This is a genomic window from Paraburkholderia sp. J69-1, from assembly GCF_905220255.1.
GTDB lineage: Bacteria > Pseudomonadota > Gammaproteobacteria > Burkholderiales > Burkholderiaceae > Paraburkholderia.
In genome coordinates this window covers 112,915-167,125 of the sequence record NZ_CAJMZG010000022.1, presented here as the reverse complement: position 1 = coordinate 167,125, position 54,211 = coordinate 112,915, and the positions used below count along the sequence as shown (strand labels likewise).

Sequence of the window (54,211 nt, the reverse complement as noted above, 5' to 3'; positions counted from 1 at the left end):
AAACTCGAACGGCGAGCGCTTCATGGAGCGCTACGCACCGACGCTGAAGGATCTGGCGCCGCGTGACTTTGTTTCGCGTTCGATGGGGCAAGAGATTATCGAAGGCCGTGGCGAAGGGCCAAAGCAAGATCACATTCTGCTCGATCTTTCGCACATCGGCGCGGAAACGATCATGAAGCGTCTGCCGTCGATTCGCGAAATCGCGCTGAAGTTCGCGAACGTGGACTGCATCAAGGAACCGATCCCGGTCGTTCCGACGATTCACTACCAGATGGGCGGGATTCCCACGAATGTTCACGGCCAGGTGGTCGGCACCTCAAAGGGCTTTAAAGACCCTCTCAACGGCTTCTATGCCGTGGGCGAATGCTCGTGTGTGTCTGTGCATGGCGCAAACCGTCTGGGCACCAACTCGCTGCTCGACCTCGTGGTGTTCGGCCGCGCTGCGGCCAATCACATCATCGAGCATGTGAAGGAAGTCCGGCATCACAAGCCGCTGCCGGCCGATGCCGCCGATTTCGCGCTTTCACGTCTGAACCGGCTGGAAAAATCGTCGTCGGGAGAACCTACGCCGGCAGTGGCACGCGATATCCGTTCGACGATGCAGCAGCACGCAGGCGTGTTCCGCACCGAACAGCTCATGGCCGAAGGTGTCGAGAATATCGCCGAAGTCGCGAAACGTGTCGACAGCATCCACCTCAAGGACAAATCAAAAGTGTTCAATACCGCGCGCGTCGAAGCGCTCGAAGTAGCGAACATGATTGAAGTTGCGCGCGCAACCATTGTGTCGGCGGAAGCCCGCAAGGAAAGCCGTGGCGCACACGCACCTGCCGAACACAAGGAACGCGACGACGAGAACTGGTTGCGTCATACGCTCTGGTATAGCGAAGGCGACCGGCTCGACTACAAGCCCGTGCAGATGCAGCCGATGAGCGTCGCGTCCGTGCCGCCCAAGCCGCGTACGTTCTAAGGCAAGCGCCAGTCAGAAAGGAATTGGAAAATGGCTAAACGCATTTTTGAAGTCTATCGCTACGACCCGGATAAAGACGCAGCGCCACGTATGCAAACCTATGAGCTGGAACTCACGCACGAGCGCATGCTGCTCGACGCGCTGGTCAAGCTCAAGGAAGTCGATGAAACCTTGTCGTTCCGTCGCTCGTGCCGCGAAGGCGTGTGCGGTTCGGACGCGATGAACATCAACGGCAAGAACAGTCTGGCGTGCCTCACGAACCTCAACGATCTGCCGCACAAGATCGTGCTGCGCCCGCTGCCGGGTTTGCCGGTTGTGCGCGACATGATTGTCGACATGACGCACTTCTTTAACCAGTATCACTCGATCAAACCGTATCTGATCAACGATACGCCGCCGCCCGAGAAAGAGCGTCTGCAGTCGCCCGATCAACGCGATGAACTCGACGGCGTGTACGAATGTATTCTGTGCGCAAGTTGTTCGACGTCGTGTCCGAGCTTCTGGTGGAACCCGGACAAGTTCGTCGGCCCGGCAGGTCTGTTGCAGGCTTACCGCTTTATCGCCGATAGCCGCGACGAAGCCACAGGCGAACGTCTCGACAACCTCGAAGATCCGTATCGCCTGTTCCGTTGCCATACGATCATGAATTGCGTCGACGTTTGCCCAAAGGGATTGAACCCGACCAAAGCAATCGGCAAGATCAAGGAATTGATGGTACGCCGCGCGGTGTGATCAGCGCCCAACAGAAACGCCCCGCCAGGATTGCTCTGGCGGGGCGTTTCTGTTGCGGCGATTCAATTCACTCATTCCGCTTACTGGACGCACTCATCGCCTGCTGCTGCCCGAATGACAGGTTCCCCGCCATTCACCACATAATTCAGAAGCTGCTCGCACGCCGCCTCATAAAGGTGTGCTGGAACCGATTGAAGCTGCTTGTCGTGCAAGGTCAGCACGCAATGGAATACGTCGATATCGCTTTCCGGCAATTGCCAGGAACCGCCCGCTTGCGCGCGGTGACTACATCGGCCAAGTGCGGCTTCGGCTTCCTGAAAAGTGTCCGTCTTTTTATGCTGATCGTTCGCATCGCAAAGCAGATATGTCAGATAGACCGCACGAAAGAGAAAGGTTGCGTGAAGACTGGCGCCGTGGCGGCTGCGCAGCGCCTCAAGAGCAAGATGGTTTTGTAGCGAAGTCGCGCGAACAATGGGCGCGGGAAGCGGTAGAAACTTGCCGCGAGTGATTTTTTTAGAACGGGAGCGGTTCATAAAATTGCTCCAGGTTTTGAACTGATCGACAAAATTATAGATGATCAAATGAGTACTGATTTTGTGCAGCAAATGGAATCAGAATTCCGAAACGCTCAACGATCCATAAAATCGAATCGCCTCTTTGCAGACGAAAAAAAAGCCGCAGCATGGCTGCGGCCGAATGCAAGTAGCACATCAGTGCATCTTACCTGGGAGGGTTTTGATTCTAGCGAAAATACCGGGCAGCATTGACATCGACTCTGGAAGACTGCCTTCCAGAACCGGTAGTCAATTTTGTCGACAGCATCACATTGCGGCTTTCACCACACGCGGCTGAAACCCCGTATCGCGCGGCATATCTCCGGCGGCGTCTTGCTCCGCACAGGTCGAGAGATAGCGCAAGCAGCACACGCGCAGAAACGACGCGAAATTCAGCGCTTCTTCGCCACGTGCGGCAAGCAGTTCGTCGTAAAGCTGCACGACGAACTGTGTCGTCGTTTTATTCTCGCGATTGGCGATTTCCTGCAGCACGTCCCAGAAAAGATTTTCGAGCCGCACGGTTGTGACTACGCCATGAATGCGCAGCGCACGCGTGCGAGATTCATAAAGGATTGGATCGGCGTTGATGTAGATCTCGCACATAAATCAGGCTCCCAGGCACGTCATCATTGATGATACGTCACTGCATTCGATCAGTGCTCGATACGCGTACCGAGCAGCGCGAGGAATTGCGCCAGCCAGTTGGCGTGCGACGTCCATGCGGGCGCGGTGACGAAGTTCTCGTCGGTGATGGCATCGGGCCAGTCGAGCGGCACATATTGCGCGCCCGCCAGCTTGACTTCGGGCGCGCAGGCCGGATAGGCCGAAATGCGCCGTCCTTCGATCACGCCAGCGGCCGCCAGCAGTTGCGCGCCGTGGCACACCGCAGCGATGGGCTTTTTCGCTTCCGCGAAATGGCGCAGCCACGCGATGATCGTTTCGTTCAGGCGCAGATACTCGGGCGCGCGTCCGCCGGGAATGAGCAGCGCGTCATAGTTGGCGGGATTCGTTGCGGCGAAGTCCGCGTTGAGCGTGAAATTGTGGCCGCGCTTTTCCGTGTAAGTCTGATCGCCTTCGAAGTCGTGAATCGACGTGCGAATGAGGTCGCCCACGCGCTTGTCCGGCGCAACCACGTGCACCGTATGGCCAACGGCCGCTAGCGCCTGAAACGGCACCATCAGTTCGTAGTCTTCGACAAAGTCGCCCGCAATGATAAGAATGCGCTTGCTCATCTTTCGTTTCCTCTCGGCAGTGGGAATAGTGGCGAAAGAACGGGCGCGTAGTGCTGCGACAACCATGGGCACGCCCGCCGCCGTCGAAAGGCAATATAGCGAGCGACGCGTGCCAGCAGGTAATAGATATCTAAAACCTGAGTGAAGGAAACGGGGAAAACGGAATGCCGATGAATCAGTTAAACGCCCAGGCGCCCTTGCTGGCCCGCGCGGCGTCGCGCAAGCGTTTGACGCGGCACACTTCCTGGTCCGCCTGATCGAGCGCCTGCGCAACCGTGAGGAAGCGCACCGCCACGCAACCGGCCGCCGCGCCCTGATAATGCAAACGAACGTTCGATAAGGCGTATTCGCCCGCCGTCACCGTCGCGAGGCTGCTAGCGACTTCCTCGGCCATCAGGGTGGCCTGTGCGAAATCGTCCGGTCCAGGCGCGATAAAAGCGAAACGCCCGCCACCGATATAGGCAAGCAGACCGTTATCCGCAGTCGCTGCCGCCAGCCGTTGCGCACAGGCCTGCAGAAACTGGTCGCCGGTGCCGTAGCTGCGTTGATCGTTAAGTTCCCGAAGACCGTTCAGATCAATCACGCACACCGCCACATACGAACCTGCCGCGGCAGCATTTGAAAGCAACCGGCCGAGCTCTTCGTGCAAGGCACGCCGGTTCGGCAGTTCCGTTAAATCGTCGATGAGTGCGCGGCGCGCGAGATGGTCGTTAGCGAGCTTCAGTTGTTCGATTAATTGCTCGCGCTCGAGATGTTCGGAAATCAGTTTGGCAAATACATTCATTGCCCCACGCGCTCTTGAACTGATTTCCAGACTTTCGCGGCTGATACCGCAAAGCGTGCCGATCACCGCGCCGTTTTCCGCGCACACCGGCGCACTCGCATAAGTGCCGATTTCGAGGTCGGCCGCTGCACGCGAATCGCCCCAGATTTCGCGCACATTGCTGACAACGCGCCGCCCGCTTTCCAGACTGCGTTTGCATAAGGTATCGAACCACTGAACCTGCAAACCTTCGAGAATCTGCGGTCGCCCTTCGTTGCGCGCGTAGAGGACGGTCTGCACTTCGCGACTGAAATCGACGGAAGTCAGGTAAGTCGATTCCAACCCGGTCAAGATCCCCAGCATTTCGAGCAGCGGCCGTACCAGCCCTTCCAGGCTCTGCGCCGCCCCAACCTTCTGGGAAAGGTTTTCAAGCAATTCGTCCATAACGCGTGCTCAGAAAATCGGGCAAATCTGCCACCGTGATTATGTGCGGCCCACGGTAACAGTTTTCTTTTGCCCGATCTACCGTGGTTTGCACGCGTTATCCGACGATCGGTAACTTCTTCACACCACGCGATATTCCATGCAACTCAACGTGCATCGCCCGATACCGGCACCTGGCGCAGCGAGGTTTCGCTGGACTCGGTCGCAGACGACGATTCGCTTTCGCCGTCGACCTGCGTGAGATCGCGGCCGCGCGTTTCGGGCAGCATGAAGGCCGCGGTGACCACCAGCAGATACGACACGCACGCGCACAGTCCCATCGCCGCGCCCAGTTCGACCCGTGCGCCCAGCACGCCCACCATCGTCGGCATGATGGCGCCGATCGCACGGCCCGCGTTGCCGCACAACCCTTGCGCCGAAGCACGAATGCGCGTGGGAAACAACTCGGCGAGATAAGCGCCCGTCCCCGCCGCCGTACCCGATTGCAGCGTGCCGAGCACGAAGCCGAGCACGAGCGTCACGGGCAGCGTAATCGGCGTGAGCGTATAGATGGCGACGGCCACCGCCTGCAGGCAGGCAATCACGATAAAGGTGCGGCGGCGGCCGAAGCGGTCCGCCATCCAGCCATTGAGAAACGCGCCCGCAAACGAGCCCAGAATATTGATCGCCAGATAACCGCCGACATTCGCGATCGACAGGTTCAGCACCAGTTTCAGGTACGCGGGCAGCCACGTAATCATCACGTAGTTGCCGCCGTAAATGCCGAACGTGAGCAGAATCGCCTTGAGCGTGGTGGCGCGCATCGGACGCGCGAACACGGCCCAGATGCCCGGACGGTCGGCGGCCGATTCGGCGCGCGTTTGCGCGAACACCGGCGCTTCCTTGATATGGCGGCGAATCCACAGAACCAGCAGCGTCGGCAACAGGCCGATGGCAAACAGCACGCGCCAGGCGAGGTCGGCTTCGAGCGTGCTGAAAATCAGCGTCGAAAGCAGGACGGCCACGCCATAACCCACCGCCCAGCCCGCCTGCAGCGATCCCACTGCACGGCCGCGCACCTGCGGGCGGATGGTCTCGCTGATCAGCACCGCGCCCACGGCCCATTCGCCGCCAAAGCCCAGCCCTTGCAGGCCGCGCGTGAACATCAATTGCCAGAACGAGTGCGTGAACGCCGACAGCAGCGTGAACGCCGAAAACCACAGAATCGTGATCTGCAGAACGCGCACACGCCCGTAACGGTCGGCCAGAATGCCGGCGATCCAGCCGCCCAGCGACGCCATGATCAGCACCGTCGTACCCAGCAGACCGGCTTCACCGCGCGTCATGCCCCACAAGGCGATCAGCGTGGGAATCGCGAGCGCGTACATCTGCGTGTCCATCGCGTCGAGTCCCCAGCCGCTGAAACACGCCCAGTACGTCTGCTTTTCCGGCTTTGTCAGCTCGGTGTACCACTTGAACATGCGCTTTCTCCGTGAACCATGCCGTCTGCATAGAGTTCGACGATACAAAAAGCGCGTGGCGAATCGATATCGAGGGTAAACCTTCACGCGGATGGTTTGGCCGCTTAGATGCGCCGCCGTTTGTGTGCAACGGAGGTCGATCGCATAGCGCAAAGGCACGTCAGACAAGGCTTGAGGTGCCGCGTTCGATCTGGCTCGATTAACTGCGCGCATCGCCGCGACAACGTCCATCGATAACTAAAACAGATGGTGAAAGAACAAACTCGCAAAACACTGAGTTAGCCAAACGGCCGACTTTTTGGGTGATGTGGCGTGTCGTATCATTCGCCATCGAACCGCTCGCTCACCTTTACTCGCTTGCACTCATGACGCACCTCACGCCCTATAGCGCCCTTGCCGGTGGCCTGCTGATCGGCCTATCGGCGTCATTACTGCTCTGGCTCAACGGCAGAATCGCCGGAATCAGCGGGATCGCGCGCCAGTTGATCTGGGGCGAGCGCCGCGAATCCGCGTGGCGTGCGGCCTTTCTGCTCGGTCTGATCGCGGGCGCCGCCGTCTGCTATGCCATTGCGCGCGCGCTGTTTCATGTCGATCTCGCTCCGCACGCGCGGCCAGGTTTCCCGCCTGTTCTGCTGATTCTCGCGGGACTGGCGACTGGCTACGGCACCGCGCTCGGACACGGCTGCACGAGCGGACACGGCGTCTGCGGACTCGCGCGTTTCTCGCGCCGCTCGGCGGTCGCGACGGGCGTGTTTCTGGCAACCGCCATCGTCACGACGTTCTTCGTGCGTCACATCCTGGGGCTGCAATGAGTAGCGCGCTGAGACTGCTGGCAAGCCTCGTATGCGGGTTTCTTTTCGGTGGTGGACTTGCGCTTTCGGGCATGACGCGTCCGCAGAAAGTGCTGGGCTTTCTCGACGTGAGCGGAGCGTGGGATGGCAGTCTGCTGTTCGTGCTGGGCGGCGCGGTGACGCTCGCCGTCATCGCGTTCCGCTTGATTCTTCGCCGCGCCAAACCCGTGCTGGACGACCGTTTTGCGTTGCCAACCGCGAAAGCCATCGACGCCCGGCTGATTGCAGGCGCGGCGCTATTCGGCATCGGTTGGGGTGCGGCGGGCTATTGCCCGGGCCCGGCCATCGCGCTGCTTGCGCATCCGAATATCGAAGCGCTCTACTTCCTGCCTTCGATGATCGCCGGGTGGTGGATTTATCGTTTGACGGCTGGGCGCGGGCAATAAGCCGCGCCGTGCTCAATCCCGCTTATTCCAGCGGGATTTCCGGCACAAAAGGAAACAGCAGCGGCGCGAAGCTCGAATTGAAATAGCCGTGACGCGCGTACAGTGCGGCGCGTTCGACCTGGGCGTGAGCATCGGGATGCTCGCCTTCGCTTTCCGGGTTTTGCGCGCTTTCCACCCGTTTGCGGCTGAACAGGCTCCACAGCCGTGCGGCGATGTGATTCGACATGACGCTTTCCTCGCGGAATGTATGCGTCAAATCTAGTCACCGTCCGTGCATCCGCCAAACAAGCATTTATTCGATGCTTAGCACAGGCGCAATATCGAGCGGCAATGCCGGGTCGGCGGCCCATTCCTGCAGCGAGCCGTCGTAGATCGACACGGCGTCGTGACCCGCCAGCGTGAGCGCCAGCGCGTCCACCGCGGCGGAAATTCCGCCGCCGCAATAGACGCAGACCGGTCCGTCCAATCGCAGCGCCTCACTGATCACGGATGCCGGCGCATAGCGCCCCGTTGCGTCGAGCAGGCTTCGTGCGGGCACGTTCAGGCTGCCCGGAATATGCCCGCGCCGCGCGTAGCGGCTGGCTGCGCGCCCAGTGAAAACATCGGCCGACAGCGCGCAAACCAGCGTCGCGCGCACCTGCCCGGCGAGGATCGCTTCGACATCGGCGCGATCGGCCCACATGCCGTTGCGCTCGCGCACTTGCAGACTTTCGCCCGCCCCGGACACTTCGCCCGCCGGTCCGCTCTCGACCGGCAAACCGGCCGCGCACCAGGCCCGCCAGCCGCCATCCAGCACCTGCGCGTCGATGCCGATCCAGCGCAGCATCCACCAGAGTCGCGCGGCCCAGAAGCCATCGCTGCGGTCGTAGATCACCACATTCGAGGCCGCGCCAACGCCCAGCACCGCCAGCTCACGCGCGAGCACTTCAGGCACGGGCCGCATGAACGAGAGCGTGGCGTGCGGTGCGCTCAGCTTCGCGCTGAGATCGGCATGACGTGCGCCCGGCACGCGCTGCGCGAGCCAGCCGTCGTAACCGCTCGCCACCCGATAATCGCCGTCGAAACGCGGCGACGGCAGTTCGACCTGGGCGTCCAGCACAACCAGACCCGGCTCGCCCAGCCGCGCAGCAAGCGCCGCCGGTTCGATCAGCATGCGGGCGCGCCGCGCGGCAGCGTCCTGGGATAAATCGCTCATGCGTTGCTCTCCTTGCGGCGGCGCGTGCGCAACCACGTTAGCAGCCGTTGTCCTTCGTCTTGCGCGAACCAACGCGTATGGCCGAGCAGATAGCCGTCGTACGCAGCCGCGACGCCCGTTTCGTCGCCGAGAATAGCGTCGAAATATTCCACTTCGAGCAGCGCGAATTCCGTATGCACGATCGGCAGCAGCGCGATCAGCGCTTCGTATTCGGCTTCGCTCAACGGCGCGAGCGACTCATAACCGTCGAGCAGCGCGCCGATATGGTCGTAGTGCACCGTGACGTTCGCCGGTGCGGCCAGCCAGTCGATCGTATTGCGCTCGATGGCGAGCGCAATGTCGTAAACCGCGCAGGTGCGATCCGAAAGGCCGAAGTCGAGCACCGTGCGCACCTGCGCGCCGGGCGTGGCGTCGGTCCACAACAGGTTCGATGCGTGCCAGTCGCCATGCGTCCAGAGCGGGCGCAACGCGGGCAGAAACGGCACCAGCCGCGCGTGCGCTGGCGCGATGGTCTCCTGGAGATCGGCGCGCCAGTTATGTTTATCGAGCGAACGCGCGAGCGCGGGCTGGGCCTGCACCCACTGCTCCAGTGCACCGCCAAAATCCGCCGAACCCAGCACACGAAAACTCGACAGCAGCGGCTGCAACGCCCGCGCGGGCGCATCGTAATCGGCGGATGCCTGATGCAGTCGCGCCAGCGTGCGCCCCGCCGACCACGCGTGGCTCGCATGAAAGAACGGCTTCCACGACATCACGCCGCGATACGCGTCCATGCCTGGCGCGCTGGCATGGACTTCCCAGGTCCAGTCGCCGTGCGTGATGGCCGTGCGGCCCGTGCCATCGGCCAGCACATCGGCGACCGGCAGGCCGCGGCTGCGCAGATGGGCGATGAAACCATGCTCTTCGGCCAGCCCGGCCGCGCTGCGCAGACGCGCGTGATGGCGCTTCACGAACCATGCGCGGCCGTCGAGCGTATGCGCAAGCACCGCCGCCGAAAACGGCCTCGGACTGTGCCAGGCGATCTTCGCGAGCGGCGCGAGATCGGCGTAACCGGCCAGCAGACGCTCGACTTCGTCGCGCGTGATGAGCGGCCAGTCGCGTTCGGCCTTTTCGCCATCGACGGTGAATTGCAGCGGCGCGTTCGACAAGGCGGCGTCAGGCGGCGCGGCGTGTTTCTCGTGCGTCATCAGACCAGGCTTCCCGATACGGCATACGACGCCTCGTGTTCGGCCCTGGCGCGCGACCAGTCGCGCCAGCCCAGCGCCGCCAGCACCAGAAACGCGGCGTAAAGGCCCGCAGTGAGATACAGCCCCTTGAACACGAACATGCCCACGTAGATCACATCGACCACGATCCACAGCGTCCACGAAGCGATGTAGCGCCGCCCGGTCCAGTATTGGGCCACGAGGCTGAACGCGGTGAGCGAGGCATCGACCCACGGCAGCGCGGCATCGGTGAAATGCGCCATGGCCGCGCCGAGCAACACGCTCAGACCAACCGCCGCGAGCAGGTCGGGCGCGAGGCGCGCGAAGCTCACACCGCCAACGGGCACGACCGGTACGACAGCCTGCGCCGCTTCGCTCTCCTGGCCGGCATCGCGCCGCTGCTGCGCGAACCAGCGCTGCCAGCCGTACACCTGAAGCACGCCGAACGCGCCTTGCAAGAGCGCATCCGAATAAAGCCTGGCGTCGAAGAAAATCCAGCCGTAGAGCGCAACCGAGGCGAGCCCGACCGGCCAGCACAGCATCTTGCGGCGCGCCGTGAGCCAGATCGCCAGCGCGCTGACAACGACGCCGATGATTTCGAGTGAAGACATAGTGGATAAATGGGTAAGGGAATCCGTGTCGGGAGAGCCGTGCGATTACGCGGCCAGGCGGCCTGTATCGTCGGGCAGAAACGCGTTGGTGAACGCCTGCGCGCTCTGTGACGCATCGCGCAGCACGCCATGTTTGCCGAGCCACTGCGCGTACGGGTGAATCAGCGCGTCGCGCTGCACGCCCCATTCGCCCTCGTGCGTCCACGTTCCGGCGATCAGCGGCAGCGAGCGCGCCAGCAGCGCACGCGGGAAATACGGAATCACGCGTTCGAGCGACGGCAAGGCCCGCGCGGGCTCCTGCGCCACCGCCAGATAACCGCGCCGCGCCGCCGCCAGAAAGCCGCGCACGATTTCGCCGCGCGTCTCCAGCGTGTCCTCGTGGGCGCCGAGCAGGTAGCTATGATAGGCGGGCGCGCCGATTTCATCGACGGGCCAGATACGGCGCTCGGCATCCGGCACGCGCGTGTGCAGCAGCGTATCCCATGCCCAGTAGCTGCCGAACGACGCATCGGCCACGCCATCCAGGAAGCTTTCGGGTTGCAGCTCGCGCACGCCGCTATCGACGATCTCGATGGCGTCCGGGTCGCCGCCGTCGTGGGCCACCAGATGGCGCACCATCGCGAGGCCGCGCGGCGTGGGGTTCAGCGCAAGACGCCGCCCGGCCAGATCGCGCGGACGCTCGATACCGGTCGACGTCACGGTCTGGATCGTCTCCAGCGCGCGATGGTTGATCGCCGCGATGCCCACCAGCGGGCGGCCCGCTTCGCGCTGCACGAACAGGCGGTTGCTCGGGAACACGCCAAAATCCACCTCGTGGCGGGCGAGATGCGCGAGCGCGTCGCCGCGCGCCGGATCGGGCACGACGATCTCCACATCCAGCCCGGCCTGGGCGAACCAGCCTTCGTCGCGCGCCACATAGAAGCCCGCCGCGTTGGTCCACGGGTGGAAGTATTCGAGCATCAGGGTGATTCGGGTCATACGGTTTCTCATCAGAAGTCGTAGGTCACGGACAGTCGCGCCGTGCGCGGAGCGCCGAGGAACAGATAGGCGTCGCCCTGCTGCTCGCCCGCATCGCGCCAGTAGTAGCGGTTAAAGAGGTTGTCGACCCACAGGCGCACGACCGCGCGATGGCCGGCGAGGCGCGTGGTATAGCGCGCGCCCGCGTTGACCACGATCCAGCCCGGCACGCGCGCCGTGCCTTCCTCGTTGGCATTGCGGCTCGAACTGTATTCGAGGCCGCCCAGCAGATCGAAGCCCGCGATGCCCGGCACCGACCAGTCCGCATTGAGCGCGGCATGCAGCGCCGGCACGTTGATGACCTGATGCCCTTCATAGGCGGAATTGCCCGAATCGTAAGCGCGCGCGCGAATCGCGGCGACGCTCGCCGTCACCGTCACGCGCTCGCTCACGCGTCCCGACGCGCCCAGCTCGATCCCGTCGTGGCGTTCGGTGCCGTGCTGCACGAAGGTGTAGCCCGCGTCGGACGAATCGGGCTGCGCATACTCGAACGGCTTGCTGATCGAGAACACGGCCGCCGTCAAACTGAGCCGGTTGCCCCAGTCGTATTTCGCGCCGATCTCGTACTGATGCGACTCGACCGGCGGCAAGAACGAATACGCATTGCTCGCGCGCACCGGCGCCTGATCGCCGAGCGAGAGGTCCTTGCTGTACGACGCATAGATCGACAGCGGCGCGACCGGCTTATAGACCAGCGCGATCTGCGGCAGCAGCGCCGATTTATCGGTGCCGCTTTCGGGGCCGTCCTGGCTCGTCCACGACTTCTGGCGCAGGAACACCGCGCGGCCGCCCGCGAGCACCTGCCAGTGTTCGCCCAGACTCACGCGATCGGTGGCGAACAGCGCGTATTGCCAGGCATCGAGTTGCGGATACGACACGCTCGGCGAGTTCGGTGACGGCGAAAAATCGACATCGGGGCCATAGATGTTTTCGCTGCCCACGTAGTCGTAGACGGCATCGGACAGATGCACCACGCGATGCAGCGCGCTCGTGCCGAACAGGACTTCGTGACGCAGCGGCCCGGTGCTGAACTTGCCGTCCACGGCGGCGCGCATTTCGTCGTTGCGCCGGTATTCGCCGGGGCTGCGATAGTCGTAGACGTCGTAATCGCCATTCGCGCCGAAGAAATACGGCGACGTGCTGCCCGAACTGCAACTGGCGGCGTAATAGCAGCCGTACACGAACGCCACGTTATCGTCGATCATCGTGCGGCTGCGCCCGGCCGATACATAGGCGCGCCAATTGTCGTTGAAGGCGTAGTCGAAGCGGCCGTTGATATTGAGCGCATCGGTGGTCACGGGCTTGGCCCAGGACTGCGCGCCCAGCAGTTTCGACGACGATACCGCCGACGGCACCACCGTGCCGCCCAGCAACTGATACCCCGAAGCGGAACGCTGAATCCATTGCTGGAATTCCGCGTTCAATTGCAGGCTGGCCTGCGGATTGATGTTCCAGTCCGCGGCGATCGAACCGAACGTGCGGCGGCCATTGGTGCCGTCGATATACGAATGCATGTTCTCTTTCGCGGCATTCACGCGCAGACCAAACTGATCGTCAGGACCGAAGCGGCGGCCGAGATCTACCGCCGCCGAAGTCGAACCGCGGCTATCGACGCCCGCCGTTACGCTCGCCACGTTCTCCGGCCGCTTGCTCACGTAGTTGACCACGCCGCCCGGCGCGATCACGCCGCTGTCGATACCGGCGAGCCCTTTGAGAATCTCCACGCGCTCCTTGTTTTCCAGCGCGACATTCTGTTCGCCCGAGAGCGTGAGGCCGTCGAGCCGGTAAGCACTGGCCGGATCGAGCGCGAAGCCGCGAATCGAAAAGCCCTCGTAATAGCCCACCGGCGCGTAATCGTTGTTCACCGAGGCGTCGTTGCGCACCACATCGCTCAGGCGTTTGGCCTGCTGGTCGTCGAGTTGCGCGCGCGTGACCACAGTGACGGATGCGGGCGTGTCGCGCAGCAAGGCGTTCTCGTAACCGGCCACCGAGGCCGTGCGGGCGCGCCAGGCGTTGCCGTTCGTGCCGTTGACGGTGACGGTTGGCAGCACCTGGCTGTTATCCGCCGATGTGGAAGATGAAGTCGACGATGCAGCATCGGCCGATGCCGCGCTGGAACCTTCTGCTGCCATGGCCAGCGCGTGCGCCGCCATCAAACTCACGCCCAGGCCAAAGCCCAAAGCGCGCGTCATGACGCGCGGCGTGAAGGCCGCGCGTGTTCCCCCCGATACCTGTTTCATGTATTTCCTGCAAGTTGATCCGCCTTTGAACGAACGACGGAACCGTTGCGTTGACACGCATTCACCGGCGTGCATATACGCGTTTTCCAATAAGCCAATCACTGGATTCCATATATGAATTGCATGGCACTCCGAGCTAAAAAGCGCCGCTATACTTCGCGAACCACAATTCGACCATAGCCGCACCGCGCGGTCCAATGACTTGTTTTCCTGGCGGTGATAACTCGCGGATATGAACTTCCATTTACTCAAGTCCTTCGTCACGCTGGCCGATTCGCTGCATTTCGGCTTTGCTTCGCAAACGCTCAATCTTTCGCAACCGGCGCTCACCAAACAGATCAAACGGCTCGAAGACGATCTCGGCGCCCCGCTATTCCGGCGCGACCGCCACGGCACCGAACTGACCGAACTGGGACGCTATTTTCTGGGCGAAGCCCGCCCGCTCGTCGATCACGCCGAGCGCGTGTTCTCGCAGGGCAAACGCGCGGCACGCGGCGAAGTCGGCCGGCTGGCGATCGGCTACAGCTTTTCGACGGTGGAAACCGTGTCGCGCGTGCTGCCGCGTTTTCGCGAGCGATTTCCCGAAGTCGAAGTCGCGCTGCACGATCTGTCCTCGGCGGAACAGATGGAGCGGCTGCTCGAAGGCAGTCTTCAGGCGGGGTTCGTGCGTCTGCCGGTGCAGGCCGGGCTGGCGCACCGCCGGTTGCTATCGGACCGGCTTGCGCTGGTGGTGCCGAGCACGCTGGCAGCGACGATCGAGGGCTTCAACACGCACGCGCTGCCCGTGCTGCAAACGCTCCCGTTCCTGATGCTGCAGCGCTCGCGCGCGCCGGGCCTGCACGATCATATCGTGCGATTTTGCGAATCGCGCCGTTTCGAGCCGCGTTTCGTGCAGCACGCGAACGAATCGCTCACGATACTTTCGCTGGTGGGCGCGGGTCTGGGCGTGTCGATCATGCACGAATCGGCCTTGCAATCGCCAGGCGACAAGGTCGTGTGCGTGCCGATCGAAGATGCCGATGCGCGCTGGGATGTGGGCCTGACCTGGCGCGAACGCAGCGCAGATTCAGGCGCGGATTCTATCGTAGAGAATTTCGTGGCCTTGCTAGCGCAGGCCGATGTGCAGTGAAATAGGCAGTGAAACAAGGTAGCGCCGCGACAAGCGGCGCTACCTTCTGCAAAATTAGCGTGCCGACGGGTGAATGGTGTCTTCGTCGTCGATATCGTGTTCTGTGGGCTCGTATTTCACCAGCGCGAGAAAGCCGATGGGAATGATCGCCGCCAGCGCCACGACCCAGAACATATCCGTGCCCAGGCGCGCGTTGAGGATCGGCAGCACGAACAGCGCGACCGCGCTGCCAATGCCCGAGAGCGCACGCCCAAAGCCGAGCCCCGTGCCGCGAATCGAGGTGGGATACGACAGCGCCGGATAGATCATCATCTGCGCGCCCGGGCCAAAACCTTCGGCAAATAGCCACGTGCCGAGCATGGCCAGCGCGATGCCGATACCCAGCGCCGTCTGCGGATGCCCCAGCAGCGCGAGTGCCACAAGCGCCTCGAATTGCAGCGCAAAACCCGCCAGCGCCACATGCCGCGAAGGCCGCGTGTGCGCGAGGCGCATGCCGAGCAGGCCGCCCGTGAGCGCAAACAGCACGTTGAGCGCGAGCGAGGCCGAAATCGTTTCGAACACACCTGCGCCGAGAAACTGCGAAAGGATCGAAGGCAGGAAGAATGCGATGGCCGTGTATTCGAACGGAATGCACAGATTCATCACGCTGGCGACGATCGTGCGCGCGAGATAAGGCTTGCGAAACAGCACGCGAAAGCTCACGGGCGGCTGGCTAACCACGCTGGCGGTGACGGGCGCGGCATCGTCCTTGTGCTCCTCCTTGTGCGCCCGAATCCCGTACGATTCGCGCAGGATACGCACGGCGTCGTCGAGTTTGCCTTGATTGGCGGCCCACAGCGGCGACTCGTTCATGAAGCGGCTGCGCACCGCGATAATGATGAGCGCGGGCACAGCGCCGAAGATCAGCGAGGCGCGCCACAACCAGCCCGCGTGTTCCTGCGGCAACAGAAAATACAGACCGAATACGATCAGAAAGCACACGGACGAAGCGGCGTACCACATCGGGCACCATGCAGCGAGGCGCGACGCCTTATTACCGCTGCCCTGAAATCGGGAGAATTCGGAGAGAAACGCCATCGCCACGGGTAGATCGATACCCACGCCCAGCCCCATCACGAAGCGCGCGGCAATCAATACCCAGACGTTGGGCGCGAGCCCGGCCGCGATGGCGGCCACCACGAAAAACAGCATGTCGGCCATAAAGACCTGATAGCGGCCGATACGATCGGTGAACCAGCCGCCCACCAGGCTGCCCAGAATCGTGCCGATCATGATCGACGACGTGACAAAGCCGGTTAGCGCAGGCGTGAGATTGAATTCGCGCACGACATCCTGAATGCCATAGGACAGCGTCGTGAGGTCATAAGCGTCGAGAAACACACCGCCCAGCGCGAGCAGCACGATCACGCGTGCGTGACTCGTGCGCGCGGTGCTGGCGTTGATCAGGCGTGAAACGTCGCTGGCGGAGCGGATGGGCGATGAAGCCACCGGCTCGATATCGAGTGTGCTCAATGGAATCCCCTGAATGACGGCAAGAACAGCCAGCAGTTATACGAGGGCGATCCATTGGGCACAACGAACGAGATATCGAATACTTATCCCGTGCGCGGGAAACGCAAAAACGATAGCTTGTTCCGGTTTCAGGCCGGCGTTATCACCAGCAAATCGACGCGGGGCGCCGGCAATGCCGCCGTGAAGGTAATCTGCGATCCTGTCATTTTCGACGTGCTGGCAAGCGTGAGATTGTTCGATGCGTCGATGCGGTACTGCTGCACCGTGCATGCCCCGCTACCCCACGGCAGATTCTCTACCGTCACCGCATAACCCGCGTTGCTCTGGTACGTAATGGATTGACGGTCGAGCAGCGTCAAGGTGCCGACATTGGGCACCACCTCGTCGTTTCCATTGGGCAGAGGACCGAGATCCGCGGCCGGAATTTCATAGTTCGAAATCAGCACGCGCACCGATTTATTGTCGCTTGCGCCGCCCGCCAGCACCGCGAAACCTTGCTGATCCTGCCCGCTCGTCGTCAGCTTGAGCAGGCTCTTGAGCGAGCCGACCGCCTGCATAGCGCTGCCGCCTTTTGTCAGCGCACCGGTATCGCTGATCAGCGGTTGCGTGCGCATGTAGCAGCAGGCGCGGTCAATCGGCGCTTCCTGCATATAGACCAGTGCAGTGGCGACAAAAGCCGCGTGCGCCTCTTCTGCAGGCGTAGCGAATAGCGAGTAATTCCATTCGTTCAGATGCAATTCCGTCGATGTCATTCCATACGAATTGAGCAGCGCGCGGTATTCGACACCGAGTTTGTAGAAGTCGAGCGGATCGACATATTGCGGATACCAATGGAACGAGAAGAAGTCCAGCGGCAGGCTGTTGGCCTGCACATCGTTCAGGAACGACTTCAGCATGCCGCGATAGTCGTTATGCGTGGCCGTAACCGGGCCGCCCACTTTCAAGGTGGAATCGACCGATTTGATGGCCGCCGATACCTTCTGGTACAGCGAATAATATTGCGCGGCGGTGCCGGTCCAGAATGGCGTGAAATCCGGTTCGTTCCAGATTTCCCAATAGCGGATGCCGTAGCTGAACCCATTCGCCCAGCCGTGGTTGTAGTGCATCACGATATGCTGGGCGATGGTGGCGAACTTATCGAAATCGGCGGGCGGCACATTCGAATTATTCACGCTGATCATCGAAAGATCGCTACGGCCGAGTCTGAAAAAGACCTCGGCGCCCGAAGCCACGATGCCCGCAATCATCGTGTCGAGCGCCGTGAAGTTATAGCTCGCCGGGAGTGTGGGATCGGCGGACCAGTCGGGGAAAAGACGATTGACGCCGCTGCCGTCGACATCGCCGGTGCCGAACGCGTCGAGATCGTGCGTGCGCACGAAATCCACGCCCATCTGCTTGAACTGCGCGGTTCGGTCCAGACCGTTCGGATTGTCGATCTTGCCGCTGACCGTGGCGCCCGTCGGCACGTTGCTCGCGCCCACTTTCGCAGGCACCGGCGGGCCGTCCAGGCCCTGCAGCGAGCGGATCGCCGCGCCGCGCTGGCTGGCGTCGACGGTCACGGCGCGATAGCCCGCGGGCATCGTCGTGCGGCTGCTGAGGCTTCCGCCACCACAGGCGCTGAGCAGCGCCGCCGGGCTCAGCGCCGCCAGCGCGGCTGCGCCGATGGCCTTGACGGCGCGCCGGCGCCCGACGAATACGCCGAAGTTGTCTCCAGGATTGTTTTTTGTCATTGTCCAGTCTCGTTCATGCTTTTTTGATGGGTCACGCTCGCCGGCGTGACGCCCGACGGGTGAGTGAGCCCGAGACTAGCCAGGCGAGCGACGGCGTGCTCGCCTGTTTTGCGATAGCTGGTATCTCGTTTCGTGAGGTGCGCGAACGTGGTTCGCAATGAGCGGGGCGCGAATGGTGGAATGGCGGCAGCGCTCGGAGCGAGATGAGAGCCTCTGGTGGCTCGCACGTTTGTTCGCCGGACTTGACCGCTCTGCACTGCAAAGCGGCCCGGAGCGTGGTTCAGATGTTGCTCTGGTTCACGCGCTTCATCAGTTCTTCGGCACTCTCCTTGCGCTCGCTGTAGCGATCGACCAGATACGGACCGATATCGCGCGTGAGCAAGGTGAACTTCACCAATTCTTCCATGACATCCACGACGCGATCGAAATAAGCCGATGGTTTCATGCGGCCGGCCTCATCGAACTCCATGAACGCCTTGGCCACCGACGACTGATTCGGGATGGTCAGCATGCGCATCCAGCGCCCGAGCACACGCATCTGATTGACGGCGTTGAACGACTGCGAGCCGCCGCTCACCTGCATCACCGCGAGCGTCTTGCCCTGCGTCGGCCGCACTGCGCCCACCGAAAGCGGAATCCAGTCGATCTGCGATTTCATGATGCCGGTCATCGCGCCATGGCGCTCAGGCGAGCACCAGACCATGCCTTCGCACCACAGCACCCGTTCGCGCAGTTCGGCCACCTTGGGATGCGTGTCGGGTGCGTCGTCGGGCAGCGGCAGGCCGCTCGGATTGAAGGTGCGGACTTCGGCGCCCATCGCCGTGAGCAAACGCGCCGCCTCTTCGCTCAGCAATCGGCTGAACGAGCGCTCGCGCAGCGAACCGTAAAGCAGAAGGATACGGGGCGCATGCGCGGAAGCTTTCGCTGCCTGAAGGCGCTGGATATCGGGTACGCGAAACAGCGCGGCATCGACTTGCGGAAGCTCAGTGGCGAGATCAGTTACCGGAGCGGACACGTTTGCCCTCCGCATCGATCACCACTTCGCCGTCCTCCTTCGCAAACGCGCCGCGTTGCGCGTCGGGCAGGATCTCGAGCACGACTTCGGACGGACGGCACAGACGCACGCCCATCGACGTCACCACGAAGGGACGGTTGATGAGTATCGGATGCGCCAGCATCGCGTCGAGCAACTGCTCGTCGGTCAATGCCGGGTTGTCCAGATGCAGTTCTGCGTACGGTGTGCCTTTCTCGCGCATCACCTCGCGCACGCTTAGCCCCGACTGGCTGATCAGTTCAACGAGTTTCTCGCGCGATGGCGGGTTCGTCAGATATTCGATGACGACCGGTTCAATGCCCGCATTGCGGATCATCGCGAGCGTATTGCGCGAGGTGCCGCAGTCCGGGTTGTGATAGAGGGTGACTTCGCTCATTGCATGTTTCCCAAACGTTCAGGCGCACTCGTACCAGTTCTTCGAACGGTTGACGATACGCACCACGAGCAGCATGACCGGCACTTCGATCAGCACGCCCACGACCGTCGCGAGCGCCGCGCCGGAGTTGAAACCGAACAGGCCGATTGCAGTGGCGACGGCCAGCTCGAAGAAGTTCGACGCGCCGATCAGCGCGGATGGACAGGCGATGCTGTGCTTCTCGCCGACCGCGCGATTGAGCCAATACGCTAGCGCCGAATTGAAGAGCACCTGAATCAGGATCGGCACGGCGAGCAGCACGATCACGAGCGGCTGCTTCAGAATGGCCTCGCCCTGGAAGGCAAACAGCAGCACCAGCGTGGCGAGCAACGCCGTGATCGACCACGGGCCGATCTTCGCCATTGCCGCTTCGAATGCCGCCGCGCCGCGCGCGAGCAGTATCTTTCGCAGGATCTGCGCAAAGATCACGGGGATGACGATGTACAGCGCGACGGAGGTGAGCAGCGTCGCCCACGGTACGGTGATCGCCGAGATGCCGAGCAGAAAGCCAACCAGCGGCGCAAAAGCGACCACCATGATGCTGTCGTTGAGCGCGACCTGCGAGAGCGTGAAGAGCGGATCGCCGCCGGTCAGGCGGCTCCAGACGAACACCATCGCCGTGCAGGGCGCAGCGGCCAACAGGATCAGCCCCGCCACATAGCTGTCGAGCTGCACGGCGGGCAGCATCGGCGTGAACAGGTGCTTGATGAAGAGCCACGCAAGAAACGCCATCGTGAACGGCTTGACGAGCCAGTTGACGACGAGCGTGACGCCAATGCCCTTGATGTGCTGACGCACTTCATGCAGCGCGCCGAAATCGACCTTCACCAGCATCGGCACGATCATCACCCAGATCAGCAGGCCGACCGGCAGATTGACCTGGGCGTATTGCATGCGCCCGATCGCCTGAAAGACGCCCGGTAGCGCCTGGCCGAGCAGGATGCCAGCGACGATGCACAGCGCGACCCAGACAGTCAGATATCGCTCGAAGAAGCCGATGACCGGTTTCGAGGCGCTTTTGCGCATGGCGGCGATGTGGGTGGCGTTCTCGTTCAGCATTGGCACGAACCTGCCTCTGGGCTCAGGCAGGGCTGACCCTGGCAGCAGTTCTCGGTCAGGAAACCGAGGACGGCATTCATATGCTCATAGGCGGCCCGATAGATCAAGGTGCGTCCGTCGCGCTCCTGCGTGACCAGCGCGGCGTTCATCAACTCCTTGAGGTGAAAGGAGAGCGTCGCATTGGGCACGTCGAGCTGTGTCGCGATGATGCCGGGTGTGAGCCCTTCAGGACCGGCGACAACCAGCATGCGAAAAACACGCAGGCGCAGATCATGAGCGAGCGCCGCGAGGGCGCGAACGATGTCTTTTTCTTCCATATTTCCAATATATTCGAAATATGGAGAAGAGGCAACACCGATCCAGATCGAAACGCAATGAGAACGCGTGCACCAGGTCGCACGAAGGATGGCGTGTCCGAAGCGATTTCGTCTATGACAATGGTATGCATACGCCTACCTTGCCGCTGCAATCCAGAAGCGTCACACACTCGCCTGAATAATGAATCGCACTCCATACTATTTTGAATCAGCACTCCCCGTAATCGACCGCTTCACATTTGACGTGCCCCCATGATGCCGGTACACTGCGCGCCGCGGGGTGGAGCAGTCTGGCAGCTCGTCGGGCTCATAACCCGAAGGTCGCAGGTTCAAATCCTGCCCCCGCAACCAGCGATACCCGAAGCGCAATCAGGGAGGCGGCTCCATGAAGAAACCACAATTCATCAAGTTTGCGTTTGCTGCAGTGGCCATCGGCCTGACAGGCGCAGCGCACGCGGGCGACGTCAACGTGGGCATCAACGTTGGTACACCCGTCGTCGTCGCTCCGCCGCCACCGGCTGTGGTCGTTACGCCAGGCTGGCACGGCGACCGCTATTGGGACGGCCATCGCTATTGGGAACGCGATGACTGGGAAAGACACCATCATCACGATAAGCACTGGCACTGCCCGCCTGGACATGCGAAGAAAGGCGAGTGCTGAGCTGGCGCCGATGATGAATGCAGCACGATAAAACCCGGCATCCCTGCCGGGTTTTGCGTTTGTGGCGACAAGGTGTACGGGGCACGCACACGAACACAACCCACAGCAACGCACGTTACGGCCCTCGCCTTCCCGAACCCGAGATTCGAAACAGATGTAATCATCTGTTAACGGCAGGCATGAACGCCTGTTTTGCGGCGAAAAGCGCGACTGCACTTTGGTACGATCCGCCCTTTCGTCGAATGCGCCGTAACCGTGAATCACCCGTATGTGTCTTTTTTTCGCGAGCGTTGCGCGCGCGGGCTGGCGCGTGGCCGTGCGCTTGCCGGCGCGGCCAGCGTCATGGCGCGCCGTCTCGTCCGTACGATGCTGCATGCGGTTCGGCATCCGACGCGCCGGGGCATCGCACTCGCTCTCGCTGCCCTGCCCGTGTTTTCGCTGGCCTACGTGCTGGCTCTCATCCCTTTCACGCCGCACCTCGGCGATATCCGCAAGGCCCGGATTGATCGTCCCGCACGCATTCTCTCCGCCGACGGCGCTGTGCTCACCGAGTTCAAGCCGGTCAACCGCGAGTGGGTCGGACTCGACCAGATTTCTCCCCATGTGGTGGACGCCCTGATTGCAACCGAGGATCACCGCTTCTATCAGCATCACGGCATCGATCTCCAGCGTCTTGGCGCCGCAGCGCTCCACAACGTCACCGGATCTCGCCAGGGCGGTTCGACGATCACCCAGCAGCTCGCGCGCAATCTCTATCCAGAAGAGGTCGGTCGAGCCCCGACGTTGACGCGAAAGCTAAAAGAAGCGATCACGGCGCTCAAGATCGAATCGGTCTATAGCAAGAACGAGATCCTCGAGACCTACCTGAATACAGTCCCATTTCTCTACAACGCATACGGCGTGGAAATGGCCGCGCGCACTTACTTCGGCAAAACCGCTGCCAGCCTCAATATCCTTGAAAGCGCAACGCTCGTGGGAATGCTGAAGGCGAACAGTGCCTATAACCCGGTAATCAATCCCGAACGCGCGCTCGAGCGCCGCAACACCGTACTCGCCCAGATGGTGAAGTTCGGCAAGCTTGAACCACGCGCTTACGCCTGGCTCTCCCGGCAACCGCTCAGTGTCAATTTCGAGCCGCAATCCGAACCGGTAGGCGCCGCGCCGCATTTCACCGCACAGTTGCGCCGATGGCTGGCCGCATGGGCCGATCGCAACGGCTACAACCTTTATGCCGACGGTCTCGTTGTGCATACAACCATCGATTCCAAGCTTCAGGCCATGGCGACGCAAGCGGTTGCGTGGCAGACCGGCCAGTTGCAGTGGATCGCCAACGACGCGTGGAACGTCCGTACAGGCTGCTGGCCAGGCAATGCGTTATTCCAGTCGTTCATCAGGCAGACGCCTGAGTATCGGATTGCCCGCGATTCCGGCCTTTCGGACGCCAATGCAGTGAGAAAACTTGCGCGTGACGCTTCGTTCGTGAATGGTTTGTGCCATAGCAAGACGCAGATCCAGGCAGGGTTCGTTGCCATCGATCCGCGCAACGGGGATATCAAAGCCTGGGTCGGCAGCCGCGACTTTCAGGGCGAGCCGTTCGACCACGTACAACAGGCGCGGCGTCAGCCCGGTTCGACGTTCAAGGCGTTTGTGTATGGCGCGGCGTTTGCCGACGGTGCCCAGCCGGGCGACACGATCGTGGATCGTAACGTCGCGATTGCATTGAAGGGCAATGCGGTATGGAAGCCGACTGATCCTGAACCCGCAACCGGACGCCCGATGTCGCTGCGTAACGCCCTGACGTTTTCGCGCAATCGCGTCACGGCCCAACTCATGCAGCGCGAGGGCCCGGAGAAAGTCGCCGCGCTGGCGCGTGCGATGGGCGTACGCGAAAGCCCCCTCGACCCGGTGCCCGCGCTCGCCCTCGGCACCAGCCCGGTCACGCTCAGGGAAATGGTTTCGGCGTATTGCACGATCGCGAACCGGGGTGCCTATATCGAACCGCGTATGGTCACGCGTATCGAGGATCGCAATGGCAAGGTGCTCGCTGACTTCCCCGTTTCCAGCCGGGATCAGGCACTGCCCGCGGCCGCCGCGAGCAAGCTGGTCGATGTTATGCGCGATGTCGTTGACCGGGGCACCGGCGAGGACATCCGCACGCGTTTTGGGATTCGCGCTGACGTGGCCGGCAAGACCGGCACGACGCAGGACAATGCGGATAGCTGGTTCATCCTGATGCATCCCGAACTGGTCGCAGGTGCATGGGTAGGATTCGACGACGCGCGCGTCACGTTACGCAACGACTATTGGGGCGAAGGCGCACACAGCGCCCTGCCCGTGGTGGGTGCGTTCTATGACATGGCGCTGCGTGCGCGGGTCATCGATCCACAAGCACGGCTAACGCCAGGCAGCAATGCGCGCCGCCCGGATCGCCCACGCAAACATCATCATTTTCTTTTCTGGACCTTCTAGCGCTCTGGCGCGCGCTCAGCGAGTTATATCCCGACATTCCCTGATACAGGCACCAATGTCTTTGGATCTGATCCGTAATTGCTCTATCTTCAGTTCATTGTGCCCCTGCCGATATCCTGATGAGGCAATGACACACCTCGCGACGGCGGTACAGGCTGGGGCCCATCAATACCTGCTGTATCAGGGCAGCACGTCGGACGCGAACAGCTGGTATCTGCGCTCGCGCCTCGCAGCGGCCCAGACGGCTTCCACCGGTTCCGTCAATTCGGCGGCCGCATCACCTGCCAGCGCATCGACATTGGGACCTGTTGCGTATCGGCCGGCCGTCATCGGCTATTCGGTCACGCCACTGCTGAATGCCGATTACGGTTTCAGGATCCTTGGGCGCCTGCACGAACGCGTCGGCGACGTCGCGAATCTCGATGCTTCGCAACCGGCGCACAGCAACGGTGTCTGAGGCCGGCTCGGCGGCCAGAATCTCGACGCCGATGCGGGCGATCGCTTCTCGGCCGATGAACATACGTTTTTCGCGGAGTTTGGCAAAGACTGGACGCTCTCGCGCACGACGAACGGCGGCAGCACGCACGCAGGCGCGACGGTCATGATCGGCTCCACATCCGCGAACTTCGCCGATAGCGCGCGAAGCATCGCGGCCATGTCGGTTGCAACCTGCGGCGTCGAAACACAGGCGCAGTCGATTGGCGGCTACTGGACAAAGTTTCTGCCTGACGGCACCTATTTTGACGGTGTGGGCCAGTTGACTCACTATCACAATCGTTTCGGCGATGAGTATGGCGGCAGCGCATGCCAGAACGGTTTCGGCGCGGGTACGTCGGGCGAAGTGGGCAAGCCGTTCGCGCTGGGTTCAACGGGCGTGGCGATCGAGCCGCAGGCGCAACTGCTCTACCAATACCTGCATCGGAACGGCTTCGACGACGGCATTGCGCCGGTTGGTTCGAACACGACGAATGCGCTGCGCGGCCGTCTTGGCGTGCGCTTGTTCAAGGCGAATCTGAGCAACGATTCGAAAACGTCAAGCGTGACGCCGTATTTCACGGCAGACGTGCTGCACGATTTCTTCTCGCCGGGACAAACAACGGTTGGCGGTACGCCATTTGACAACGCCATGCAGCAGTCCTGGTGCGACGTGGGCGTTGGCGTGAAGTACGAGCGCAGCATCGGCGGCGACTATCGACGCAATGTCTTTGGCCAGGCGGGTTACCGTTTTAGCTGGTAACGCGATTCTCCTTCTTCGCTTCGCGCGAGAATAAAGCCGTCTTTGCCTGCGCGACGACGGCAATCGCAAGTCCACAAGCGGCCAATTACACACTTCAATAGCAACACTAACTTCCCGACGCGAACCACTTCTTCTGGATCTGTTCGTAAGTCCCGTCTTCATACATGGCGAGCAAGGCTTCATTGATCGACTTACGTAAAGGACTGCCGGTGGGTAACGCGATGCCATACTTCTCGGGCCTGAACACCGGCCCCACCACGACGAGCGCGCCATGGCCCAACCGGGCGCCCCAGTATTGCAGCGTCGGCGCGTCATAGACGATGGCCAGCACATCGCCGTGCATCAGCAACTGGAATCCGTCGTTGGCATTGTTCACGCTGACGAACGGCAGCCCTCGCGCGGAAAGATATTCCGCCGCCACCGTACCGGGCACCGAACCAATCGATTTCCCCGGCAGATCTTCAGGACCCCGAATATTTGATTGAAGCCGCGCGACGGTTTGCGATGACGTCACCGTCGCCGTGAACTGGGCGACCAGCACCACGCCGATCAACCACATGGCCGGCACCAGCACACGCTTCCACACGCCCGGCGCGTCGCGTTCGCCGTGCTCGCCCGTTGCAATGATCAGCATGCTGATCCAGAGACTTTCCCCCAGCGCGCGCCAGTACGGTTTCTGGAAATTCGGGTCGTGCTTGCGCTCCGTTAGCCAGACCAGATTGGCGAGTACAAAGACAATGGCGATGGAAATGACGGCAAACTGACCGATCGCCAGCCATGGAATAGACCAGACCGACGCCAGAAATGAATTGTCGTTATGCGCCCGCACCATGATCTGCAAGCCGGAATCGAAATAGGGAATGGAAAAGTCGAGCACCCGTTCACGTTCGGGCGTCATGGTGATCGCCGATATCGCAACGTCCGCGTTGCCCTGCTCGACGGCGGGCAGTACATCGGCTTGCGTGGCGACGGGCGTCCACGTGAAGTCCCGGCGCATGCGCCGCGCAATTTCATTCCAGATATCGACGCTGAAGCCTTCGGGTGTCGCCGTTTGCGGCAGCACAAACGGCGCGACGGGCGCAATGGCGACGCGCAGGCTCGACGACGCCGGATTCGTGCTGCCGGATGCCTTCGCAGGAATGGCGGTCATTACGGCGGCCGTCATGATTGAATTAAAGAGTACGACTGCGTTCCACACCAGGCGCACGGCAGGTTTGCTCATCGCTTGACTCCCCAGACCGGTGTTGAGTGCGGATACGATGCACTTCAATCGTTGCGCCGCATCGCTTCGTCGACGGCTTTCAGCAGCGCAGCGCCCAGAAACGGCTTGGCGAGCAAAGCGTGATTCCCGGCCGATGCCACGGCATGTCGCGTGGCTGGCGCATCGAACGCCGTGATGAAGACGATTGGTGGACGCGGCGCACACAATGTCCCGTAGAACGCCGGACCCGATGCGCCAGGAAGCTGAATGTCGACCACCAGACAATGCGCACTCGCCACGTATTGCGACTTGCCCGCGTCTTCCGCGCTATGAAACGACCGCGTGACGAAACCAGAGAGCCTGAACAGACGGTCCATGGCGCGGCACAGACCCGCGTCGTCCTCGATAATCACGATCGAGATGAGTTCCCCATCCATGCGGCGTCCCGGTAGTCTTTGCCCGAGTCTCATACGATTGGGCGCGTGGCGCCATAGGGATTCAGGGCAACGCCTTTCCCTTTGGGGCAATCGCCGGCGTCACGACGATGTTCCCTGCGTCCGGGCCGCCGCGTGGTCGAATGTGGGCGGGGCGCAGCGCACCGGACTTCGCTGCGTCGACGGCGTCGCTCACCAGCGGTAGCCAGACCACAAAAGTCGTGCCGCCCCCATCGCGGGGAACGGCTTTGATATCGCCGTGGTGGGCGTCGACGATCGAGCGCACGATGGAAAGACCGAGCCCCATTCCATGAGGCTTGGTGCTATAGAAAGGCTCGAACACGCGCTGTGACGATGCGGCACCGAGACCGCAGCCACGATCGGTCACCGTGAACTCGACACCCTCTGCCATGCTCCGTGTAACGAGCGTCAGTACGCGGTTCGATTGCGCGGTTTCCTGCATGGCGTCCATCCCGTTGATCGTGAGATTGAGTACGATCTGCTGGATCTGGACAGCGTCACCCATGATCGACGCATCGCCTGCGCCAAAGCTTGTTTCAAGGCCGATATTGCGGCGCTTCGCTTCCGGGGCGATCAAGGTCAGAGCGCATTGCAGCGTGCTATCGAACACAATAGGACTGAAAACGACGCCCTGCTTCTGCAGCAAACTGCGCAAACGCTGCACGACATCGTTAGCGCGCAAGGCGTCGCGCTTCACATCCGAAAGAATGTCGCCGAGTTCCCCAGAATCGAGTTGCGAAACCTTTACCAGCAATTCTGCGGCGTCCGCGTTGCTCAGAATCGCGCCCAAGGGTTGCCCCACTTCATGCGCAATGGAGGCGCTCAATTCGCCCACGGTCGCGAAGCGCGCAGCGCGCGCCAGTTCGCCGCGCCGCGCGATGGCTTCGGCTTGCGCCGCACGACAGTTGCGACGCTGCACGAGCAATGCCACGATCGTTAGCGTCTGGGCCAATAACACCACCAGAATAATCAGCACGACACTGCGATATTCGCGGAAAATCGATTTCGGATACTCGATCTGATGGACGGCGTGATTGGCGTACTTCGTCATCGATATGCGGAACGCCGGCGTGAGAGCGTCCGCGCCGAAGCGAAAGCCGTCGAGCGAGTCGAGCAAGACTTCGACGCCTTGCGCAAAGGATGTTTCGCGTTGGTTGCTAATCCCCTTGATCTGTACAAATGCAGCCGGCCGGCTGGCGGCGGCGTGCGTGAGCATCACCGCGCGCGCCGGAGCAGGCGTATGCGCCGCCGTCGCGCAAGTCGCTGCAATGAGCAGTAGCGACACCATCGCCTTGCGAAATGCGCGAGTTGCACGTTGTCCGAAGCCACCCATCAAATCGATTCCACGCAGGGCGCGTCGCAAGGCATTTATCTCCTGTCTGTTCATGCCACGACAAAGGGATATTCACGGCTTTTCTGTGCGCGGGAAAAATGACTACGCCGCGAGCGACAGGCTATCTGCGCGACGCAACAGATCCGCGAACGAAGCCGCGCCAAGCTTGCGCATCAGGTCCGCGCGACAGCTCTTGATCGTGCGCTCGGACAGCCCCAGATCCGCGGCGATCTGCTTGTTGCGTCGCCCCGCCACTATGCCCGTCAGTACCGTTCGCTCCCGGTCTCCCAGATTCACATCGGGGGCCGAGGCAACTGGTGTGGGCAACTCGTGCGCCTGCGCGTCGAATGCCGCGTCGAGTGCATCCAGCAAGGTCTCGCGCTCGAACGGCTTGACGAGGAAATCGACGGCGCCCGCCTTCATCGCCTGCACGGTTCGCGGCACATCGCTGTATGCGCTCATGAACACGACCGGCAGCGCGCGGGGCTGACGGCGCAGCGCCTGCTGCAGATCCAGGCCGCTCGGGCCGCCCAGTTCCAGATCGACGAGCAAACAACCGCTCCAACCTTCGGGTTCGCTCACCAGAAATTCGCCGGCCGAGGCGTAAGTCCTGACGGGATAACCTGCCGTACTCAGGAGTCTTTTTAATGCCGACCGCATGGATGCATCGTCTTCGACAACGTGAATCGTCCTGTTGGAGTCACTATTCACGACATCACTCCGTCTTTGCCATCTGGATCCGTATTCGATTTCGGATTTAGTAGCTCCCTGGTGATTCACCTCTACCGGCTTATTGCAACTTTCATGCATGTAATGCGTTATAGCAATTTATCGTAAGACTTGCTTTAAAGCTGTACACACGGGGCGTTTAAGGACCCAAAACCGGATGATTTCCCACTTATTGCACTCATAAGCCGAAGCAGATGGAACGATGGTTTCCAATCATTTTTTGAACACTTTTAGATTCCATTCAGCAAATAGAAATAATTAGCACACGACGCGATTGCAAACATTTTTTTCAGACGAGAGAATGTGTCCGGCTTATATCGCTTAGGGTTTTGGGCAACGCGCACATACGCGGCTTCACGATAAGATTCATTTGAACACGGTCTATGGCGCACTTTCCCGTTCCGCCCCACCCGGAGCCTCAATGACGCAGCTCGTTCACCATCCCGCGTATCTGTTTATCGTGCTGATCGTTCTGCTTTCCGTCGGGGCGATACTGGGCGCGATCGTCATGCAACGTGTCGTGCCGTTTTCAGACGATGCGCGCGACAACTACAACGTAGTCCAGGGCGCCACGCTCACGCTGCTCGCGCTGCTGATCGGCTTTACGCTTTCCATGGCAGTGAGCCGTTACGACCAGCGGAAAAACTACGAGGAAGAAGAAGCCAATGCAATCGGCACCGAATATGTTCGCGCCGACCTGCTGGGCTCGCCCGGCGCAGAAAAGACCAAAGCGCTACTTGTGCACTATCTCGACTTGCGCATCGTGTATTACCGCACGCGCAATGCGCACGAACTCGAGGCGCTCGGCACCCAAACCACGGCCGTTCAGACGCAGCTATGGGCTGCCGTGCGAGAAGCGGCCGAGGCGCGGCCCACGCCCATCACGGCACTCGCCGTGGCCGGCATGAACGATGTGCTCAATACCCAGGGCTATACGCAGGCGGCGTGGCTCAACCGAATACCCGTTTCGGCATGGGCTCTGATGATGTCGATTGCCTTCTTCAGCAACCTGATGCAGGGCTACGGCGTGCGCGGCAAAACCGGGCGGCGCGTGCTGCTCTTTGTCTTGCCTATCACGGTTTCACTGTCGCTTTCCTTGATCGCCGATATCGATAGCCCCCGGGGCGGCCTGATTCGCGTGGTGCCGCAAAACCTGCTGAGCCTGCAGCAGTCGATGTCGGCGAATTGAGGCCAGTCGCACGCCTCAAAAGCTGAGCGCGATCCCCAGCGACGCACCGGATATGTCTTTGCCGAAGGCATAACGCCCGACAATCCGCAAGCGCGAAAACAGCTTCGTGACCGCGCCGGTGTCGATTTCCAGGCCCGCGCCCAGCGACGTCAAATGATTGAAGCCGAGAATATCGGCCTGACTGCCGAGATAGGTCGAATGCGAGAGTTCGAGCACATAGCGCAGTGGCCGGTGCAGCACCAATAAGCCAGTCGGCGCCCGCCAGCGGGCATAGAGATTGGTCGATTCGGCATTGGCCGATCCGCGCACGCCGCTCGACGACCCAAAGCTTTGCAGATAGATATCCGTGTAGCGCAATTCGAGGTCAAATTCATAGGGTTCCTTGCGCGGATACCAGCCGATCATCAGCGATCCGCCCAATCCATAGGCATTGAGCGATCCGTCCTTGATAAAGGCAACGTTTTTATCGACGCGACGATTGATCAGGAATTGCGCGGCGCTCGCATCGCTCAGCACTTCGCCCAGCGAGAAATTGAAAATCGGCCGGATCACCAGATCTTTCTTTTCATTGAGCGGAAAGTCCCAGCCGATGCCGCCCGTCGCGGCCACGTTGGTCCAGCGCGTGGGCAACGCGCGCTGCTGCTGGCCGTCCGAGACGATAAACGTGGGGTCGTATCGCGATCCGCCCAGCGAGCCTTCCAGATAAAGCGGGAAACTCGGACTCAACGTAAAGCCGCCGCCGAGTTGCGTCATATTGAGCGCGGGATTGCCGGTGGCGCCGTTGCGAATGCCCAGCGAACTGGCGGTCAGATCCGGCGTGACGGTAAAGCTCAATAGCGCGAGCACACCGTTGGCGCGCTTTTGCACGTCAGGGCCGGTAATGGCGGGCGCCGAAGGCAGCGTCTGCGCCGGCGCCGGCAAGGCATAGAATCCGCCAGCACTGCAAGCCAGCCCGACACTCGCGATTAGCGCGGCACGCAGATTTCTGCGTCGATTGACGAGATGCCGGCAGCTGCGCCGCGACCTCACGGACATGGTGTTCCCCACCGTTGAGAACATCGACAGGACCGGCCGCTCTGGCGCAGCAGAACGCCGGGGTGCGAATTGCGTGAGACGACAAACACCGCAGTGCCATGCGCGAGTGTCGTACAGGCGCATCGGCGATGCCATTGGGGTGCGGGGCAATCTACATTGCCCCCGAGGGCAACGGCGTTGCCCCATCTACCGATGGCGAAACCACGTGACGGCTCCAATACTGAATGTCGCTGAAACGGCGTTGCGCAGCATGCCCTACCGTTTTCGTGCGCAGCCGTTTTTCCTCCTACAGTCCCGCGACTCGACCGACCATGCACCATTGCGCATCCGCAGCGATCATCGACAGCATCGACGCCCTCGCCACCCTCGACACAACGGCAACGCAAGCACCAGTTGCGCCCGCGAATATGGTCCACATTGCGGGCGGCACGTTTCTGATGGGCTCGAATCATCACTACCCGGAAGAGGCGCCGGCGCACAAAGTCCGCGTGCGCGATTTCTGGATCGATCGTCATGCGGTAACCAATGCGGATTTCCAGCGCTTCGTCGAAGCGACCGGCTTCGTCACGGCCGCCGAGCGCCCCGCCAATCCCGACGACTATCCCGGCGCGCTGCCTGAAATGCTGGCGCCGTCGTCAGTGGTGTTCGCCAAACCGCCGCATCGCGTCGATCTGCGCAATCACTTCAACTGGTGGGGCTATACGGCGGGCGCAGACTGGCGGCATCCGCGCGGCCCGTCGAGTTCGCTCGACGGAATCGCGGATCACCCCGTCGTGCACGTCACGTTCGACGATGCCCAGGCTTACGCGCAATGGGCCGGCAAAGATCTGCCGAGCGAAGCCGAATGGGAATTCGCGGCGCGCGGCGGCCTGGAGGGCGCGGAATTCGTCTGGGGCGACGAATTCATGCCGCAAGGCAAGCCGATGGCCAATACCTGGCAAGGCGAGTTTCCGTGGCAGAACCTGCTGGAAGACGGCTACGAATGGACCGCACCGGTCGGCTCGTTTGCGCCCAATGGCTACGGCCTGTACGACATGGCGGGCAACGTCTGGGAATGGACCAGCGACTGGTATCAGGACCACGGCAAGATCGTGAAGGCGTGCTGCACGCTGGACAACCCGCGCGGCGCGAGCGTCGAAGCGAGTGTCGATTCGCGTACGCCGCAACTCAGAATTCCCCGCAAGGTCATGAAAGGCGGCTCGTACCTTTGCGCGCCCAACTATTGCAGGCGCTATCGCCCTGCCGCGCGCATGGCGCAGCCGGTCGATACGTCCACGTGCCACGTGGGCTTTCGGTGTGTCGTGCGCGACAGCGCCCCCGCCACCGCTTCAAACAGCACTTCCGGTTGAACCCACTGGAGAAACGGTCTGCCGCGCATCCGTCACGCACGGAACCGGCAGGCGATCCGCTACCGGCTGCGGTAGCTCTATCTGACGTCCACGCGAAGTCCACGCAAAGGAGTGTTCCATGGCGGGCAAGAAGAAACCCAACTTCCTGATCCTCTGGGGCGACGACATCGGCCAGTCGAATCTCAGCATTTTCACCAAAGGGCTGATGGGCTATCGCACACCGAATATCGACAGCATCGGCGAGGCAGGCGCCGTGTTCACCGACTACTACGGCGAACAAAGCTGCACGGCGGGCCGCGCCTCCTTCATCACGGGCCAGTGCGGCTTGCGCACGGGGCTGACCAAGGTTGGCCTGCCTGGCGCACCGCTGGGCATGCGCGCCGAAGACCCGAATATTCCCGAACTGCTCAAGGACCTCGGCTACACCACCGGGCAATTCGGCAAGAACCACTTCGGCGATCGCGACGAACATCTGCCGACCATGCATGGCTTCGATGAATTCTTCGGCAATCTCTATCACCTCAACGCCGAGGAAGAACCGGAGTTGCCCGATTACCCGGATGCAAAGGAATTTCCCGACTTTCACAAGAAGTACGGCCCGCGTGGCGTGCTGCACTGCTGGGCAGACGGAAAAGGCGGTCAGAAGATCGACAACACCGGGCCGCTGACCAAGAAGCGCATGGAAACCATCGACACCGAATTTCTGGCGGCGGCGAAGGAATTCATCCAGAAGGCGCATCAGGAAGACAAGCCCTTCTTCCTCTGGTTCAATACCTCGCACATGCACTTCCGCACGCATATCGAGGATCGCATTCGCGGCCAGGCCGGTCGTTGGCAGTCCGAATATCATGACTGCATGGTCGAGCACGACAAGCATATTGGCGAAATGCTGGCGCTGCTCGATCAACTCGGCATCACCGAAGACACCATGGTCATGTACAGCACCGACAACGGCCCGCACATGAACTCATGGCCCGATGCCGGCATGACGCCGTTCCGCAACGAGAAGAACTCGAACTGGGAAGGCGCGTATCGCGTGCCGTGCCTGGTGCGCTGGCCAGGCGTGATCGAACCGGGCACGATCTGCAACGAAATCGTGAGTCACCTCGACTGGCTGCCCACCATCGTCGAAGCCGCGGGCAATCCGGCCGTCAAGGAAGAGCTGCAAAAAGGCATCGAGGCCAACGGCAAGAAATTCAAGGTCCATCTGGACGGCTTCAGCCTGTTGCCCTACTTCACCGGCAAAGTGAAGAAGCCGGAACGCAAGGGCTTTTTCTATTTCACCGATGACGGCGACCTGGCGTGTCTGCGCTTCGACAACTGGAAAGTCGTGTTCATGGAGCAACGCACGGCCGGCACATTGCGAATCTGGGCCGAACCGCTGGTGACGCTGCGCGTGCCGAAAATCTTCAATCTGCGCACCGACCCCTACGAGCGCGCGGATATCACCTCCAATACCTACTACGACTGGCTGCTCGATCACGTGTTCATCCTCGTGCCCGCGCAGGCGGGCGTGGCCGAATTCCTCCAGACCTTCAAGGAATTCCCGCCGCGCCAGAAAGCCGCCAGTTTCGGCGTGGACCAGGTGATCGAAAAGATGATGGATGCGGCCGGTGGCGGCCATCGCTAAGACGTTCCCGCTGCGCATCGGTACGATCCCGGCGGCACGCAACCACGCGCCGCCGGGACACTCTCCTGCCCGGACATCCATGGACGCCAAGGCCCTGATCCTGCTCGCGCTCCAGTGCGCCATCGCCGCCACGGTTTTCACATACGGCCTGCAGGCCACGCGCGACGATCTTCTCTACATCGCGCAGCGGCCCGGCCTGCTATTGCGTTCGCTGATCGCGATGCTGGTGGTCATGCCGATCCTCGTGGTCGCAAGCGTGTACTACCTCGATCTACCGCGGCCGACCGCCGTGGTGCTGACCGCGCTCGCCATCTCGCCAGTGCCGCCCTTGCTACCGAAGAAGCACAAGAAAGCGGGCGGCGTCGCGCCCTACGGCCTTGGCCTGCTTGTCGTGCTCGCGCTGGTGTCGATCGTCACCATGCCGCTCTCGGTCGCGCTGTTCAACTGGTTGTTCGCGCAACCTTTGGCAGTCGGTCCCGGATCGATCATGAAAACCGTGCTGACCATGATCGTGGTGCCGCTCGCCGTGGGCCTGCTGGTGGCCTCGCTGATGCCTCGCGCGGCGCAGATGCTGCTGCGGCCCGTACGCCTGATCGCGACGATCCTGCTCGCCGTGGGCGTCCTCGTGCTGCTGGCCGGCACCTGGCGCGCGATCCTCTCTTCCACCGGTCACTGGACGGTGCTGGCCATCGTCGCCTTCGTGGTCGCGGGACTGGTGATTGGCCATTGTCTCGGCGGACCCGAGCAGGAACACGCGTCGGTACTGGCGCTCTCCACCGCTTCACGTCATCCGGCGATCGCACTGGGCATTTCGGCGGCCAATTTTCCTGGCGAACAATTCGCGCCGACGCTCGTGCTGTACCTGATCCTCTGCACGCTGCTGGCGATTCCCTACGTGAAATGGCAGCGCGGCCGTTCGGCACTGTCCTCCAACACGCCGTAGCGCCACACCACGAGGTCACATCATGAGTCGCGAACGCGAAACCTTGAATATCCCGGATACGCATCTTTCCGCCCCACTGATTCCCGACGAAGGCACGCTGCAAACGCGCGCGCGCACCTCGCTTGCGGTCGAGCGCACCTTTCTCGCCGCCGAGCGAACGCTAATGGCTTGGCTGCGCACCGCGCTTTCGATGATCAGTTTCGGCTTCACGCTGGCGAAGTTTTTCGAATACGTGGCGGGCCAGCGCGGCGCGCCCATTGTCGGGCACTTTGGCGCGACCTGGTCGCCGCGCACGGTCGGCACGGCGATGGTGGTGATCGGCACCATCGCGCTGCTGTTGGCCGTCGTGCAGCACCGGCGCCGCGTCGGCGCGCTGCGGCGCGAGGGACTGCTGCCGCAGTGGAATCTCGCATACTGGGTCGGGATCGCGGTGGCGGCGCTCGGTGCGTTCGCGCTGGGTTCGCTGGTGCTGGACTAATGCACGGTCACGCCTGCACAATGTCGCCTCGGTCATCAGGACACGTTGCGTGACTGCCATTGCGCCTTTATTTCCGCTTGCGGCCCCATTCGCAATCCTTTCCGCCACTTGCGCGGCATTTGCCGCGACGAATGTCGATTCCGCCGCGCTCATGCTGTCGTTTTCGGCATCGGCGAAACCTTTCAGACTGTTTGCCGCGTTCGTCGTCACGGGCATCGCAGTGATTGTCGCGAGTCTGCTGATCGGCTTTGCGGCCAGTGCGGTCGAGATTCCTTCGCGCTATTTCGGCGTCGTGCCGCTATCGATCGGGCTGATCCAGCTTGCGCAGGAAATCCGGCGCAGCGACGGGCAGACGCCATCGCAACCGGACGTACCCGTGATGTTGTCGATGGGCGCGATGATGTCGGCCTTTCTGTCCGTGAGCACCGACAATCTGCTGATTTTCGCGGCCGTGTTTGCCAGAAACGGCACGATCATCGCGCCGTGGATCGGCGCGACGCTCGTCGCACTGTACGTGCTGATGGGATGGCTGGGCACCTCGGCCGGCGCCCGGCTGGCACGCGTGAACGTGAAATTCCGTGCTGTAGCGCCGGCGATTACTGCATGCGTGGGCTTGACGGCGCTACTGGCATAACGGCTTTTTAACCCACGGTCAGCGTCGTCGCTTCGGCGCGTGCCAGCATCTGCGTGAGCGAAGCAGTGTGCGTCTGCGGCGCGTCGATCACGAACAGGTCATCTTCCAACGCGCGCGCCAGATCGAAGCGCCCATCCAGCCAGGCGCGCAACGCCGCCTCGGACGTAATCACCATATTGCTGCGCAACGCATCATCCGTGGCCGTGACGTCGGGTATCTCCGGCACGATGTCCGGATCGAAACCCTCAGTCGTGGCGTGAAAAAAGCCCCACGTATCGTTTTCGATCAACAAAACGTAGAAGTCCGGCAGTGCCAGCAGCGCCGCCTCGCCGTGCGCACTTTCGACCCGCGCCTGCAGCAGGTTCAGCGCTTCGATGGCCGACAGGCGCATGCGGGCGGCCGAAAGCGCGCCTTCCGTGGTATCGACCGCATCGATCAGCCCCGCATCGATCGCCTTGCGGGCCGCCACCGCAATCTTCAGCGCCAGCGGATGCCCGACGCTGAAGTCGAGCTTGAAATTACAGATCGCACACATGGCATCCCCTCAAGGCGTGACGATGTTGAACCAGAAGTCGAACGTATCGAGCCACGAAACGAATTCGCCCAGTTTCTGGCTGTCGCCGTCGATTTTGGCATTGCCGCCCATGACGAGCTTCTGCATGTTGGTCTTGCCCATCATGATTTCGTTGAGATCCGCGCGCGTCATCGTGACCGTCGCGTCCGCCGAATTCGAGCTCGTGTTCGCCGTGTAGTGCAGCGCGCTGTTCTGCACGCCCAGCACGTATTTCTCTTTCGTATCGGTGAGCACCAGATTGAACGAAGCGGTTTTACCGTTGGCGCGATCGCCGTTCAGACGGATGCCGAGATAATCGAGGAACATGTCGAGCGGCATCGCCTGAATCGTGTCCGGGCTTTGCGGCTGCGGCGCGGGAAGCTGCTGGATGCCGCCGCGCAATTCCTGCGCACCCGTCAGATAGAAGTTGCGCCATGACGCCGATTCCGCCTGATAGCCCAATTGCTCGTAAGCATCGGCCAGAAGTTGTTTCGCCGATGTATTCTGCGGCTCCGCGAAAACCACGTGATTCACGACTTCCGCGACCCACCGGTAATCGCCCTTGCTGTAGTAGCCGTGTGCCTTGCTCAGCACGGCCGCCGATCCACCCATGAATTCGACATAGCGCTTGCCCGCTTCGGTTGGCGGCAATCGATGCAGATTGGCGGGAACCCCATCGAAAAAACCCAGCCGCAGATTGTATTGCGCCACGGCGTCGTGATAGACCGTGCCGTAATAACCGCGGCAATACCAGTGTTTCGCGAGGCTATCGGGCAGACGAATGGTTTCGCCGATTTCCAGCGGCGTCATGCCCTTGTTGGCCATGCGCAGAACCTGATCGTGCAGATAGCGGTACATGTCCCGCTGCGCGCCAAGGAACGCCACCACGCGATCATTGCCCCACGTTGGCCAGTAGTGCGAAGCAAAAACCACTTGCATATCGCCGCCGAACATGTCGAGCGACGATTGCAGATATTTTGACCAGAGCAATGCATCGCGCACTTTCGCGCCGCGCAAGGTGTACAGATTGTGCAGCGTGTGGGTCGCGTCTTCGGCCGCGCAGAACGCCTTGAATTTCGGCAGATAGAACATGAATTCCGAGGGCGCCTCCGATTCCGGTGCCATCAGCACGACCAGTTCCACGCCGTCGAGCGTGAGCTTTTGCCCGGTCTTTTCGGCGAACAAGGTCGGCACGGCCAGCGTGATCGTGCCCACCGATGTCGTCTTGCCGAGGCCGCCATCCACGATGCCCGTGGGACTGCGCGGCAGCAGCGAGCCGTACATATAGCTCGCGCGTCGCCCCATCGCATTGCCCGCAATGATGTTCTCGCCCACCGCCGCTTCGGTAAAGCCTGCGGGCGCAACGATCTGCACCTCGCCGGCTTTCAGGTCGTCATCGCTGACGAGGCCGCGCACACCGCCGTAGTGATCCACGTGACTGTGCGTGTAGATGACGTGCGTAATCGGGTGGTCGCCGAGGTGCGGAATAACGAGTTGTTTCCATACCGTCGACGCCACATCGGTTGTAATGAACGGATCGACCACGATATAGCCGCGGTCGCCGCGAATGATGCTCATGACGGACAGATCGTAGCCGCGCACCTGCCAGATCCCATCGACGACCTTGAAAAGACCGTGGTTCATGTTGAGCTTGGCGTTACGCCAGAGGCTCGGATTCACGGTCGGCGGCGCGTTGTTTTCCGGGCCGCCCTGCACGAAGGCGAATTGCTGCAGATCCCACGCGTGCGTGCCGCCGGGACCGGGAATCACGACCGGCTCGGGCAGCGTCGCCACGAGCCCGCGTTTGGCGTCTTCGAAGTCCTGTGCATCGCCGAACGACAGAAACTCGGCATATTGCTTGTTCACCGCGAGCGTCGCGGCCGTGGCGGGCTTCGCCGCTCCGGTGGTCGGCGTCGCCGCGTGCGCGACCTGACTCAGAGTCTCCCCGACGACACCGGACAGGCCGGTCGCCACGCTGGTAACGGCGACGTTTTTGAGGAATGCCCTGCGACCGCCTGACTTTGCATCGTCGTCCGAGTGCGACATGACCACCTCCGGTTATTCAAGGAAATGACAGGCGCTGGGCGCCTGTCAGAGTTGCTCGATAACTTCTCGGGGATTTTTCGCACAATCGCCGCGCCGCGACTATCGGTACTTGGGGCAACCGCATTGCCCTGAAGGGCGATTGAGTTTCGCTGGTGATCCACTGGGCATGCAGGCCGAGTAACAAGAATAAAGTCTGAAATCGCGCAGGCGACTGCGTGCAAGTGCAATGTCGCCTGTCGATCACAGCGCGGTCTCGATCGAGACTAAACTGTGGATGAACGGCTTCGGGCCGCAGACCGGCTCTTATGCCTCGCCTTGCAATAAAACCGCTCGCATTTGACACGCTGCAAACATGTCGATACAATTCGCGCCGCGGGGTGGAGCAGTCTGGCAGCTCGTCGGGCTCATAACCCGAAGGTCACAGGTTCAAATCCTGTCCCCGCAACCAAAAACCTTCTAAAGCTTTCTGTGTACTCACCCATTTTCAGGAACAAGATTTTTCTTTGAATGTGTGCGCAAAGTGGGCGCTGGCCGTGCAAAACGGCGAAATGCAGCGCCCAGGCAAGCCCGCTCCAAGCGGGCTTTTTGCTTTTTTACGCCTTCTCGATGCCGTCTAAAACGATTCGGCAAATAGCGAAGCCTGGCGGATTTGCACCTGAGTACCGACGAGGCGTTCAGGCCGTCGGGCGAAACGTCTGGCATCCGATGTCGCTCGTATTTCGGGCAGGCGCAGCAAACCTAAAACTGCGCCGTCAACTGAAAACCGACCGTCCATCGTGCGGTGGGAAATCCTTCAGGTTTGTAGATGGACGTCCCCGCGAAAAGGTCGTAGGACACGCCAACATACTGCGACGGCACACCGCCACGAATTCTCATCACCGCGCCTGCAAGCTGCGTCCCCGCCAGTGCCGCCGTGTTCGGTCCAAACACGCGCCCGTAGTCGAGCCCCGCGTACAACGTCTGGCCCGCCTGCAATACCGGCCATTGCAGTTCGTTACGCCAGTAGGAACCGCGTTCAGCTGCGAGCATTGCTTCGCCGTCGAAGCCGCGCACGGTGTATCGGCTGCCGACGGTCAGGTCGTCGATATAGAACAGCGTGTCGTTCGTGAACTGGCCGTGGATTGTGGTCACATACTTGAACGGCTGGTTTGCGATGGCAAACGGAACGGCAAGGTTCGCGTCGAGCACAGTCATGTGGCATCGCTGTCAGTCAGTGAGTCAGCGCTTGATCGACCGTGCAGCGGCAGCACGCAACTCCGAGGGCGAATGGTTTCCCATGCGGCGCATGGCATGCGCGAGCGCCGCGCCGCTCGCGAAGCCCACGCGAAACGCCACCTCGCCGATCGCCAGATCCGTTTCCACGAGCAACTGGCAGGCATTCCGGTAGCGCGCGCGTTGCTGGAACTCGCCGATCGACAAGCCCGTACGCTCGCGAAAGAGCCGCGTAATGTGACGGCGGGAGATTCTGAACCGTGCGGCGAGCGCGTCGAGCGGAATGTCCTGATCGGCGTGCGCGGTGATAAAGGCCTCCAGGTCCGCCGCCAGCGCCATGCCGTGTTCGCCGGGCGAGTTCGCCGAAGCCGTCTGCCCTGCGATGACCTCTCCAATGCACTGCATCAGCAAGGCCGATGCCAATGCCTGACGTGTCGCGGCAAGCCCGTAGGTCGCCCCTTCGTTGCGCAACGAGAGATCCTGCAACGTGCGGATCGCCGCCGATCTGTGGATCAGCACAGGCGTACGCGTGCGGCGACGGAATTCTTCGAGCGAACCCACACTGCTATCGAGCTTGCGCAGCGCTTCGTCGGTGACGTAGAGCGCGACGTGCCCGTGAGGCGCACACGCGGCCTGGGTCTGATGGGCGCGTCCTGCCGGGATGACCGCGAAGCGTTCCTGCGACAACCAGACACCCGTGCGCTGGTCCTCATGCTGGACCTCGACTGCACCATGCGTGGGGAGCATGAACATCAGGCAATCGTGCCAATGCCACGGCGTCGCGTAGCTGCCGCCGCCGGTAAGCGTTGCGTAGCCATCATCGGCGGCAACCAGCAGATCCTTGTTGGCCGGTTGGCATACTTGTTGGAACGAGCGCAGCATCGAAAGACGTTGAAATAGCGGTGTGTGTCGTGAGCATGACCGCCCTTCGACAAAGTAAGAAACAGTAACAAGACACTAGCACACGACCCGCGACGCAAAGGCGAAAGCGCCAAAGATCTTTCACGGCGCACCGCTGCTGGTCCGCAATCCAGTGTATCGGCCGCTCGCGCGGCCATGGCCCGTTCGATCAAATGAATGGGCCCGTACGCACACGCGGCGGCCCGGCACTCCCCGTAACCTGACGGGATGAAAAAACCTACTCTGCCAGCCGAGGCACAGTCCGCCGTGTCGCTACGCCCTACGATCGAGCTTGTCAGCGTGTTTGCCGCCGATAACGACGGCGGCAATCCAGCCCCTATCGTGCTCAACGCCGCCGGCATGTCCGACGCGCAAATGCAGGCAGTCGCGCAGCGATACGGCCACGAAAGCGGCTTCGTGCTGCCGGCACCAGCCGGTTCCGGTTGCGATTTCGAATTCCGCTTCTGGGTGCCCAATCACGAGATGTCGATGTGCGGACACGCGACGGTCGGCGCCGCCTGGCTTCTGCACGAAACCGGACGCCTTGACAGCGACAGGCTGACGATTCACACCGGTAGCGGCCGTGTAGAGGCCCGCATCGCCGGGTTTTCGACGGATGATGCATCGGTCGAGATTTCGCAGCCAGCAGGCCGCATCGAGCCATTACCGCAGCCGCAAACCAGCCGTGACTCGATTCTCGACGCACTCGGCATCGACGACACGCAACTCGCGCCGCTGCCCATCCAGAACGCCTGCACCAGCCGCGTCAAGACGTTGGTTCCGCTTGCCAGCGCTGCCATTCTCAATGAGCTTGAGCCTCGCTTCGACAAGATCGGTCCGCTGTGCGAGCGGATCGGCTCCACGGGGCTTTACCCCTACGCGACGGTCGATGCCCGCCAGCAGATCTTCGATGCAAGACAGTTTCCTCGCGCGTCGGGCTATCCCGAAGACGCGGCCACAGGCATCGCGGCCTCCGCGCTGTCGTTCGGCCTGCTCGCCAACGGCCTCGTAGAAGCGAGCACGCGGACGATCAACATCCGCCAGGGCTATGCGATGAAACGCCCGTCACAGATCTCCGTGCGTTTCAGTTTCAAGGACGATAACAACACCGCGACACCGGACGGCTGCTGGATCGGCGGCCCGGTTCGATACGAAGCAGGCGCCGGAGCGTCGTCATGATCGCAATCGAAAAGGCGCTGGGACAGCGGGTTGCAGATATGGTCGCGGTCAAAATCGGCGCCTTACTGGTTAATTTTGATCAGCGTGACCTGCGCCGTGAAGGTCGCGTCCTGCGTATTGCCGCGCCCGCTTTCGACATCCTTGAGATCCTGTTTCGCGCCGATGGTGCGGTGGTCTCGAAGAACGACATTATCGACGCCGTCTGGCCCAGACAAATCGTCGAGGAAAATCGCCTTCAGGTACATATTGTGGCGTTGCGTAAAGCACTCGGCGACGACCGCGATCTGATCAAGACGGTCTCCGGGCGCGGCTATCGGCTTCTTAAGCACGTCCATGACGAAGGGTCCGCGAGTCCGTTCGTCGCACCTCCTTCGCTGCCGGTCCGCGCCGGACCGTTGATTGGCCGCGACGAAGTATGCGCGCGCATTCTGCCCCAACTGACTCAGCTAGAAGCGGGTTCGGTGTTGACGCTGGCTGGCGAAGGCGGCATCGGTAAGACCTCGCTCGCAATTCACGTCGCTCACGCAATTCGCGAACGCGAAGCAAACGTGAGTTTCGTGGAACTCGCTTGGGCACGGACCCGCGAAGAGGTAGTCGCAGCAATCGCAATCGCGTGTGGGATCAGCCCGGATATCAACGTAGATTTCAACGCAGAGGAATCGAGCCTGCTTTTGCAGATTCGAGAAACCCTGCACCGATGCGGCGCACCCACCGTGCTTGTTCTCGATAACGTCGAGCAGATTATCGAACCCGTAGCTGCGCTATTGGAGTCGCTGTCGACCATTCGCGATTTGCGCATCCTGATCACGAGCCGCGAGCCGCTTGCGATTCGCACGGAAAAGGTGCTTCGTATCGAGCCACTCGCGCTGCCCTGTGAAAACGCGAGCACGCAGACGATGATTGCGCACGGCGCGGTCGAGCTTTTTCTGCACCGCGCCGGCCACTACGCGCCAGATAGCATCAATAGCGAGGCAAGCATCCGGCACGCGGCCGATATTTGCCGGCGTCTCGATGGTCTGCCTCTTGCCATCCAGTTAGCTGCGGCGCGCGTTGCGGTACTGGGCGTCGAGGGCGTCGCCTTGATGCTGTGCGAGCCGTTCGACGATCGGCTTAATCTGCTGAAAGGCGGCTTGCGATCGGCTCCGCTGCGCCATCAATCGCTGCGCGCAAGCTTTGACTGGAGTTATGGTTTGCTTGGCGTCAGTGCGCGCGTATTGCTCCGCAATCTAGCGCTTTTTACTGACGCATTCACATTCGAAGCACTCATTTCGGTAGGCGCAGAGCCGGGCGCGCCAGTCACCGGCGTAATTGCCGCACTCGATGAGTTAGTGGCTAAATCGTTGCTCGCGGCGGAGTTTCGAGGCGCTATCGCCATTTATCGCTTGGGCGAATCGACTCGTGCCTATGCCATGGAAAGGCTGCGCGAAGACAAGGCGTTGCGGCGCGTCGCGGCCCGGCATCTTCGCTATCGGCACAGTTCATCGACAATCATTTATCGCGCGCGGCGCAGCACGTGCTACTCGCTGTTCAACACGCGTAACGCGCGTTGGATTGGAAACGTTCTCCAGTCGGGTCGGATTCCGTCGAATGAACCTCGCCGGACCACGCGAATCGGTTAGCGGGCTACACCCGCGTCCGGCTCCAAGGACAACCGCACGCTTATCCTAAGACGCACATCGATCGAGTAAACTTCGATTCCATGAAAGCGCGTCTTCTTCCCCCGCCTGCCGCCGCCAGCGTCGAACCGCCCGGCTTTCCCGATGCCGATGAACTCGCCGTGCTGCGCGCGTGGTACGCTGGCCTCGCCGTGCGTGCGGCTGTCGAGCGCTACCTCCCTTCGGCGCTGGGCGGCGGAAAATCCGCACGCGGCGTGCTAGGACGCATCCGGCGCAGGCTGGTCGCCATCGCGCGAAGCGCGCATCGCGACGATCTGGCGACCTTGCTCGATCATCCCGCCGACGAGCGCGCACAGCACGCCAAAGCCGCGACGCAGGCCATCGACGCGCTACGCACCGTTCAATCGCCCGAACCGCAAATCGCCGACGATATCGCCCAGTGGTTCGCCCCGCGCGCCGTGCGTGTGCTGCAGGCCTACGGCATCAGCACACTGGCCGATCTCACCGTCAGGGTTCCGCGCCGTCGCCAGTGGTGGAAAGTCATTCCAGGCCTGGGCGCCGCCAGCGCCCGCGCAATCGAAGCGTTCTTCGCCGCGTGGCCCGCGCTCACGGAAAAGGCCCGCGCGCTTTTGGTCGCCACCCAGCGCAGCAACATCGTGCCGTGGGAGAGCATCAAACTGCCGCATGAAGTCGATGGCACGGAGGGCACGTTCCGTGCGCCGCGCGCCACCTGCGCGCTCGATGCCAATAACGATTACGAAGCCGTGCGAACCTGGCTCGCGCTGCACGAAGCGCCGGCCACGCAACGCAGTTATAAAAAGGAAGCCGAGCGGCTGATTCTCTGGGCCATCGTCGAGCGCGGTCGCGCGCTCTCTTCGCTCACGACCGAAGACGCCATCGCCTATCGCGCGTTTTTGCGGCACCCTTCGCCGCACGCGCGCTGGATCGGCCCGGTGCGTCCGCGCACGTCGCCCGATTGGCGTCCGTTCAACGGCAGCCTGTCCGCGCGCTCGGTAGCACACGCGTTGACGATACTCGGCGCGTTATTTCGCTGGCTGATCGAGCAACGTTATGTGCTGGCCAATCCGTTTGCGGGCGTGAAAGTGCGCGATGCGGGCAACGCCAACGTGCTGGACACTTCGCACGCCTTTACCGAGGGCGAATGGGCGCTCACGCGCACGATCGCCGAAGGTCTCGAATGGTCGTCGGGTTGGTCCGCGCCGGCTGCGCAGCGGCTACGCTTTCTGCTGGATTTCGGCTACGCGACGGGGCTGCGCGCCAGCGAAATCGTCGGCGCGACGCTCGGTCAGATCGAAACCGATCCACGCGGCGATCACTGGCTGCGCGTGACTGGCAAAGGTAAAAAACACGCCCGCGTGGCCCTGCCGCCGCTCGCGTGGAATGCGCTCGCGCGCTATTTGGCCGAACGCGCCCTGCCCGTCACGCAACTGCATTGGCACCCGGATACGCCCGTGATCGGCAGCCTGGAAGCAGACAGCCACGACGCGATCAGCAGCGTGCGCCTGTGGATGGTGATGCGACGCTTCTTCGCGCTGGCCGCCCATTCAATCGAAGCCGATCACGCGCCGCTCGCCGAAAAACTGCGCCGCGCGAGTCCGCACTGGATGCGCCACACGCATGCCACCCACGCGCTGGGACGCGGCGCCGAATTGACCACGGTGCGCGATAATCTTCGGCACGCCTCGGTATCCACGACTTCAATCTATCTGCATAGCGATGAAGTCAAACGCGCCCGCCAGATAGCGGATGCATTCGGCTCGCGCGACTGATTGATCCGACGATTTAAAGCTGCATTGACCGCGCGACCAGAGCACAATATGACGTCGTAATAAATCGTCATAATGAATTCATATTGGTTGACACGCATAGATATCACGCGTTCACCACCGCAATTTCGTCAGTAGTTTATTGCGGAAAGTGAATTTATGCGTCCAGACGCTTGCCATACAATGCGCTCAACTGTTTGTGTTTCAGACAGTTATCCACGCTTGATAGCCCCGCTCTTGCAGCGGGGCTTTTTTTATTGCGCTCATTCGCCGCGATTTTGCGGTCTTTCGGCGATTTCTCGCTGATTCTTCACGTGCTCGACCTCGCGAGCCACACCCAGCATGGCTGTTCACCCCGTCAGCCCATGCCTTTCAATCTTAAATCTTCCCAGCGGGTAATAAAGCCTGATTGCACGACTATTTCGCGCCTCAAGTCCTTGATTTAATAAATCAAATTGCGCACACAACAAACCTTCGCGTATGTATTGGCATTAATAAAGTCTGTCACAATTTTGCTACGGTTTTTTTATTGAGTCTTGCGCGGATATCGATGCGCACTATAGCCTTCAGGCCTTGCATCAATGCAGTTCCACAACAAAACGGAGTTACAGATGAAATCACGCGCCCTTACTCTCGCCGCGTTCGCCGCATTCGGCATCGCCAGCGCAGCTCACGCTCAATCGAGCGTCACGCTCTACGGCGTGATCGACACGTCGCTCACCTACGTCAGCCACGCAGACGGCAGCAAGAACCTCTGGGCGCTGGGCAACAGCAGCTCGGGTAACCTGTCCGGTTCGCGCTGGGGCGTGAAGGGCTCGGAAGATCTGGGCGGTGGTCTGAAGGCAATCTTCGCCCTCGAAAATGGCTTTAACCCGTCCACCGGCGCATCGGGCTCGAGCCTGATGTTCGGCCGTCAGGCATTCGTCGGTCTGGCAAGCGAACAGTACGGTACGCTGACGCTGGGCCGTCAGTACGATCCGCTGGTCGACCTGATTCAAGGCATCACCGCCGACAACTACTTCGGCTCGGTGTTCGCAACGGCCGGCGACGTCGACAACTACGACAACAGCTTCCGCGTGAACAACGCCGTCAAGTACGCATCGCCGGTCTACCGCGGCCTGCAGACGGAAGTCATGTACTCGTTCGGCGGCGTGGCTGGCTCGACGGGCTCGAAGCAATCGTACTCGGCAGCACTCGCGTACAACAACGGCCCGCTGGCAGTTGCCGCTGGTTACTACTACGCGGCTAACAGCGCAGGCGACCGCACTGACACCGGCTGGTCGAGCACGTCGGACGGCACGTTCGACAGCGCGATCAACAACGGCTACGAAACGGCACACTCGCTGCAGATCGCACGTATCGCGGCTCAGTACACGGCTGGCCAGTTCATCTTCGGTCTGGGCTACAGCAACGCGCAATACGCAGCTGATGCAAATTCGTCGTTCGACAGCAAGCAGAAGTACAACACGGCACAAGGCTTCCTCGCCTACCAGGCGACCCCGGCACTGCTGGTTGGCGCTGGCTACAGCTACACGCACGCAAGCGGCGACACGTCGGCTAACTACCACCAGTTCTCGCTGGGCGGCGACTACAACCTGTCGAAGCGCACGGACGTCTACATGACGGCGGCTTACCAGCACGCAAGCGGCACGACACGTCAGGAAAACGGCGACGTGACGTCGGCTCAAGCATCGATCGGCTCGTACGGCTACAACGGCACGGGCTCGCAGACGCTCGTGAACCTGGGCCTGCGCCACCGCTTCTAATCGAAGCTGCGAAACCACGACGGCTGCAACAGGGCCGTCGGCGATTCGCCTGAAAACGCCCGTAGCACTCCGGTGCTGCGGGCGTTTTTTTCATTTGCGTTTCAATGGCGTCATACGGGTCGATTCCCGTTTCGGTGCGCGCGCATCGACTCTTTCCCCAGATTTTTATCGACGTTCGCAGCTCGCGCGGCACGGCGCATGCGCTTGAAAGACTGACCTTCACCACTTCATGGGAGAACGTTGATGAAGACACTCAAGCACGTAGCCGCCGTCGCGGCGCTGTTTGCCATTCCGCTCGCCGCGCTCGCGCAGGCCCAGACGCCTATCGTCGAGCCGGGTCTCGCAGGCAACGACGCGCTGACGCGCGCTCAGGTCAAGCAGGATCAGATGCGCCTCGAGCATTCGGGCTACGACACGTCGGCGCGCGAACAGGCTTCGTACCCGCGCGAAACTCAGGCAGCGGAAGCGCGCGTGGGCCGCGAACAAATACGTGAAGTTTCTAGCGGCGAATACACGCCACAAGCCGGTAGTGGTTACGGCGGTGTGATGCCGGGCTCCAATGCATCGGGCGGTCCTGCTCAACCGGCGCATACCGGCACGCCTGGTATGAAGCCGACTTATTTCGGCAATTGATTCGCTCCGCTCACGGTAAAAGCGCCGAAATAACAGGTGCCGGCCAACGCCGCGAGGCCTACGATCGCTCACGGCGTTGGCGGATAAATGTGGCCGTTTAAACGAGCCGACTAACCGACAATCGCTTCGCTCAACGTCGGATAATCCGTGTAAAACCGCGCGGTCCCGCCAAAGAAGCCTTCGCGACGCGCCTCGTTCATCGGTGCGTTCGTCTTGATGCGTTCGACAAAATCCGGGTTCGCCAGCACCATCGTGCCATAGGCTTCGAGATCGGCGATGCCCGCAGCGGCATCGGCGCCCACCTGCTCGCGCGGGCGTCCTGCCCGGTTCAATATCAGCGTGCCGGTCCAGCGCTCGCGAATTTCCGCCAGCAGCGCTTCGTTGCCCTGATGCGCGATGTGCAGATACGCCAGCCCCAATTTGTCCAGCTCCGCCACCAGATAGCGATACAGCGCCGGCCCCTGCTCGCCTTCGTCGATACCCCAGTGCGTCGTGCCCGGCGAAAGACGGATCGCAGTGCGATCGGCGCCAATTTCGCGCGCAATTGCCGATGCCACTTCGATCGCAAAACGCGCACGATTCTCGATCGACCCGCCGTATTCGTCGTCGCGCGTGTTCGCACTTGACGCCAGGAATTGCTGGATCAGATACGCATTCGCACCGTGAATTTCGACGCCATCTGCACCCGCTTCAATCGCACGACGCGCCGCGAAGGCAAAATCGCGCACGGTCTGGCGGACCTCTTCGGTAGAAAGCGCGCGCGGCACCGGAATATCCTGCATGCCCTTCGCCGTGAACATGCCCGTGCCTGGCGCAATCGCGGAAGGCGCAACGCCCGCGCGATGATGCGGCGTATTGTCGGGATGCGACATGCGCCCCGCGTGCATCAGTTGAATGAACAGTCGGCCGCTCTGGCCGTGCACCGTATCCGCAATCGTCTTCCAGCCCGCGACGTGCGCGTCCGTGTAAATGCCGGGCGTCGACAGATACCCCTGGCCGTCGGCCGACGGCTGCGTGCCTTCCGTGACGATCAGTCCAACGCTCGCGCGCTGAGCGTAATACGCCTGGGCAAGTTCGCCGGGCGTGCCATCGAACTGGGCGCGCGAGCGCGTCATCGGCGCCATGACAATGCGATTTTGCAGCGTGTAGCGACCAACACGAACGGATTCGAACAGTGTCTTCACGATGAGATTCTCCAAAGGATCAATGCAAGCGCGCTTGCGTGAGAGACATCATCGCCTGCCTCACAGGGAAGATAAAGATGGCAAAACGGATATCATTGATCCACTAATGGAGCAATGAGAATGAACGACTACCTGAATGACATGGCCCTTTTTGTCGAGGTGGTCAAGGCGAAAGGCTTTCGCCACGCTGCGGAAACCGTGGGTATTCCGAATTCGACCCTTTCGCGGCGCATCAGCGCGCTGGAAAAGACCATTGGCCTGCGGCTCTTGCATCGCACGACCCGCAAGATCGAATTGACCGAAGCCGGGCAACTCTATTTCGAGCGCTGCAAACGGATTGTCGACGAGGCGCGTCTCGCTCATGCGCAACTCGGCGAGATGCTCGCGCAGCCCAGCGGGACATTGCGCGTGTCGCTGCCGGTGGATTTTGCGGTGACGTATCTGGCGCCGCTGATTGCGGAGTTCGCCGATCTTTATCCCGGCATCCAGTTCGATCTCGATCTCACACCACGGCGCGTCGATCTGGTCAGCGAGCCTTTCGACGTGGCGATCCGTATTGGCGAATCCGAAAGTTCGCAATTGATTGCGCGGCCGCTGGCGTCGCTTACGCCGTTTCTTTATGCGTCGCCAGGTTATCTTGCGCGAGCCGGGGTGCCAGAAAAGCCCGCCGATCTCGCTCGACATCAGTGCCTGGCGATTCTTAAAACCTCGGCGTGGACGTTGCGTGACGGAAAGCGATCGGTGACGGTGCCGGTGAATGGGCGATTCGTGCTCAATAGCGTCGGCATGATTCGCAGTCTCGCGAATGTCGATCGCGGCATCATTCTGGTGCCCCGCGAAGTGGTCGAGGACGATCTGGCGAATGGCACGTTGCGCCCTGTTTTACCGGCGTGGTATGGCACGCCAACGCCAATCTATGCGATGACGGAAACTCGTCTGCTGCCGGCGAAAACGCAGCGATTCATTGAGTTTTTGCAGGAGCGGTTAGCGAGGCGATGAGTGTATTCGACGCGCCAATGCATTACTAACAACCGGCTTTTCAATCGCCGTCGCCGTTGTCCATGACCTTTCCAAACGAGGCTTCGGTCCGGGTAGCGACACGCTTGCCCTGAACATCGAATGACTGCTCGGGATCGTCCCCAATAGGTTGCCTGATCGATATACGAGCATTCAGACCCGTGCCCGGAGAGTAATGCCCAAACCAGTCGACAATTCTCGCCAGATAGCATTTACCACGAATCCAGACACTCGTATCGCCAACGACCTCTTCCGTATAGCCCCCGGCCCCCCAGCTGTAAAACTCGTCGCGCTCATCTCCCCTCACGCCAGCGGGAATGGGACACAGTGGCTTTCTCGCCTCGCCACTCGCTTCTGCTGTCGTCAGGCCATTCGACCAGACAGGCACTGAAAACGGCTTCACTGCAGCAGAGAGCGCTAAGTGAAGCTGACTGTCGAGCACCACCGTTTTAGGTGGATCTTCCCGTTTCTGCGTGCGGGGCACGTACAGGCTGTAACGGTAGCGCACGATCAACTTCGGGGCCTTATCTACGATCGTCAGCGGACGCACCAGATACACATTGTCGGCACCAAATTCACCGTCGATATAAGCCACATAAACGCGGTTGCGCAAACGCACCCAGCGCGCCGTTTGATTGGCCCCTTTGCCGTTGAACGAAAGAAGCAGGCCGTCCATGGTCTCTTCTTTGTCCAACGCTCTCCCGCCAGTTCGCTCGCTGAACACGCGCACATAACGATCGCCTCGCCGTACCCAGACAGTCGAAAACGAATAGACACCATTGCCACCGTCGAGCAACGTCGCAACGAGCACACGATGCGTTTCGCCTTCGACATTCAACAACGTGCAATTGACATCGATTGCCGTGTCTTCCGCGAGCGGGCCGGATGCCTTGATTGCGCGCCATTCGTCTTCAGTAACGCCAGGTGGCCGCTTGCCCGGCAAGCTCACGCTACGCCCGTCGTCGTCGGTCTCGCCGTCAAACGACGTAACGCCCTCCTTGAGACGAAACTGATCCAATGCACGATCGAGCGGATATTCCGGCTCGGTTTTCAGTTTTTCGTCGACGGCACGCTTCAAGTCTTCCAGCGCTTGCTGGTCAACCGCATCGGGGACGTAGACAATCGCCATGTGAAGCTGCTTTTGCAGTGCGCCAATGCGGTCACTGTAACGCTGCGATAGACATCCTCGATCAGCATCGCATTGGTCGCGCGTCTCTAACCAGCGCAGTTGCTCGGCGCGAGTCGCATCGGACTGTGTGGGCGCAGCACGCATCAGCCTGCCAAAGACAATCGCCAATTGCGCGTCCTGCCGCTGCAAATCGGCCGTACTACAAATGGTCGACTCGGTTGGACTAGCGGCACGACTGCAATCCAGACCCGCTGCAACAGCAGCGTTCGAAAGCCCGGCAAGCATGACGGCACAAGCCGAAATGTGCAGTGTTACGCGAGTCACATGAAAATGGCTATTCATCTTGAGAGTGCATAGAGCCCAATCGAGCCGCGAGTGTAGCGTTCTCGAATACTTCGGTGAAGGAATATAAACATGTAAGTTGCGCTCGCAACGAATAACCAGTGGTATTTGGTTCGCTAAAACACTGGCTTTTTCATGCATATCGCATCGAAGGTTTTCAGCCGCTACAGAATGATGCAGACTTCTTCCCACCCAACCTTCCCGACATGATCCGACAAGGAACACGATGAGCCTGTTGAGCAAGCTATTCGGCAAGAAGTCCAGCGCAGAATCGAACGACACCACGCGCGCAAATACAAAGAAAGACACCGCGCAGGAAGACGCCGCCGACGACATCGCGCCCGAACTCAAACCGGCGCTCGAAGCCTTCAAAGCCGGCCGCTACGACAAAGCCATCGCCGCCGCCACACCGTACGCAGGCCGGCTTGCAGACGCAAGCCGCCTTTGTGCAATGAGTTATTCGCAGACGGACCGCTACCCCGAATCATTCCAGCACTGGCTCGCACTGTTCGAACTGGAGCAGACGGCGCACAACGCGGTGCAGCTTGCGAGCTTGTCGGTGATGTGCGGTGAAGTCGAGCGCGGCGAAGCGTGGCTCATCAAATCCGCACAGATCAATCACGAAACGCGCGAGCAATCGGACGTCACGGCACGCACGAACTTTCTTTCCGCACTGGTCCAGCGCGGCTATCTGGTCGAAGCATTACCGCACATCACATGGATGCGCGACGCCTACGCCATCCTGAGCATCACCGACGACACCTTCCTCTACCTGCGCGGCGTGCCGGCCTTCGGCATGTTTCTGGAAAAGAGCCTGCCGATCCTGCGCGGCAGCCAGTCGCGCGAGGCCATCGCCACGTGGTACGGCGCGCTGAAAGGCAAACTCGATAAAGACGGCGAGGCGCAACTCGCGCATTGGGTCGCGCAACTGTAAACAACCCCACGAAAATACGGGCACTTGTGCGCCCGAGGGCGGGGACGATAAAATCCTCTCCGCCGAAAATAGAGTGGCAGGTTGGTATCTCCTGCGCCCAGCCTGGTTGTTGGGTTCTTATTACGCCGCGGCGTCAACCTTACTTTGACCAGGTAGAGGGGACGCGCGTGGACACGATGCTGCGCGCCCCTCGCAACGAGGAGTCAGCCCCAATGCGCAGCAACCCCCAAGAACCGTCCACCTCAGACACGCCGCATTTCAGCGAAATAACCCTCGATCGCGACGATCTGGGCCGCATTCTGCGCGAATGCGGCGACGAACCCACGTTCGAACAGTGCACGTTCAGCGGCGAAGACTTTTCCAATTTTGACTTTCGCGCGGCCCGTTTTACGCGCTGCAACTTCGAAAACACCCTACTCGAACACGCCGAACTCGCAAGAAGCCGCTGGCTTGCGTGCAAATGCGCATCGGCGAGTTTCCGTTTTGCCAATCTGACCGAAGCCCGCTTTGTCCAGAGCGATCTGAACAATACCGACTGGAAGGCCTCAAAACTCGCCTCGGCCGTTTTTACCGGCGTCAAACTCACTGGCGCGCGCTTTGTCGATGCCCGCACGCTGGGCTTGAGCTTTCACGATTCGCTGCTGATTGGCGCCGATCTGCGTGGGCTTTCATTTCGGAAACAAGCGCTCGAAGGCCTGAATTTTTCCGACGCCGATCTCTCCGATTGCGATTTCCGCGATGCCGTTTTCGAAGGCGGCAGTCTGCGAAATGCATTGCTGCGCAATAGCCGTTTCGATGGCGCCGATCTGCGTTCCGTCGATCTGAGCGGCTTGCGTCTGGCCGACGTCATGCAGCATCTCAAAGGCACGATCCTGTCCGTCGAACAGGCCGTGACGCTGATCGGCGATTGCGGCGTGCGCGTCCAGTAAGGCACCCCGCCTGCGCACTTATGCGGCGTACCCAAGCTCCGCAAAATCGATCGTCCGCGCCTGGCAGGCTTCTACCAGCGCCGGATCGGAACTCGAGAAAAAGACCGCGCGGTCCACGGCCAACTGTCTGAACAGATCGGCCAGCACGGCACGCGCGGGCACGTCTAGCCCGCTGCCCGGATCATCGGCGATGATTGCAGCGGGCGCGCCCAAGGTGGTCGCCGTCAGGAAGAACTTCTTGCGCGTGCCGAAAGACATCTGCTCGAACTGTTTCTCCAGATGCGGCGCAAGCCCGAATCGATGCGCGAGATCAAGCGTTTGCGCCCCGACGACGGTATTTCTGCTGGCTGCCACGTGGTCCAGATACGTGCGGCCGGTCAGGCCGGAATAGGCCATGCAATCGTCCGGGATATAGGCGAGCGCGGATTTTGCCTCGATCGGCGCGCTGCGCAGCGAATGCCCGCCCAGCCATACCTCGCCTTTATCGGCATCAATTTCCCCAGCCAGAATGCCGAGCAAAATGGATTTGCCCGAGCCGGTTTCATCGCAGAGCGCCACGCATCCCGCGCCGGTAGTGAAATGCAGCCCCTGAAACAGGACGTGCTTGCCGAAGCGCTTGCTGATGTTTTCGAAACGGAGCATGGGTAATGAGTTCAACTTTGGATCGTGGGCGACATGATACCTGCCGTGGCGAGCGATAAAAACAACGCGGGCCCGCAGTTTGCTCCACTCGCAACGCTCCCACTCGCTGAAACCCATACCGGAAGA

Annotated in this window: 49 protein-coding genes, 2 tRNA genes and 2 pseudogenes; 24 read left to right on the top strand and 29 right to left on the bottom strand. The window is 61.3% G+C overall.

What is annotated here, in order from left to right; all coding sequences use genetic code 11:
- Together U5A67_RS32060 and U5A67_RS32055 are read left to right on the top strand one after the other, a co-directional pair.
- On the top strand, positions 1 to 967 hold a 967-nt coding region (locus U5A67_RS32060; RefSeq protein ID WP_321817393.1), incomplete at its 5' end, for an FAD-binding protein.
- Positions 968 to 997: 30 nt separating this feature from the next.
- Positions 998 to 1,699, top strand: a complete 702-nt coding sequence (locus tag U5A67_RS32055; RefSeq protein WP_321817394.1) for a succinate dehydrogenase iron-sulfur subunit — start codon at positions 998 to 1,000, stop codon at positions 1,697 to 1,699.
- Between the two features lie 80 nt (positions 1,700 to 1,779).
- Here the strand turns inward: U5A67_RS32055 and U5A67_RS32050 are convergent, their stop codons facing one another.
- The 5 genes from U5A67_RS32050 to U5A67_RS32030 form a co-directional block, all read right to left on the bottom strand.
- Positions 1,780 to 2,232 carry a hypothetical protein gene (locus U5A67_RS32050; RefSeq protein ID WP_321959778.1) on the bottom strand — a complete coding sequence of 151 codons (453 nt, stop codon included), beginning with the start codon at positions 2,230 to 2,232 and terminating at the stop codon, positions 1,780 to 1,782.
- Between the two features lie 288 nt (positions 2,233 to 2,520).
- Positions 2,521 to 2,856, bottom strand: a complete 336-nt coding sequence (locus U5A67_RS32045) for a ribbon-helix-helix domain-containing protein (RefSeq protein ID WP_321817396.1) — start codon at positions 2,854 to 2,856, stop codon at positions 2,521 to 2,523.
- A 50-nt stretch (positions 2,857 to 2,906) separates the two neighbouring features.
- Complete coding sequence (locus U5A67_RS32040; protein ID WP_321817397.1) at positions 2,907 to 3,485, bottom strand: DJ-1/PfpI family protein; 579 nt, start codon at positions 3,483 to 3,485, stop codon at positions 2,907 to 2,909.
- Positions 3,486 to 3,660: 175 nt separating this feature from the next.
- On the bottom strand, positions 3,661 to 4,692 hold the full coding sequence (locus U5A67_RS32035) for a GGDEF domain-containing protein (RefSeq protein ID WP_321817398.1): 1,032 nt from the start codon (positions 4,690 to 4,692) through the stop codon (positions 3,661 to 3,663).
- Between the two features lie 146 nt (positions 4,693 to 4,838).
- Entirely contained in the window at positions 4,839 to 6,152 is a 1,314-nt protein-coding gene (locus U5A67_RS32030) for an MFS transporter (RefSeq protein WP_321817399.1), read from the bottom strand.
- 365 nt (positions 6,153 to 6,517) lie between these two features.
- On the opposite strand from U5A67_RS32030, the gene U5A67_RS32025 reads away from it, so the two are divergent.
- Positions 6,518 to 6,964, top strand: a complete 447-nt coding sequence (locus U5A67_RS32025; protein WP_321817400.1) for a YeeE/YedE family protein — start codon at positions 6,518 to 6,520, stop codon at positions 6,962 to 6,964.
- Complete coding sequence (locus tag U5A67_RS32020) at positions 6,961 to 7,389, top strand: DUF6691 family protein (protein WP_321817401.1); 429 nt, start codon at positions 6,961 to 6,963, stop codon at positions 7,387 to 7,389. Before U5A67_RS32025 ends, U5A67_RS32020 begins: the two co-directional genes overlap by 4 nt.
- A 22-nt stretch (positions 7,390 to 7,411) precedes the next feature.
- On the opposite strand, the gene U5A67_RS32015 is transcribed toward U5A67_RS32020, so the two are convergent.
- The 6 genes from U5A67_RS32015 to U5A67_RS31990 form a co-directional block, all read right to left on the bottom strand.
- Positions 7,412 to 7,615 (bottom strand): hypothetical protein, encoded by a 204-nt coding sequence (locus U5A67_RS32015; protein ID WP_205983799.1) that lies wholly within the window; start codon positions 7,613 to 7,615, stop codon positions 7,412 to 7,414.
- A gap of 66 nt (positions 7,616 to 7,681) precedes the next feature.
- Positions 7,682 to 8,584 carry a sulfurtransferase gene (locus U5A67_RS32010; RefSeq protein ID WP_321817402.1) on the bottom strand — a complete coding sequence of 301 codons (903 nt, stop codon included), beginning with the start codon at positions 8,582 to 8,584 and terminating at the stop codon, positions 7,682 to 7,684.
- Entirely contained in the window at positions 8,581 to 9,771 is a 1,191-nt protein-coding gene (locus U5A67_RS32005; protein ID WP_321817403.1) for a phosphotransferase enzyme family protein, read from the bottom strand. Before U5A67_RS32005 ends, U5A67_RS32010 begins: the two co-directional genes overlap by 4 nt.
- A complete protein-coding gene (gene pnuC, locus U5A67_RS32000; protein ID WP_321817404.1) occupies positions 9,771 to 10,400 on the bottom strand; it encodes a nicotinamide riboside transporter PnuC in 630 nt (209 codons plus the stop codon). The genes U5A67_RS32005 and pnuC overlap by 1 nt, the downstream gene beginning before the upstream one ends.
- Before the next feature lie 45 nt (positions 10,401 to 10,445).
- Positions 10,446 to 11,378, bottom strand: coding sequence for an ABC transporter substrate-binding protein (locus U5A67_RS31995; protein WP_321817405.1), 933 nt, complete (start codon positions 11,376 to 11,378; stop codon positions 10,446 to 10,448).
- 11 nt (positions 11,379 to 11,389) lie between these two features.
- Positions 11,390 to 13,657, bottom strand: a complete 2,268-nt coding sequence (locus U5A67_RS31990) for a TonB-dependent siderophore receptor (protein WP_415767969.1) — start codon at positions 13,655 to 13,657, stop codon at positions 11,390 to 11,392.
- A gap of 232 nt (positions 13,658 to 13,889) precedes the next feature.
- Here U5A67_RS31990 and U5A67_RS31985 point away from each other — a divergent pair, with 232 nt between their 5' ends.
- On the top strand, positions 13,890 to 14,786 hold the full coding sequence (locus tag U5A67_RS31985) for a LysR family transcriptional regulator (protein WP_321817406.1): 897 nt from the start codon (positions 13,890 to 13,892) through the stop codon (positions 14,784 to 14,786).
- A 54-nt stretch (positions 14,787 to 14,840) separates the two neighbouring features.
- Here the strand turns inward: U5A67_RS31985 and U5A67_RS31980 are convergent, their stop codons facing one another.
- The 6 genes from U5A67_RS31980 to U5A67_RS31955 form a co-directional block, all read right to left on the bottom strand.
- On the bottom strand, positions 14,841 to 16,298 hold the full coding sequence (locus U5A67_RS31980) for an MFS transporter (RefSeq protein WP_321817407.1): 1,458 nt from the start codon (positions 16,296 to 16,298) through the stop codon (positions 14,841 to 14,843).
- Positions 16,299 to 16,426: 128 nt separating this feature from the next.
- The gene (locus U5A67_RS31975; protein ID WP_321817408.1) at positions 16,427 to 18,028 is read right to left on the bottom strand and encodes a GH39 family glycosyl hydrolase; all 1,602 of its coding nucleotides are present in this window, start codon (positions 18,026 to 18,028) and stop codon (positions 16,427 to 16,429) included.
- A gap of 280 nt (positions 18,029 to 18,308) precedes the next feature.
- Positions 18,309 to 19,058, bottom strand: coding sequence for an arsenical resistance protein ArsH (arsH, locus tag U5A67_RS31970; RefSeq protein WP_321817409.1), 750 nt, complete (start codon positions 19,056 to 19,058; stop codon positions 18,309 to 18,311).
- The gene (gene arsC, locus U5A67_RS31965; protein ID WP_321817410.1) at positions 19,024 to 19,458 is read right to left on the bottom strand and encodes an arsenate reductase (glutaredoxin); all 435 of its coding nucleotides are present in this window, start codon (positions 19,456 to 19,458) and stop codon (positions 19,024 to 19,026) included. The genes arsH and arsC overlap by 35 nt, the downstream gene beginning before the upstream one ends.
- Positions 19,459 to 19,476: 18 nt before the next feature.
- Complete coding sequence (arsB, locus tag U5A67_RS31960; protein ID WP_321817411.1) at positions 19,477 to 20,556, bottom strand: ACR3 family arsenite efflux transporter; 1,080 nt, start codon at positions 20,554 to 20,556, stop codon at positions 19,477 to 19,479.
- Positions 20,550 to 20,873, bottom strand: coding sequence for a metalloregulator ArsR/SmtB family transcription factor (locus U5A67_RS31955; protein ID WP_321817412.1), 324 nt, complete (start codon positions 20,871 to 20,873; stop codon positions 20,550 to 20,552). The genes arsB and U5A67_RS31955 overlap by 7 nt, the downstream gene beginning before the upstream one ends.
- A 274-nt stretch (positions 20,874 to 21,147) precedes the next feature.
- Between U5A67_RS31955 and U5A67_RS31950 the strand changes: the two genes are divergently transcribed.
- The 4 genes and pseudogenes from U5A67_RS31950 to U5A67_RS31935 all read left to right on the top strand — a co-directional run.
- Positions 21,148 to 21,224, top strand: a tRNA-Met gene (locus U5A67_RS31950).
- A gap of 34 nt (positions 21,225 to 21,258) precedes the next feature.
- Positions 21,259 to 21,534 (top strand): hypothetical protein, encoded by a 276-nt coding sequence (locus tag U5A67_RS31945; protein ID WP_321817413.1) that lies wholly within the window; start codon positions 21,259 to 21,261, stop codon positions 21,532 to 21,534.
- 255 nt (positions 21,535 to 21,789) lie between these two features.
- Positions 21,790 to 24,003: a penicillin-binding protein 1A gene (locus tag U5A67_RS31940; protein WP_415767968.1), complete on the top strand. Its 2,214-nt coding sequence runs from the start codon at positions 21,790 to 21,792 to the stop codon at positions 24,001 to 24,003.
- A gap of 136 nt (positions 24,004 to 24,139) precedes the next feature.
- Positions 24,140 to 25,240 (top strand): annotated as a pseudogene (locus U5A67_RS31935) (autotransporter outer membrane beta-barrel domain-containing protein); the annotation flags it as partial.
- Positions 25,241 to 25,346: 106 nt separating this feature from the next.
- Here the strand turns inward: U5A67_RS31935 and U5A67_RS31930 are convergent.
- The 4 genes from U5A67_RS31930 to U5A67_RS31915 all read right to left on the bottom strand — a co-directional run bounded on the left by U5A67_RS31930 (position 25,347) and on the right by U5A67_RS31915 (position 29,039).
- Complete coding sequence (locus U5A67_RS31930; protein WP_321817414.1) at positions 25,347 to 26,462, bottom strand: transporter substrate-binding domain-containing protein; 1,116 nt, start codon at positions 26,460 to 26,462, stop codon at positions 25,347 to 25,349.
- Positions 26,463 to 26,506: 44 nt separating this feature from the next.
- Positions 26,507 to 26,878, bottom strand: a complete 372-nt coding sequence (locus tag U5A67_RS31925) for a response regulator (RefSeq protein WP_321817415.1) — start codon at positions 26,876 to 26,878, stop codon at positions 26,507 to 26,509.
- A 61-nt stretch (positions 26,879 to 26,939) separates the two neighbouring features.
- The gene (locus U5A67_RS31920; protein ID WP_321817416.1) at positions 26,940 to 28,229 is read right to left on the bottom strand and encodes a sensor histidine kinase; all 1,290 of its coding nucleotides are present in this window, start codon (positions 28,227 to 28,229) and stop codon (positions 26,940 to 26,942) included.
- 102 nt (positions 28,230 to 28,331) lie between these two features.
- On the bottom strand, positions 28,332 to 29,039 hold the full coding sequence (locus tag U5A67_RS31915; protein WP_321817417.1) for a response regulator transcription factor: 708 nt from the start codon (positions 29,037 to 29,039) through the stop codon (positions 28,332 to 28,334).
- A gap of 340 nt (positions 29,040 to 29,379) precedes the next feature.
- Between U5A67_RS31915 and U5A67_RS31910 the strand changes: the two genes are divergently transcribed.
- Positions 29,380 to 30,147: a hypothetical protein gene (locus U5A67_RS31910; RefSeq protein ID WP_321817418.1), complete on the top strand. Its 768-nt coding sequence runs from the start codon at positions 29,380 to 29,382 to the stop codon at positions 30,145 to 30,147.
- A gap of 15 nt (positions 30,148 to 30,162) precedes the next feature.
- Here the strand turns inward: U5A67_RS31910 and U5A67_RS31905 are convergent, their stop codons facing one another.
- Positions 30,163 to 31,068 carry a hypothetical protein gene (locus U5A67_RS31905; protein WP_321817419.1) on the bottom strand — a complete coding sequence of 302 codons (906 nt, stop codon included), beginning with the start codon at positions 31,066 to 31,068 and terminating at the stop codon, positions 30,163 to 30,165.
- 425 nt (positions 31,069 to 31,493) lie between these two features.
- Here U5A67_RS31905 and U5A67_RS31900 point away from each other — a divergent pair, with 425 nt between their 5' ends.
- The 5 genes from U5A67_RS31900 to U5A67_RS31880 all read left to right on the top strand — a co-directional run bounded on the left by U5A67_RS31900 (position 31,494) and on the right by U5A67_RS31880 (position 36,216).
- Positions 31,494 to 32,531, top strand: a complete 1,038-nt coding sequence (locus U5A67_RS31900) for a formylglycine-generating enzyme family protein (RefSeq protein ID WP_321817420.1) — start codon at positions 31,494 to 31,496, stop codon at positions 32,529 to 32,531.
- Positions 32,532 to 32,649: 118 nt separating this feature from the next.
- A complete protein-coding gene (locus U5A67_RS31895) occupies positions 32,650 to 34,161 on the top strand; it encodes an arylsulfatase (protein WP_321817421.1) in 1,512 nt (503 codons plus the stop codon).
- A gap of 79 nt (positions 34,162 to 34,240) precedes the next feature.
- Positions 34,241 to 35,104, top strand: a complete 864-nt coding sequence (locus tag U5A67_RS31890; protein WP_321817422.1) for a hypothetical protein — start codon at positions 34,241 to 34,243, stop codon at positions 35,102 to 35,104.
- Positions 35,105 to 35,126: 22 nt separating this feature from the next.
- Positions 35,127 to 35,582 carry a DUF202 domain-containing protein gene (locus tag U5A67_RS31885; protein ID WP_321817423.1) on the top strand — a complete coding sequence of 152 codons (456 nt, stop codon included), beginning with the start codon at positions 35,127 to 35,129 and terminating at the stop codon, positions 35,580 to 35,582.
- A gap of 49 nt (positions 35,583 to 35,631) precedes the next feature.
- Complete coding sequence (locus U5A67_RS31880; RefSeq protein ID WP_321817424.1) at positions 35,632 to 36,216, top strand: hypothetical protein; 585 nt, start codon at positions 35,632 to 35,634, stop codon at positions 36,214 to 36,216.
- 7 nt (positions 36,217 to 36,223) lie between these two features.
- On the opposite strand, the gene U5A67_RS31875 is transcribed toward U5A67_RS31880, so the two are convergent.
- On the bottom strand, positions 36,224 to 36,751 hold the full coding sequence (locus U5A67_RS31875; protein ID WP_321817425.1) for a hypothetical protein: 528 nt from the start codon (positions 36,749 to 36,751) through the stop codon (positions 36,224 to 36,226).
- A 9-nt stretch (positions 36,752 to 36,760) separates the two neighbouring features.
- Positions 36,761 to 38,815, bottom strand: a complete 2,055-nt coding sequence (locus tag U5A67_RS31870) for an alkyl/aryl-sulfatase (protein WP_321817426.1) — start codon at positions 38,813 to 38,815, stop codon at positions 36,761 to 36,763.
- A 371-nt stretch (positions 38,816 to 39,186) separates the two neighbouring features.
- On the opposite strand from U5A67_RS31870, the gene U5A67_RS31865 reads away from it, so the two are divergent.
- Positions 39,187 to 39,263, top strand: a tRNA-Met gene (locus U5A67_RS31865).
- 290 nt (positions 39,264 to 39,553) lie between these two features.
- Here U5A67_RS31865 and U5A67_RS31860 read toward each other — a convergent pair.
- A pseudogene (locus U5A67_RS31860) lies at positions 39,554 to 40,018 on the bottom strand (ShlB/FhaC/HecB family hemolysin secretion/activation protein); the annotation flags it as partial.
- 15 nt (positions 40,019 to 40,033) lie between these two features.
- On the bottom strand, positions 40,034 to 40,909 hold the full coding sequence (locus U5A67_RS31855) for an AraC family transcriptional regulator (RefSeq protein WP_321817427.1): 876 nt from the start codon (positions 40,907 to 40,909) through the stop codon (positions 40,034 to 40,036).
- Between the two features lie 285 nt (positions 40,910 to 41,194).
- On the opposite strand from U5A67_RS31855, the gene U5A67_RS31850 reads away from it, so the two are divergent.
- The 5 genes from U5A67_RS31850 to U5A67_RS31830 all read left to right on the top strand — a co-directional run bounded on the left by U5A67_RS31850 (position 41,195) and on the right by U5A67_RS31830 (position 47,908).
- Positions 41,195 to 42,106 carry a PhzF family phenazine biosynthesis isomerase gene (locus U5A67_RS31850; RefSeq protein WP_321817428.1) on the top strand — a complete coding sequence of 304 codons (912 nt, stop codon included), beginning with the start codon at positions 41,195 to 41,197 and terminating at the stop codon, positions 42,104 to 42,106.
- On the top strand, positions 42,103 to 43,725 hold the full coding sequence (locus U5A67_RS31845) for an ATP-binding protein (protein WP_321817429.1): 1,623 nt from the start codon (positions 42,103 to 42,105) through the stop codon (positions 43,723 to 43,725). The genes U5A67_RS31850 and U5A67_RS31845 overlap by 4 nt, the downstream gene beginning before the upstream one ends.
- 80 nt (positions 43,726 to 43,805) lie before the next feature.
- Positions 43,806 to 45,512, top strand: coding sequence for a site-specific integrase (locus U5A67_RS31840; protein WP_321817430.1), 1,707 nt, complete (start codon positions 43,806 to 43,808; stop codon positions 45,510 to 45,512).
- Positions 45,513 to 46,120: 608 nt separating this feature from the next.
- Positions 46,121 to 47,275 (top strand): porin, encoded by a 1,155-nt coding sequence (locus U5A67_RS31835; protein WP_321817431.1) that lies wholly within the window; start codon positions 46,121 to 46,123, stop codon positions 47,273 to 47,275.
- Between the two features lie 243 nt (positions 47,276 to 47,518).
- The gene (locus tag U5A67_RS31830; protein WP_205983760.1) at positions 47,519 to 47,908 is read left to right on the top strand and encodes a DUF4148 domain-containing protein; all 390 of its coding nucleotides are present in this window, start codon (positions 47,519 to 47,521) and stop codon (positions 47,906 to 47,908) included.
- Between the two features lie 110 nt (positions 47,909 to 48,018).
- Here the strand turns inward: U5A67_RS31830 and U5A67_RS31825 are convergent, their stop codons facing one another.
- Entirely contained in the window at positions 48,019 to 49,092 is a 1,074-nt protein-coding gene (locus U5A67_RS31825; RefSeq protein ID WP_321817432.1) for an alkene reductase, read from the bottom strand.
- 120 nt (positions 49,093 to 49,212) lie between these two features.
- Between U5A67_RS31825 and U5A67_RS31820 the strand changes: the two genes are divergently transcribed.
- Complete coding sequence (locus tag U5A67_RS31820) at positions 49,213 to 50,091, top strand: LysR family transcriptional regulator (RefSeq protein WP_321817433.1); 879 nt, start codon at positions 49,213 to 49,215, stop codon at positions 50,089 to 50,091.
- Between the two features lie 40 nt (positions 50,092 to 50,131).
- On the opposite strand, the gene U5A67_RS31815 is transcribed toward U5A67_RS31820, so the two are convergent.
- A complete protein-coding gene (locus tag U5A67_RS31815; protein ID WP_321817434.1) occupies positions 50,132 to 51,580 on the bottom strand; it encodes a lysozyme inhibitor LprI family protein in 1,449 nt (482 codons plus the stop codon).
- A 226-nt stretch (positions 51,581 to 51,806) separates the two neighbouring features.
- Here U5A67_RS31815 and U5A67_RS31810 point away from each other — a divergent pair, with 226 nt between their 5' ends.
- Positions 51,807 to 52,514 (top strand): hypothetical protein, encoded by a 708-nt coding sequence (locus U5A67_RS31810; RefSeq protein ID WP_321817435.1) that lies wholly within the window; start codon positions 51,807 to 51,809, stop codon positions 52,512 to 52,514.
- Positions 52,496 to 53,443: a pentapeptide repeat-containing protein gene (locus tag U5A67_RS31805; protein ID WP_321817436.1), complete on the top strand. Its 948-nt coding sequence runs from the start codon at positions 52,496 to 52,498 to the stop codon at positions 53,441 to 53,443. The genes U5A67_RS31810 and U5A67_RS31805 overlap by 19 nt, the downstream gene beginning before the upstream one ends.
- 18 nt (positions 53,444 to 53,461) lie before the next feature.
- Here U5A67_RS31805 and U5A67_RS31800 read toward each other — a convergent pair whose 3' ends face one another.
- Positions 53,462 to 54,202, bottom strand: coding sequence for an ATP-binding cassette domain-containing protein (locus U5A67_RS31800; protein WP_321817437.1), 741 nt, complete (start codon positions 54,200 to 54,202; stop codon positions 53,462 to 53,464).
- Positions 54,203 to 54,211 lie beyond the last annotated feature (9 nt).

Bases quoted from the DNA above. Each gene is read 5' to 3' on its own strand.
- U5A67_RS32030 (WP_321817399.1), bottom strand. From the start codon at position 6,152: ATGTTCAAGTGGTACACCGAGCTGACAAAGCCGGAAAAGCAGACGTAC.
- U5A67_RS31975 (WP_321817408.1), bottom strand. From the start codon at position 18,028: ATGACAAAAAACAATCCTGGAGACAACTTCGGCGTATTCGTCGGGCGC.
- arsH (WP_321817409.1), bottom strand. From the start codon at position 19,058: ATGCGGAGGGCAAACGTGTCCGCTCCGGTAACTGATCTCGCCACTGAG.
- U5A67_RS31900 (WP_321817420.1), top strand. From the start codon at position 31,494: ATGCACCATTGCGCATCCGCAGCGATCATCGACAGCATCGACGCCCTC.
- U5A67_RS32020 (WP_321817401.1), top strand. From the start codon at position 6,961: ATGAGTAGCGCGCTGAGACTGCTGGCAAGCCTCGTATGCGGGTTTCTT.
- U5A67_RS31995 (WP_321817405.1), bottom strand. From the start codon at position 11,378: ATGACCCGAATCACCCTGATGCTCGAATACTTCCACCCGTGGACCAAC.
- U5A67_RS31890 (WP_321817422.1), top strand. From the start codon at position 34,241: ATGGACGCCAAGGCCCTGATCCTGCTCGCGCTCCAGTGCGCCATCGCC.
- U5A67_RS31925 (WP_321817415.1), bottom strand. From the start codon at position 26,878: ATGGATGGGGAACTCATCTCGATCGTGATTATCGAGGACGACGCGGGT.
- U5A67_RS31840 (WP_321817430.1), top strand. From the start codon at position 43,806: ATGAAAGCGCGTCTTCTTCCCCCGCCTGCCGCCGCCAGCGTCGAACCG.
- U5A67_RS32045 (WP_321817396.1), bottom strand. From the start codon at position 2,856: ATGTGCGAGATCTACATCAACGCCGATCCAATCCTTTATGAATCTCGC.
- U5A67_RS31895 (WP_321817421.1), top strand. From the start codon at position 32,650: ATGGCGGGCAAGAAGAAACCCAACTTCCTGATCCTCTGGGGCGACGAC.
- U5A67_RS32050 (WP_321959778.1), bottom strand. From the start codon at position 2,232: ATGAACCGCTCCCGTTCTAAAAAAATCACTCGCGGCAAGTTTCTACCG.
- U5A67_RS31985 (WP_321817406.1), top strand. From the start codon at position 13,890: ATGAACTTCCATTTACTCAAGTCCTTCGTCACGCTGGCCGATTCGCTG.
- U5A67_RS31930 (WP_321817414.1), bottom strand. From the start codon at position 26,462: ATGAGCAAACCTGCCGTGCGCCTGGTGTGGAACGCAGTCGTACTCTTT.
- U5A67_RS31945 (WP_321817413.1), top strand. From the start codon at position 21,259: ATGAAGAAACCACAATTCATCAAGTTTGCGTTTGCTGCAGTGGCCATC.
- U5A67_RS31845 (WP_321817429.1), top strand. From the start codon at position 42,103: ATGATCGCAATCGAAAAGGCGCTGGGACAGCGGGTTGCAGATATGGTC.
- U5A67_RS31830 (WP_205983760.1), top strand. From the start codon at position 47,519: ATGAAGACACTCAAGCACGTAGCCGCCGTCGCGGCGCTGTTTGCCATT.
- arsC (WP_321817410.1), bottom strand. From the start codon at position 19,458: ATGAGCGAAGTCACCCTCTATCACAACCCGGACTGCGGCACCTCGCGC.
- U5A67_RS31915 (WP_321817417.1), bottom strand. From the start codon at position 29,039: ATGCATGAAAGTTGCAATAAGCCGGTAGAGGTGAATCACCAGGGAGCT.
- U5A67_RS31870 (WP_321817426.1), bottom strand. From the start codon at position 38,815: ATGTCGCACTCGGACGACGATGCAAAGTCAGGCGGTCGCAGGGCATTC.
- pnuC (WP_321817404.1), bottom strand. From the start codon at position 10,400: ATGTCTTCACTCGAAATCATCGGCGTCGTTGTCAGCGCGCTGGCGATC.
- U5A67_RS32010 (WP_321817402.1), bottom strand. From the start codon at position 8,584: ATGAGCGATTTATCCCAGGACGCTGCCGCGCGGCGCGCCCGCATGCTG.
- U5A67_RS32005 (WP_321817403.1), bottom strand. From the start codon at position 9,771: ATGACGCACGAGAAACACGCCGCGCCGCCTGACGCCGCCTTGTCGAAC.
- U5A67_RS32025 (WP_321817400.1), top strand. From the start codon at position 6,518: ATGACGCACCTCACGCCCTATAGCGCCCTTGCCGGTGGCCTGCTGATC.
- U5A67_RS32035 (WP_321817398.1), bottom strand. From the start codon at position 4,692: ATGGACGAATTGCTTGAAAACCTTTCCCAGAAGGTTGGGGCGGCGCAG.
- U5A67_RS31810 (WP_321817435.1), top strand. From the start codon at position 51,807: ATGAGCCTGTTGAGCAAGCTATTCGGCAAGAAGTCCAGCGCAGAATCG.
- U5A67_RS32055 (WP_321817394.1), top strand. From the start codon at position 998: ATGGCTAAACGCATTTTTGAAGTCTATCGCTACGACCCGGATAAAGAC.
- arsB (WP_321817411.1), bottom strand. From the start codon at position 20,556: ATGCTGAACGAGAACGCCACCCACATCGCCGCCATGCGCAAAAGCGCC.
- U5A67_RS31820 (WP_321817433.1), top strand. From the start codon at position 49,213: ATGAACGACTACCTGAATGACATGGCCCTTTTTGTCGAGGTGGTCAAG.
- U5A67_RS31910 (WP_321817418.1), top strand. From the start codon at position 29,380: ATGACGCAGCTCGTTCACCATCCCGCGTATCTGTTTATCGTGCTGATC.
- U5A67_RS32015 (WP_205983799.1), bottom strand. From the start codon at position 7,615: ATGTCGAATCACATCGCCGCACGGCTGTGGAGCCTGTTCAGCCGCAAA.
- U5A67_RS31955 (WP_321817412.1), bottom strand. From the start codon at position 20,873: ATGGAAGAAAAAGACATCGTTCGCGCCCTCGCGGCGCTCGCTCATGAT.
- U5A67_RS31800 (WP_321817437.1), bottom strand. From the start codon at position 54,202: ATGGGTTTCAGCGAGTGGGAGCGTTGCGAGTGGAGCAAACTGCGGGCC.
- U5A67_RS32040 (WP_321817397.1), bottom strand. From the start codon at position 3,485: ATGAGCAAGCGCATTCTTATCATTGCGGGCGACTTTGTCGAAGACTAC.
- U5A67_RS31990 (WP_415767969.1), bottom strand. From the start codon at position 13,657: ATGAAACAGGTATCGGGGGGAACACGCGCGGCCTTCACGCCGCGCGTC.
- U5A67_RS31885 (WP_321817423.1), top strand. From the start codon at position 35,127: ATGAGTCGCGAACGCGAAACCTTGAATATCCCGGATACGCATCTTTCC.
- U5A67_RS31815 (WP_321817434.1), bottom strand. From the start codon at position 51,580: ATGAATAGCCATTTTCATGTGACTCGCGTAACACTGCACATTTCGGCT.
- U5A67_RS31875 (WP_321817425.1), bottom strand. From the start codon at position 36,751: ATGTGTGCGATCTGTAATTTCAAGCTCGACTTCAGCGTCGGGCATCCG.
- U5A67_RS31835 (WP_321817431.1), top strand. From the start codon at position 46,121: ATGAAATCACGCGCCCTTACTCTCGCCGCGTTCGCCGCATTCGGCATC.
- U5A67_RS31920 (WP_321817416.1), bottom strand. From the start codon at position 28,229: ATGGGTGGCTTCGGACAACGTGCAACTCGCGCATTTCGCAAGGCGATG.
- U5A67_RS31855 (WP_321817427.1), bottom strand. From the start codon at position 40,909: ATGCTGCGCTCGTTCCAACAAGTATGCCAACCGGCCAACAAGGATCTG.